Raw genomic sequence first — 55,153 nt, 5'->3', positions numbered from 1 at the left:
CCGACGCCGGCGACGGGCCGGCGGTCTTCGTCATCATGATCGGCGGCGCGGTCGTGGTGTTCGTGGCGCTTCTGACCGAGGTTGTGTTCCAGCCGCCGTTCTGGCTGCACGCGGCGCTGTGGTTGCCGCTGATTCTGACCGTCACATTATTGCCGCTGCGGATGGTCAAGGGACTGCTGATCGCCCTGCAATATCACCACAGGGCGGCCGAGGGGCGGCTCGAGCGGCGAAACGACAGTCAATGACGGACGACACGACGCGAAGCCTGGCTTTCCCGACGCTTTTCGCGCTCTGCGGCGTCGCCGTGCTGATCGGCCTCGGTGTCTGGCAGCTCGAGCGGCTGAGGTGGAAAGAAGGTCTGATCGCGACGCTTGATGCGCGGCTTGCCGCCTCGCCGGTCGCGCTGCCGCCGCCGCCGCGCTGGCCGGCGCTCGCGCAGGCGAATGATGAATTTCGCCGCGTCAACTTCAGCGCCGACTTCATCGCGGGGCAGGAGGCGCTGGTCTATGCGACCGGCAGCGCGTTGCGCAGCGACGTGAAGGGTCTCGGCTACTGGGTGTTCGCGCCGGCGCGGCTTGCCGGCGGCGGCATCGTTCTCGTCAACCGCGGCTTCGTGCCGGCGGATCGCAAGGCGCCGGACAGCCGGCCGCAAAGCGCGGTGGATGGCGTGGTCGACGTCACCGGCCTGATGCGCTGGCCCGAGCGGCGCGGCCTGTTCACGCCGGACGACGATGCGCGCGGCAATGTCTGGTATGCCCGCGATCCCGCGGCGATCGCGGCGGCGAAAGGCTGGGGCGCGGTCGCGCCGTTCTACATCGACATGGAAGCGCCGCAGCTGGCGGGCGGCCTGCCGCGCGTCGCCCCGATCAGGACGATCCGGCTGACGAACAACCATCTGCAATATGCGCTGACCTGGTTCGCGCTCGCGGCGGGTCTTGCCGCTGTTTATCTGGTCTGGCTGTTCGGCCGGCGGCGGAAATCGCCCTGAATAGGCGCTTTCTTGTGAAAGCCGGCCTGCGCGGCTACTGTGCGCGGATTGTTGACAGTATCCGCTGACGCATACTGTCTGCCGAAAATCTAAAGCGAATTCAATGCGTTATGTCTCAACACGGGGCGAGGCGGCCCCGCTCGGGTTTGTCGATGTCATGCTCGCGGGCCTGGCCCGCGACGGCGGTCTCTATGTGCCCGAGAGCTGGCCGCAGATCCCGGCCGCCGACATCGCGAAGCTGGCCGGCCGGCCTTATGCCGACGCCGCCTTCGAGGTGATCCGCCTTTTCACTGGCGGCACCATCGCCGACGCCGATCTCGCCCGCATGTGCCGCGAGGCTTATGGCGATTTCCGTCATCCGGCGACCGCGCCGCTCGTTCAGTTGCGGCCCGACGTCTTCGTGCTCGAGCTGTTCCACGGGCCGACGTTGGCGTTCAAGGATCTCGCCATGCAGCTCGTCGCGCGGCTGATGGACCATGTGCTGCGCGAGCGCGGCGAGCGCACCACGATCGCGGTCGCGACCTCCGGCGACACCGGCGGCGCTGCGGTCGAGGCCTTCCGCGGCCGTTCGCAGATCGATGTGGTGGCGCTTTTCCCGCACGGCCGCGTCTCCGACGTTCAGCGCATGATGATGACGACGGCGAACGACCCCAACGTTCACGCGCTCGCCATCGAAGGCACGTTCGACGATTGCCAGGCGCTGGTGAAGGGCATGTTCAATCATCACGCCTTCCGCGACCGCGTGCGGCTGTCGGGCGTCAATTCGATCAACTGGGCGCGGATCGTCGCGCAGATCGTCTACTACTTCACGTCGGCGGTTGCGCTGGGCAGCCCGCATCGCAAGGTCGCCTTCACGGTGCCGACCGGCAATTTCGGCGACATCTTCGCCGGCTATGCCGCGGCCCGCATGGGTTTGCCCATCGACCGGCTGGTGGTCGCCACCAACGTCAACGACATTCTGGCGCGGACGCTGACGTCCGGCACCTATGACATCCGCGAGGTCGTCGCGACCGCGTCGCCCTCGATGGATATTCAGGTGTCGTCGAATTTCGAGCGGCTGCTGTTCGACGCCTACGGCCGCGACGCCGCGCCGGTGCGCGCGTTGATGGGCTCGCTCGCGCAGTCCAGGAGTTTCACGCTGTCGTCGGCCGCGCTCGGCGAAATCCGCAAGCGCTTCAGCGCCGGCCGCGCCGATGAGGATGAGACGGCGGCGACCATGCGCGCCGTGCGGCGGGAGAGCGGTTATGTCGTCGATCCGCACACCGCGGTCGGCCTCGCCGTGATCGAGAAAGAGAACCGCAATCCGGCCGTGCCGATGGTCGCGCTGTCGACCGCGCACCCGGCCAAATTCCCGGACGCGGTCGAGGCCGCCTGCGGGGTGCGACCGGCCTTGCCGGATTGGCTTGGCGACCTGATGTCGCGCAAGGAGCAGTTTACGACCCTTCCGGCCGACCAGGCGGCGGTCGAGAAGTTTGTAGCGAGTGCGTCGCGCGCTGCGCGACAGGGAGCAATGGCATGAGCGTCGAAGTCACCCGTCTTCCGTCCGGTCTCACCATCGTGACCGACGAGATGCCGCATCTGGAAACCGCCTCGCTCGGCGTCTGGGTTGGCTCGGGAAGCCGCGACGAACTTGCCGACGAGCACGGCATTTCGCATCTGCTCGAACATATGGCTTTCAAGGGCACGACGCGCCGCAGCGCCCGCGCGATCGCCGAGGAGATCGAGGCGGTCGGCGGCGATCTGAACGCCGCGACCAGCGTGGAGACCACCGCCTACTACGCCCGCGTGCTGCGCGCCGACGTACCGTTGGCGATCGACGTGCTGTCGGACATCCTGTCCGATCCGAGCTTCGATCCGGCCGAACTCGCGCGCGAGCAAAACGTGATCGTGCAGGAGATCGGTGCTACCGAGGATGCGCCGGACGATGTGGTGTTCGACCGGCTTCAGGAAACTGCGTTCCCCGACCAGCCGGTTGGCCGCTCGATCCTCGGTACGCCGGAGACGGTGCGCTCATTCAATCCGGAGCGGCTGCGCGCCTATCTCGCGCGGAACTATCGCGCCCCCGACATGGTGGTGGCGGCGACCGGCGCGGTGCAGCACCGGGCGGTCGTCGACGAGGTGCAGCGGCGTTTCGGCAGCTTCGCCGGTCCGGCGGCGCCGGTGCCGGCTCCCGCGACGTTCGGCGGCGGCACCCGTGTCGAGACGCGCGACCTCGAGCAGGCCCACATCGCCATGGCGCTGCAGGGGCTGCCGATCAAGCACCCGGATCTCTACAGCCTTCAGGTTTTCACCATTGTGCTCGGCGGCGGGATGTCCTCGCGGCTGTTCCAGGAGGTGCGCGAGAAGCGCGGGCTTTGCTACACGATCAGCGCCTTCCACATGCCTTATTCGGACACCGGGCTGTTCGGGCTTTATTCGGGCACCGACAGCGCCGACGCGCCGGAACTGATGAAAGTCGTGATCGACCAGATCGCCGACGCCACCGAAACGATTTCGGACGGCGAGGTCGCCCGCGCCAAGGCGCAGATGAAGGCCGGCCTGTTGATGGCGCTGGAAAGCTCCGGCGCCCGCGCCGAGCAGCTCGCGCGCCAGTTGATCGCCTATGGCCGCCCGGTGCCGCTGGAAGAGATCGTCGCCAAGATCGAGGCGGTGACGGCCGCCAGCGCGCGCGCCGCCGGCCGCCTGCTGATCGGGCGCGGCAGGCCCGCGGTCTCCGCCCTCGGCCCCGGCCAAGGTCTTGAAAAGACAGCCGCAATTGCTGAAACTCTGATCCGCAGGGCGGCCTGATCGCGCCCGCGTCCACGGGCAGCGCCGATGGCGTTTTTTCGAGCCGTCAGTTTCAACGAAACGTCGCCGACGCTTGCCGGCGAGGGCGTTCTTTTGCGTGCGCCGCAGATGACGGACTACGCGGAATGGGCGTCGTTGCGCGAACGAAGCCGCGACTTCCTGACGCCGTGGGAGCCGGTGTGGCCGTCCGACGATTTGAGCCGCGCCGCGTTCCGCCGCCGCGTCAAGCGCTACGTCGAAGACCAGCGCAACGACCAGTCCTATGCCTTTCTGATTTTCCGGGCCGACACCAATTCGCTGGTCGGCGGGCTGACGATCGCCAATATCCGCCGCGGTGTGGCGCAGGCCGGCAGCGTCGGCTACTGGATCGGGCAGCCCTTCGTTCGCTGCGGCTACATGACCGCGGCGGTGCGGACGGTGCTGCCCTTTTCATTTTCGACCCTGCGGCTGCATCGGCTGGAGGCGGCGTGCATTCCAACCAACACCCCGTCGATCCGCCTGCTGGAAAAATGCGGCTTCGTGCGCGAGGGCTACGCCCGCGAATATCTCTGCATTAACGGCGCCTGGCAGGATCACCTGCTTTACGCGCGGCTGCGCGACAGCGCGCCGCAGCCGGCCGGGCACTGAGGTTTCGATGAAACGGCGGCGGTTCGATATTCGGGCCGGCAACCGAGCCTTGGGATTGCCAAGGTCGGTTTGCTATAAAGGCCGGAACGAAGACGAGCGGAGTGTTGTTGCGATGGGTGTTATCGGGAATTCTCGCCAACGGACGGCCGGCACGACTGCCGTGGCCCTGCTGTTCGCGCTGGCGGCGGGTGGCTGCTCGTCGATGTCGAGCGTGCTGCCGGAATCGATGACGCCGTCGTCATCCTCGTCGATCTTCTCGACCGCGCCGCAGGCGCCGGCGTCGCCGGCCACGGCCGCCAATCAGGGCATCACGGACGCCAGCGATTTCGAGTGTCCGAACGTCACGGTGCGGACCGGAACCTCGACGCTGATCATCGTCGACAAGACGAAGAAAGCGGAAGCGGACTCACCGCTCTCGCTGAAATATCAGGGCAGCATCGTCAACACGGCGCGCGAATGCAAATACGCCGCCGGCATCGTGACGATGAAAGTGGGTATCGAGGGTCGCATCATCACCGGGCCGGCTGGCGGACCGGGCCAGGTCGACGTTCCGCTGCGCATCGCCGTCGTGCACGAGGGTCCGCAGCCGAAGGTCGTGTTGTCGAAGCTTGCGCGGCTTGCCGTTGCGGTGACGGATGGTTCCGCCGGCGCGACCTTCACGCATATCGATCCGGAAATTTCGTTCCCGATGCCGCGGCCGGCCGGCGACATCGATTCCTATATCGTCTATGTCGGCTACGATCAGCAGGCGCTCGAGCCGGCGAAAAAGCCGAGGGCGACGTCGCGCAAGCGGCGCTAGGACTACCGCCTACCAGCCGCGCAGCGCGGAAATCGTGCCCTTCAGGAGCCGCATGTCGGCGATCACCGTGCGCGCGCCGGCGCTTGTGAGCTGACCGGCGAGCTTGCCTTGCGCATGGCTGCCGCCGGCAAAGCCGACCACCGTCATTCCCGCGGCGTTGGCGGCTGCGACGCCGACGGGAGAGTCCTCGACGACGATGCAGTCGCGGGGTTCGACGCTCATCTTCTGCGCGACATAGATAAAGAGATCCGGCGCCGGCTTGCCGTTGCGCACGTCGCTGGCCGAGAAGAGATAAGGATCGAAGAAACGCAGCAGGTCGGTGGTATCGAGGCTGGTGCGGATGCGGTCGATCGGCGACGACGAGGCGACGCATTTCGGGCCGCGCAGCCACGACAGTGCGGTAGCGACGTGGCTGGTGGCGCGCAGCTCCTGCCGGAACCGCCTGAGCGTCGCGGCGGTAACGCGGCCGATGAAGTCGGCCGGCAGATTGCGCCCCGCCGCCTGCTCGATCGCCTGATACATGTCGGTCGGACGGCGGCCGGTGAAGTAGTGCGCGATGACCTCGGGCGTGAGGCCGAAACCGGCCTGCATGAGTTCTTCCGACGCGACCGCGGTTGCGATCCGCTCGCTGTCGACCAGCACCCCATTGCAGTCGAAAATAATCACAGGTCCTCCGACGCCGCGTTCGGCAATCTGGGTTACGCGACTATCGATTCGGACGAATCAGTTGCGCCAATCTAGACCGGCGTCCGCGCCTGACAATGCGGCGGGAGCGCCGCCAGGCGGCTTTTTTCACAGCACGGCGGGAATTAGCGGGGAAAAGCCCGTTAGGGACAACGGCGATTCATGCCCTGGCCGCAATTGCGGCGGCCGGGACAGCAATCCTGACTCATCTGGATTGTCAGTTGAGCTTCTTGCCGATGTCGGCAATGCCCTTTGCGATCAGGTCGGCGGCCACCTGGCCGGTCGTCTGCTCGCGCAGGATCTGCTCGGCGGCGGCGACGGCGGCTTCGGCCGCGGCGTTGCGCACGTCGGCGACCGCCTGGGCTTCGGCCTGGGCGATCTTGGTTTCCGCCATCTTGGTGCGGCGTGCGACGAATTCCTCCGCCTTGGCCTGCGCTTCGGCTGCCATACGCTCGGCTTCCGCCTTGGCGCCGGCGATGATCGACTGCGCCTCGCCCTCGGCGGCCTCGCGCTTGCGGCGGTATTCGGCGACCAGTGCGAGCGCCTCGCTCTTCAGCTTTGCCGCTTCGTCGAGTTCGGCCTTGATGCGGTTGCCGCGGTCGTCGAGCGCCTTGGCGAGCATCTTGTGGACGCCGATATAGCCCAGCCCGCCGACGAAAACGACGAAGCCGATGGCAACCCAGGTTTCCGGTTCAAGCAGCATTGCGCGGCTTCCTAGCGTTTCAGGGCTTTGTCGACGGCGGCGGCGACCGCCTGATCCGACGGCGCAGTTCCGATCAGCTGCGCGACGATTGCCTTGGCGGTGTCGGTGGCGATGCCGCTGACATTGGCCATCGCGGCGGTCTTGTTCGTCTTGATGACCTCTTCGGCCTGCGCCAGCTTGCCGTTGAGCTGCTCTTCCAGAGCCTTGCGGCTCCGTTCGGCCTCCGCGGCGTGCTTGTCGCGGGTCTCGCTGGCGATGGCCTGAGCGCGGGCGCGGGCATCCGCCAGCGCCTTTTCATAGGCCGCGACCGCTTCGTCGGACTCGGTCTTGGCCTTCTGCGCAGCCACCAGATCGTCGGCGATGCGCTTGGCGCGCGCGTCGATGACGGAGCTGACGCGCGGCAGCGCGAGCTTCGACATCAGCACGTAGAGCAGGACAAACGTGATGACCAGCCAGAAAAGCTGCGACGCGAACGTGTGCGAATTGAAAGGAGGAAACGGCTCCTTGTGACCCGCAGGTTGTTCGGTATGGGCTGTTGTGGTGGCCATCGCGATGCCGCTTACGATCTCAGAGCGCGAACAGGAGGAGGAGCGCGATCAGCAGCGAGAAGATGCCGAGCGCTTCGGTGATCGCGAAGCCGAAAATCAGGTTGCCGAACTGGCCCTGAGCGGCCGACGGGTTGCGAATGGCGGCGGCAAGGTAGTTGCCGAAAATGATGCCGACGCCGACGCCGGCGCCGCCCATGCCGATGCAGGCGATGCCCGCGCCAATGTACTTCGCTGCGACTGGATCCATAACCGACTCCTTCTGGTTCTAGCTGTTTTCCGCCCGGCCTTCAGTGACCGGGGTGAATTGCGTCATTGAGGTAGATGCAGGTGAGGATGGCGAACACATAGGCCTGGAGGAACGCCACCAGGGTTTCGAGCGCCATCAGGATGACGATCATGCCGAACGGCAGCACCGCGCCGGCCCAGCCGACCGCGCCGAGCGCCGAGCCCATCAGCACGATGAAGCCTGCGAAAACCTTGAGCGTGATGTGGCCCGCCAGCATGTTAGCGAACAGACGCACGCTGTGCGAGATCGGCCGCGACAGGAACGAGAGAATCTCGATCGCCACGATCAGCGGCAGGATGTAGATCGGCACGCCCTTCGGCACGAACAGGTTGAAGAAGTGCAACCCGTGCCGGTACAGGCCGTAGAACAGCACCGTGAGGAAGACGGTGATCGCAAGCGCGGCGGTGATGATGATGTGGCTCGTCACCGTGAAGGCGTAAGGGACGAGGCCCATCATGTTCACGGTCAGCACGAAGGCGAAGATCGAGAACACGAACGGGAAGAAGCGCATGCCTTCCGATCCGGCGGTACTGCGGATCGTGGTGGCAACGAATTCGTAGAGCAGTTCGGCGGCGGACTGCATGCGGCCCGGCACCATGCTGCGGCTCGCGGTGGCGCCGACGAGGAAGAGGGTGATGGCGCCGACGGCGACCGCCATGTGCGCGGCCGAATTGGTGAAGGCGATGTCAGCCCCGCCGATCTTGGCGATGGGGAAATACTCGACGATCTGGAACTGATGAATCGGGTCGGCCATGATTTCCGTTCGACTTCGTTCTCGTTGCCTCAGACCAGCTTTCGCTAGTTCTCGTCAATTCTGTTCGGGCGGATGACCCCGGCCGCGCGCATCACATTCAACACCCCGGCTGCGAAGCCGAGCAGCAGAAACACGATCAACCCCCAGGGTGAGATTCCCAGCCAGCGGTCGAGCAGCCAGCCGATAATCCCCCCAACGATGACACCGGCCACCAGTTCGGATGACAGCCGGAAGCCCCTGGCGATCATCGACGGATCGGTCGACGATCGGGGCTGCGCGGCATCATGATCGTCAGGCCGGCTCGCTTCGGTGAGCCGGTCGCCGAGACGCCGGAGCCTCGCGGAGAGGGCGGCTTCGTCGTTCGATGAATTGCCGCGGGGATCGTTTTCGCGCGCGCCGTCAGCCATGCTTTCCAGCCGTGCCTTCGACTCGCACCGTTGCAAGGCCCCGCAAATCCGCCGCCCGCAAAACCGCGCGGACCATACTGAGGGGGTAGGGGTGAGTCAAGAAACCCCCGCCATTGCGTAACTAATTGAAATCCGGTGGAAATGGAGCCGCGTTAGGCGAAGGATTGAGGCCGTCCAAAGCGGTTCTTCCGGCGCTGCGGCGATGCTAGTTTTCGCGTGGAATCGCTGCGGATCGGGGAGGGTTTTATGACGCCAAAATGGCCCGCTCGCATGGCCTTTTGCCTCGCGCTCGGACTGGCGGCCGGTGCGGCCGACGTTGCCGCGCTGGCGCAGGATCAGACGCCGCGACAATCGGACGCCGCCCCGCCCACAGCCGACGTTCCGCCGGCAGCGGTGCCGGGCGCCGCGCCGCGCATCCTGACCGCCCCGCCGGCCGCGCAGGCGACCGCGCCGGAGACGCCGCGGCAGCCTTCGGTCGATCCCGTGGCCAATCAGACTGCGCGGTTCCAATTCATCAGGGTCGGCGACACGGTGCTCAAGCTCGATGGCGACACAGGCGCGGTCGCCGTCTGCCACGCCGGCGGCGCGGACTGGACCTGCCAGGCGCTGCCGGAGGGTCGTCTTGCGCTCGACAAGGAGATCGGCCGCCTCGGACAGCAAATCGACCGGCTGGATGGCGCGATCGATCCGGTCAAACGCGACGTCGCGGCGTTGCGGGACGAGATCACGACGCTCAAGTCGGGCCTGACGGCCTCGCAGGCCGCGCGGAGCGTGCTGAAGGACGAAGTCGGCGCGCTCAAGGCCGAGATCGATTCGCTCCGGTCCGAGATCGGGGCGGTGAAACTCGCGCTGCCTCCGCCACCGCCGCCGTCTCCACCGCCGTCCGAGCGCCCGTCGGTCGAACTGCGGATGCCGACCGCAGAAGACTATGAGCGCGCCTGCGCGCTCGCAGCCGGCGCCGTTTCGGACGCCTGGCGCAGGCTGGTCGAGATGATCGCGCAGGTTCAGTCGGACATGATGCGCAAAGGCTGATGGCCGGCCCGGTGTTCGCATGACGTCCCGCCTGTCGCCCATCTCGAGGTCGGTGCCGCAGGTCATGGTGTCCGCGGCGCTCACCGTCGAAACGGGCGGCCCGGGTTTCACCGACATCACCCGCGACGTGCGCGCCTTCCTGCGCGACGCCGGCGCGGCGGCGGGCATGCTGCTCGCTTATCTGCGGCACACCTCGGCGTCACTGGTCATTCAGGAAAACGCCGACCCGGACGTGCAGACCGATCTGATGACGGCGCTCGAGCGGCTGGCGCCGCGCAACGCCGGCTGGATCCACGGCAGCGAAGGCCCCGACGACATGCCCGCGCACGTCAAGTCGATGCTCAATGGCGTGTCGGTCGCCATCCCGGTCGAGGACGGCGCGCCGGTGCTCGGCACCTGGCAGGGCATATACCTTGTCGAGCATCGCACGGCGCCGCACCGCCGTGAGGTCGCGTTGCAGTTCATCGGCACGGCCAAATAGAGACCTCTTGCCGTCTTGTTCGGCGCGGTGCTGCTTGCTACGGAATCGATCATGTCGAACCTGTCATTCGTCGAGCGTTTGGCTGAAATCCTGCGTCATGTGCCGGCGCTGTTCGGCATCGGGCGCGACAGCGCGCCGATCGAATCCGTCGCCGGCCTTCAGGCGTTTGTTGCGTCGCGCTCGGCTTTCATGGCGCAGAAGACGCTCTACGGCTACGTCAAGACGCGCATGGGCACGCGCCATGTCGCCATGTTCGACGACCCGGCAATGATCGCGTCGCTGAATATCGCCAGGCACAATATCTTTGCGGCGTGTCTGTCGGACCTGACGATTTATGCTGTCGGCGTCAGCCTGCACGACGAGCCGGCGGGCAATGACGTGCGGATTGCGCTGGCGCGACGGATTTACGACGCGTCGATTGCGGGAATGAACGGCGCCCCGGCCGAGTTCAACGCAGCGGAGGCGGCGGCGGCTTTTGCGGAACGTGCTGCGGCGACGGAGTGGCGTGCCGCGGCGCGGCAGCCGGAGATTTTCGCCGCAAGCCCTGCAGCGCTCTATCGCTGGGCGCCGATCGCCGACCAGTTGAAGCGGCTCGACCGCGAGATCGTCGAGAATTCGGTGATCTTCGCCTGGCGCGATATCCGCGAGCAGTTCAACAAGCGTCTCGTGCCCGCGGCCATCGTCGCCGACTGGTCGGCGCAACGGGCGAACTGAACGCCGCGCGTCGCCGCCGCTACTTCAGATAGTGATAGATCAGCGCGGAGATCTCGCCTTCCAGCGGGAAGGACAGCATGCCCAGCACCGAATAACCGAGCAGCCAGGGCATCAGATAGAAGCGGATCATGAAGAAGAACCACGCCACGTAGAGCGGCACCAGCGGCTCGAGCAGGAAGCTCGGCGTGATCGGCTTGAACAGCCTGATCAGCGGGTTGGTCGCCTTGACGAACACCTTCATGAAGAAGAATTCGGAATTCTCCGGGAGGAAGATGTTCATCGCCACGCGGCCGATCAGCGTCCACATGATGACGCCGAGGGCGTAGTCGATGATCACGACCCAGATCGGAAGACTGGCAAGGGGAACGGTTGAGATCGAGGTGTCCATCGTAGCCTTCTATCATCCCGGTAAAACAAGGGGGCGGGAAATGACCCGCCCCCCGTATCGTGTCGGACCGTTGCCGGTCAGTGCGTCATGTCGAGGATCGTCTTGCCCGTCGGAATACGGGTGTCGTCGACCATCTTCTGCGTCGCGGCATCGGGCGCCGGCGTCAGCAGCGTGACGACGACCATCGCCACGAGGCTGATCGGCATGCCGATCATGCCGAAGCGCAGGCCATCGATGCCCCACCACGGCGCGCCACCGGTCTGCACATAGTACAGATAGGCGGAGCCGGCTACGAAGCCGCACAGCATGCCGGCGATCGCACCTTCGCGGTTCGCCCGTTTCCACCACACGCCGAGGACGAGTGGGAAGAACAGGCCGGAGCAGGCGAAGCAGAACGCCCACGCCACCGCGCCGAGGATGCCGGTGATGTGCAAGCTTGCGATGAACGCGGCCAGCACACCGATGACGACCAGCAGAACGCGAGCCACGATGAGGCGCAGCCTCACGTCGGCTTTGGGGTCGATCATCTTGTAGTACAGGTCGTGGCTCAGCGCGTTGGCGATCGCCAGGATCAGCCCGTCCGCCGTCGACATCGCGGCGGCAAGGCCGCCGGCGGCGACGAGGCCGGAGATGACATAAGGCAGGCCAGCGATTTCAGGAGTCGCCAGGACGACGATGTCCGGACGCATGAAGAACTCGTTGAGCTGCAGGATGCCATCCTTGTTGCTGTCGGAGATCGCGACCATGCCCACCGCGGACCAGTTCTTGATCCAGGCGAGGTTCGCCACTTCCGCGAACGGCTTGCCGATGATGGCCGTCGGGAGGTTCGGATCGAGCAACTGGAGCTTGCTGAGCGTGGCAAGGCACGGCGCCGAGAAGTACAGCAGGAAGATGAAGAACAGCGACCATGCCACCGACTTGCGCGCCGACCGGACGGACGGCGTGGTGAAGTAGCGCATCAGGATGTGCGGAAGCGACGCGGTGCCGGCCATCATGCAGAAGGCCAGCGTCGCGAACTTCCAGCTCTCCATCGGCGCTCCCGTGGCCATTTGTGGCACGGTGAGGATGGAGCGGCCCGCAAAGGCTTCCGTGGCCTTGGCGCCGAGCTTCACCACCGGCTCGAGTTCCTGAATACGCTGAACTGCTTCGCCATAGGAGAAGTGCGGGATGATGCCGAAGCCTTGACGGTTCGACATCCAGATGATCGGCACGAGATAGGCGATAATCAGCACGATGTACTGGGCCACCTGCGTCCACGTCACCGCTCGCATGCCGCCGAGCATCGAGCACATCAGGATCGCCGCAAGGCCGACCCACACGCCCGTCTCGTACTTGATTTGCAGCGCGCGCGCCGCGATCGTGCCGGAGGCGTCGATCTGCGCGGTCACGTAAGTGAAGGACGCGACCACGAGAATGACCACGGCGATGAAGCGCGCCGTGTTGCCGCCGTAACGGGTGCCGATGAAATCCGGCACGGTGTAGCAGCCGAACTTGCGCAGGTAGGGCGCCATCAGCGCGTTGACGAGCACATAGCCGCCGGTCCAGCCGACGATGAAACCCATGTAGCCGTAACCGCCGAAGTAGATGCCGCCCGCGAGCGCGACGAACGATGCGCCGGACATCCAGTCCGCCGCCGTCGCCATGCCGTTGTAGACGGCCGGCACTTCTCGACCCGCCACGTAGTAGGCGTCGAGTTGCATCGTGCGCGAGAGATAGCCGATCACCGCATAGATGACGATAGTGAAGGCGACGAACAGAATGCCGATCGTCGCCGGGCTCACGCCCATCTTGTCGAGGACGGCCATCAGCAGGATGAAGATGATGAAGCCACCGGTGTAGAGGCCGTAAACCTTTGGAAGGTTATCGACCAATCTGCCTTGCAGTCGAAACATGATCGATCCCCTTTGTTACTTGTCTTCGTGGTAGCCGAACTCGTCGTCGATTTTGTCCTGAAACCAGTTCTGGGCGAAAATCATGACGACGAAGGCGATGAGCGAGCCCTGCGCGATGAAGTAGAAGCCGAGCGGGAAGCCCATGAACGTGTAGGCGTTCAGCGCCTTGGTGTTCCACGGCAGCACGAAGGCAAAGATGGCCCACAGGATCAGAACGATGATCGTGAGTGTGCGTGTCTTTGACCAATGCTGGTCGATTTTTTGTCTGTCATCTGAAGCCATGTGTTGTCGTTCCTCCTGTTGTTGAGTCAGCCGGCTGACCCAAGTCGCCCCCGAACGCTTGCTTCGGATTTCGGCCGGCCGCGGCGCCGCGGCTCTGCCGGAATTGCCGCTTCTGCGCCGGATGGACTCCGGCGGGAGATGAAAAAAACGAATTCGGGAATGTTCGCTTCCCCCACCCCCAGGCCAGCGCCGGTCTGAGCCGGTCTTTTTTGGCCGATAGCAACTGCGCATGTACAAATAGGAGTTGGCTATCGATTGAAAGCTACCATCGCGAAAGGAAGCAGCCTTATTCGACTTTTGGCGAAGCTGCCGGAGGCTGTGGATTTCGCGGTGCAATAAGAGCGCGTGTTGCTGGGCGTTTTCTCTGCTGCGGCGCACCATCGAGAGCGCGCGCGGATTTGAAATTCCGGCGCCGCTCCTTCGGACTCGTGTTAATGGACATCAGAACAGGGTGGGGCCTGTCCGATGCCGGATGCAGAACGCGCAACTGAAATTTCGACCTACCGTCTGCTGATCGCGGACGACCATCCGCTTTTCCGCGGCGCGATGCGGGAGGCGGTCTCCGGTCTTCTGGAGAAGGTCGGCATCGCGGAGGCCGGCTCGTTCGACGAAGTGGCCGATCTCCTTGAGCGCGGCGGCGACGTCGACCTCGTGCTGCTCGATCTCACGATGCCGGGCGCGCGAGGCTTTTCCGGCCTGATGTATCTGCGGGCGCAATATCCCGGCGTTCCGGTGATGGTGGTGTCCGCCAACGACGAACCGGCCGCCATCCGCCGCTGCATGGAATTCGGCGCGTCGGGATTCATCCCGAAGACGCTCGGCGTCGAGGCGATGCGCGCGGCGATCTCGCGCGTGTTGAATGGCGGGGTGTGGACGCCGCCCGACGTCGATCTGCGTGGCGGCTCGGACGGCGAGACCGGCGAACTGATGTCGCGCATGGCGACGCTGACGCCGCAGCAGGTGCGCGTGCTGATGATGTTGTCGGAGGGCCTGCTCAACAAGCAGATCGCTTTCCAGCTCGGCGTGTCGGAAGCAACCGTGAAGGCCCACGTCTCGGCTATCCTGCAGAAGCTCGGCGTCGAGAGCCGCACCCAGGCGGTGATCGCCGCGGCCCGCATCGAAGCCGGCCATTGGCCGCAATCGGCACCGACCGAAGCCTGACCGAAAACCGGCCGAAGGCTATTCCGCCGCGGCGACGCGCAGTACGCGCCATTGCGCGAGCAGGGCGCGCAGCGCCGCCGGTTTGACCGGCTTGTGCAGAAGCTGAATGTTGGCCGCGCGAGCCTCGTCGCGCACATGCAGGCTGCGGTCGGCGGTAATCAGGATCGCCGGGAGCGCCGTGCCGAACCGCTGGCGCAGACTGCGGATCGCGTCGATGCCATTGCCCTCGTCGAGGTGGTAGTCGACCAGCAGGCCATTCGGCATCGTCGCGAATTGCTGAAGCATCGCGACGGCGGTTTGCAGGTCCGGCGCCTTGAGTACCTTGCAGTTCCAGCCGCGCAGCAGCGTCTCCATGCCGTCGAGGATCGACGGCTCGTTGTCGATGCAAAGCGCAACCGTGCCGGCAAGCTGACCGGGATCGTCGACGATCCGCGGCGCGATCTGCGGCGAGAACGGAATATCGCTGGCGCGCGGCAGTCCGATGGAAAAACGCGAGCCACGGCCTTCTTCCGAATCGACCTCGACCTTGTGGCCGAGCACGCGTGCGCAACGCTCGACGATCGACAGGCCGAGGCCGAGGCCGCGCGCGATCCGCGCGCCATGGTCGAGCCGGCGGAACTCGGCGAAGATCTCGCGCCGGTAGGCGACGGGAATTCCGACGCCGGTATCGTAGACGTCGATCCGAACCTGGTTGCCGCGGCGGCGGCAGCCGACCAGCACACGGCCGCTTGGCGTGTACTTCACGGCGATGGACACGAGGTTCTGCACGATGCGGCGGAGCATGCGCCGGTCGCTGCGTACCGTCAGCGAACTGCGCACGAACTTCAGGTCGATGTCCTTCGCGCGCGCCATCGGCGCGAAATCCACCTCGATCTGGCGGAACAGGTCGTCGAGCCGGAACTCGGACGGCTCCGGCCGCAGCACGCCGCTGTCGAGCCGCGAGATATCGAGCAGCGCGCCGAAGATTTCCTCGACCGCTTCGAGCGAGGCGTCGATGTTGGTGATCAGCTGTGCGTCGGGCGCGCTCTTGGCTGGCACGGTTCTGACCGGCGTGCTGTGCCGTTCGATCAGGCTCGTCACATAAAGCCGGGCGGCGTTCAGCGGTTGCAAAATATCGTGGCTGGCGGCGGCGAGAAATTTCGTCTTCGAGATATTGGCCTCGTCCGCCGTCGCCTTGGCATGCGCGAGCGCGGTGTTGAGGCGGGTCAGTTCCTCGGTGCGTTCCTGCACACGACGTTCGAGCGTTTCGTTGGCGCGTTCGAGCGCCTCGGCCGCCTCGACGCTTGGCGTGATGTCGGTGAAAGTCGTCGCGATGCCGCCGTCCGGCATGCGGTTGGCGCGCACCTCGACGACGAGGCCGCGCTCGGCGAAGCGCTCGAGGAACGGCGCATCGGCAGAAATATAGCGGGCGATCTGCGCGGCGACGGTCTCGCCGATCCGGTCCGGCGCGACATCGCCGCGCCGCGCGTTGAAGCGCAGGATTTCGTCGAGCCCGATGCCGCCACGGATCAGGTTCGGCGGCAAGTCGAGAATGTCGCCGAACTGCCGGTTCCAGCAGATCAGCTGCATATCCTTGTCGAACACCGCGATGCCCTGGCGGACGTGATCGAGCGCGGTTTGCAGGATTTCGCGGTTGTACTGAATGGCGGTGTTGGCGTCGTCCAGCAGCTTGAGCGCAGCCTGCGTCGACACCGTGCGTTTGCGCAGCAGGATCGACAGCACCAGCCGCGACGATGCGGCGCCGATCGCCGACGCCAGCAGATGTTCGGCATAGCGGATCAGGCGGAAGTCGGCGTCGTCGCCGGGTTCGAGGCTGATGCGGTTGGCGGAAGCGAAACTCGCGAACGAACTACGGGTTCGCTCCTCGCCGAGATAGCGCGCCACGGTGGCGGTCAGTTCTTCGACGGTAACCGACGATCGCCACAGCCTGAAGCTCGGCGCCATCGGCGCGAGGTCGGACGGCACGAACAGGTTGGCCTGAAGCCGCTCGATCGGCGAGGGCGCGCGCGCAAGCGAGAAGATGACATAGCAGGCGACGTTGGAGGCGAGGCTCCACATCACGCCGTGCACGAGCGGCGGCAGGTCGAGGCCGAACAGGTGTTGCGGCCGCAGCGCGTGAATGCCCCACGGCCCTTCGGTCAGCAGGAACTGACCGACGAAGCCGGCGTCGGCGAAACTCGGCAACAGCAACGTATAGGCCCAGATCAGGAAACCGGCCGACATGCCGGCGATGGCGCCGAGCGCGGTGGCGCGCCGCCAGACGAGGCCGCCGAAAAAGGCGGGCGCAAGCTGCGCAATCGCCGCAAAGGACAACAGGCCGATCGCGGCAAGCTGTGCGTCGCCCGCCGAGCGGTAATACATGTAGGCAAGCGCCAGGATACCGAAGATCGCGATACGCCGGACCGTCAGCAGCAGCGAACCGATGTTCTCTCGCCCGCTGATCAGCTTGGCCCGGCGCTGCAGCACGAACGGCATCACGATATCGTTCGAGATCATGATCGACAGCGCAACCGACTCCACGATCACCATCGCGGTGGCCGCCGACAAGCCGCCGACGAAGGCGATCAGCGTGAAGGTGCTCGATTCGCTGCGCAACGGCAGCGCCAGCACGAACATGTCGCTGTCGACCTCGCCCGGCGCGAAGGTGAGGAGTCCGGCGATGGCGATCGGAACCACGAACAGATTGATGAGGACGAGATAGGCCGGGAACACCCAGGTGGCGCGCTTGATCTCGCTCGGATTGTTGTTCTCCACCACGCCGACGTGGAATTGCCGCGGCAGCATGATGATGGCGAGGAACGACAGCAGCGTCATCGCGGCGATCGAGTCGAACCGCGGCGTGGTGCCGAGCACGATCGCGGTGTCGGTGCGCTCAAGCGCTGCCGTGAACAGTGCGACCGGGCCGCCGAACATCCAGAACGTGACAAAGATGCCGACCGCGAGAAAGGCGACGAGCTTGACGATGGACTCGGTCGCGACCGCGAGCATCAGGCCGTCCTGGTGTTCGGTGGCGTCGATATGGCGCGTGCCGAACAGCACGGCGAAGGCCGCCATCGACATCGCGACATAGAGCGCGATGTCGCCAAGCAGCGGACGCCCGATTTCGGCGGTCGGCTCGACCTGCGCGAGAATGGTTTCGAGCGACGCGGACACCGCCTTCAATTGCAGCGCGATATAGGGAATGGTGCCGATGATGGCGATCAGCGCCACCGTCGCCGCGACCGCCTGGCCCTTGCCGTAACGGGCGGCGATGAAGTCGGCGATCGAGGTGATGTTCTGTGCCTTGGCGAGCTGCACGATGCGCGCGATCAGTGGCGACAGCAGGCCGATCATGACGATCGGACCGACATAGATCGTCAGGAAGTCATAGCCGGTGCGCGAAGCCAGGCCGACCGAGCCGAAGAACGTCCACGACGTACAGTAGATCGCGAGCGAGAGCGGATAGATCAGAAGATGCGTGCGCCGTTCGCGGCTGAAGCTGCTGATCCGGTCGCCGTAGCTCGCGACCAGAAACAGCAGGCCGATATAGGCCAGCGCGACGGCGACCACGACCCAGCCTTGCAGCATGCTCCGCCTGCGGGGATTAGACCCCCGTTCCTCAAGGGTTTTTGCGGGGACAGGTCACCATAGATCGATGCCGAGGTCCATGATCTCGACCGGACGGCTGCGCTATTTTGATCCAGATCGGGATGCACGGCTTCGGCCGTACAATAATAGGCGACGGTTCAGGGCGCCGGCCGGGCGCGCCGCGGGGGCGGCAGCAATAATGCGGGACAAAGGCACCACACCGCTGATCGCGCTCGACGCGGTCGTGATCGATACCGAGACCACCGGCCTCGATCCCGCCCGCGCGCGGATTGTCGAGTTCGGCGCGGTCCGCATCAACATGGGCCGGCTCGATGACCGCAACGTCTTTCGAAGTCTGGTCGATCCGGGCGAGCCGATCCCGGAGGCCTCGACCCGCATTCACCGGATCGGCGACGCCGATGTCGCAGGCGCTTCGGATTTCGCGGCGCTGTGGCCGACGGTGGCCGCGATGTGCGCCGATACCGTGGTGATCGGACACACGGTCGGCTTCGATCTGGCGGTGCTGAAGCGCGAATGCCGGCGGGCCGGATTGCCGTGGCAGGCGCCGCGCACGCTCGACACTCGGCTGTTGTCGCAGGTGGTGGAGCCGCATCTCGGCGGACATTCGCTCGAACATCTTTGCGGGTGGCTCGGTCTGCCGGTCGAAGGGCGCCACTCCGCGGTCAGCGACGCGCTGATGACGGCGCGGATTTTCCTCGCGCTGCTGCCGAAGCTGCGCGAAGGCAACATCCGCACGCTCGCGGAGGCGGAGAAGTCGTGCCGTGCGCTGACCAGCACGATGGAGGAGCAGCATCGCGCCGGCTGGGAGGAGGCGGTGCGGCCGCCGTCGCGGCGCGAATCATCCGCCTATCTGCGGATCGATGCCTATCCGTATCGTCATCGTGTGCGCGATGTGATGCGTGCGCCACCGAAATTCGTCCTCGCATCGACGCCGCTCGGCGAGGTGCTGACGCGGATGACGCAAGACAAGATTTCGTCGCTGCTGGTCACCGCCGCACCGGCCAGTCCGATGCGTCCGGCGGAAACCGGCATCGTCACCGAGCGGGACGTCCTGCGCGCGCTGGCCGAGAAGGGGCCGCTTGCCCTTGCCCGGCCGGTCTCCGAGTTTGCCAGCAGACCGCTGGCCACGCTGCCGGAAGCGGCCTTTCTCTACCGTGCGCTCGGCCGCATGAGCCGGCTCGGCCTGCGCCATCTCGGCGTCGAGAACGAGAACGGCGAGGTCAGCGGCATCATTACCTCGCGCGATCTTCTGCGGCTGCGCGCGCAGGAAGCCACCATCCTCGGCGACGCCATCGACGAGGCCGGCGATGTTCCGGCGCTCGGCGCCGCCTGGGCGCGGCTGCCGCTCGCGGCCCGCGGGCTCGTCGCGGAAGAGGTTCCCGGCATCGACGTGGCTGCGGTGATCTCGCGCGAGCTTGGCGCGGTGACGCGCCGAGCCGGAATTCTGGCCGAGCAACAGATGGCGGCGGGCGGGCTGGGGCCGCCGCCGTGCGCCTACGCGCTCTGCGTGCTGGGTTCGGGTGGGCGCGGCGAGAGCCTGCTGGCGATGGATCAGGATAACGCGCTCGTCTTTGCCGAAGGCGAGCCGGATGGCGCGGAGGACCGCTGGTTCGCGCAATTCGGGACGATCGTTGCCGATATTCTCGATGAGGTCGGCGTGCCTTATTGTGCCGGCGGCGTGATGGCGAAGAATCCGCCGTGGCGGGGATCGCTGGCCACCTGGAAGCGGCGGGTTGCGGACTGGGTGACGCGCTCGAAGCCGGCCGATCTGCTGTCGGTCGACATCTTCTTCGATCTCGCCGCGGTGCATGGCGACGCGCGCCTCGCCGTCGAAATCTGGCGCGACGGGTTCGAGTTTGCGCGCGACAACGCCGCCTTCGCCAAGCTGCTGGCCGAAGCAAGCGGGGGCGTTACGGAGTCCATCACGATGTTCGGCGGCATTCGCACGGATCACGGCCGGATCGACCTGAAGAAAGCCGGACTGTTCGGGATCGTCACCGCGGCGCGCGTGCTGGCGATTCGCCATCATATTCTCGAGCGCGCGACGCCGGCGCGACTGACGGCCATCGCGGCGCTCGGCCGCGGCGAAACCAACCTCACGGAAATGATGCGAGCGCAGGCGGTTTTTCTCGACCTGATCCTGCGTCAGCAGATCGCTGATATCGATATCGGCCTCCCGCCCAGCAATAAGGTCTCGGTAAGAGACCTTTCGTCCCATGACAGGAGCCGGCTGAAAGAGGCGCTGTCATCCGTCCGCCATCTCGACCAGTTGACGCAGGATCTTCTGTTCTAGCGGCGCGGTGCCTTTCGTCCGGCGCAACGCCCCCATGATTTGACGCAGCTGGCGCGCGTCGGCATTGATCGCCTTCATGTCCGGACCGCCGCGACTCCGCCGATGACGCCGACAATCGACACGGCTTTCGTCCGCATCGCCGAAACGCTGGCCATCGCCGCGGCCGGCGGGCTTGCGCTCGGGCTGTCGGGGTTCCCGGCGGGCTGGATTTCCGGCTCGATCCTGTCGGTCGCGATCGCCGCGCTCGCGGGGCGGCCGATGTATGTGCCGATGTGGATGGCGCGGGTGATCTTCGTGCTGATCGGCGTGTCGCTCGGCGCGCTGGTGACGCCGGAAACGCTGCACGGCATCGCGACCTATCCGGCGAGCGTCCTGGTGCTCGTGGTCGCGACCGCGATCATCAGTTACGCCGGCGGCTATTATCTCCAGGTCGTGCACGGCTGGGACGCGGTGTCGGCGTCGCTCGGCGCGGCGCCCGGCGGCATGTCGCAGGTGGTCGCGGTGGCGACGGAGATGCACGCCGACCTGCGCCGCATCGTCATCGTGCAGACGCTGCGCGTGGTGATCGTCGCCGTCGGGCTGCCGGCATTGCTGCTGATCTTCGGGCTTTCGGGGCCGGTGACGCGCGGACTTGGCGGCGCGTTCGATCCCTCGCAGGCCGGCGAGCTTGCGATCCTGATCGCGGCCTCAACCGTGGCCGCCATCGTCGCTTATCTCATCCGCTTTCCCGGCGGCTTGCTGTTCGGCGCGATGCTCACCTCGGCGGTGCTGCACGGCGGCGGCTGGTTTCACGCCGTGGTGCCGTGGTGGGTCGCCAATGCGGTGATGATCGCGCTTGGCGGCGTGGTCGGCGCGCGTTTCGCCAACACGCCGTTCCGCATGCTGTGGCAGTTCGTTGGCGCGGCGTTCGGCTCGTTCGCGGTGTCGCTGGTTTTCATGGCGATCTTCGCAGGCGCGCTGGTGGCGGTGGTGTCGAACCTGCACGTCGCCGATGTGTTGATCGCTTTTGCGCCGGGTTCGGTGGACGCCATGATGGTGCTGGCGCTCGCGCTGCATATCGACCCGGTCTATGTCGGCGCGCACCATCTCACGCGCATCCTGTTCGTTTCGCTGACCATGCCGCTCATCGCAAAGCATGCGGCGGCCCGGGCGAAGCGCAGGGAAGGCGTCGAAGACCGGAAGGACTAAGCGTGTTTACTCGGCGGCGAGCGCGCGCTCGCGGCGCGGCAGCTGGAGCCGCTCCCACACATCCGAGAGCGCCTCGGCGAGCCGGTCGATCAGCGCGTCGTCGTGATAAGGCGACGGCGTGATGCGCAGGCGTTCCTTGCCGCGCGGCACGGTGGGATAATTGATCGGCTGGATATAGATGCCGTGATCGGCGAGCAGCATGTCGCTCGCGGTCTTGCACTTCTCGGGATCGCCGACGAACAGCGGCACGATGTGCGTGTCGCTCGCCATCACCGGCAGGCCGGCGGCGGTGAGCACCGCCTTGACGCGCCCGGCGCGGTCCTGATGGCGCTCGCGCTCCCAAGACGAGGTCTTGAGATGGCGGATCGCGGCGGTCGCCGCCGCGCAGATGCTCGGCGGCAGCGCGGTGGTGAAGATAAAGCCCGGGGCATAGGAGCGCACCGCGTCCACCATGTCACGGCTGCCGGCGATGTAGCCGCCGAGGCAGCCGAACGCCTTGGCGAGCGTGCCTTCGAGCACGTCGATGCGCGCCATTGCGCCGTCGCGCTCGGCGACGCCGCCGCCGCGCGGGCCGTACATGCCGACCGCGTGGACTTCGTCGCAATAGGTCATCGCGCCGTATTTCTCGGCAAGGTCGCAGATCGCGTGGAGCGGCGCGATGTCGCCGTCCATCGAATAGAGGCTTTCGAACACGATGAGCTTCGGACGCGCCGGATCGGCAGCCTTCAGCAGGCGCTCGAGACCCGCGACATCGTTGTGGCCCCAGATCTGCCTTTCGCAGCCCGACTGGCGCACGCCTTCGATCATCGAATTGTGGTTGAGCGAGTCGGACAGGATCAGACAGTTCGGCAGCAGCCGCGCGATGGTCGCGATGCCGGTCTGGTTCGAAATGTAGCCAGAGGTGAAGACGAGGGCGGCTTCCTTGCCGTGCAGGTCGGCGAGTTCGGTCTCAAGCTCGACCAGCGGATGATTGGTGCCGGCGATGTTGCGGGTGCCGCCGGCGCCGGTCCCCATGCGCGAGGCGGCTTCCACCATCGCACCGACCACCTTCGGATGCTGACCCATGCCGAGATAGTCGTTGGAGCACCAGATCACGACGTCGCGGCGGCCGGCCGGCGAGTGCCAGAAAGCGTGCGGAAAACGGCCGGCGATGCGCTCGAGATCGGCAAAGACTCGGTAGCGCCGTTCGCTTCTCAGCTGATCCAGCGACCGAGCGAAAAAGTCGTTGTAATTCATGATTTTCGTACTTCCGCGACGCCCGTGGGCTCTTTTTAGAAGGGTTCCATCTGGCTTGTCGAGGCAAGATTCGTCGCAATGCGAAAAAAGACGTTGAGCGGGATCAAATAAGTCGCGGTTGACGTTGGAAAATTTCAGCCCGGACTGCATGCCGGCTTGCATCGGCATGGCCGGCTTGCAAAAAAGTGTCGACAGGAAAGCGACTTACATGAACGACCGTCCCACCGGCTTCCAGCACGGCCTGACCAACTACGGCGACCGCGACTTCTCGCTGTATTTGCGGCGCTCGTTCGCCCAGTCGATGGGGTACTCGAAAGAGATGCTGGCGAAGCCGGTGATCGGCATCGCCTATACGCCGTCCGGCTTCAACAACTGTCACCGCCATTTCCCGGAACTGCTCGATGCGGTGAAGCGCGGCGTGCTGGCGGCCGGCGCGCTGCCGGTCGAGTTTCCGACGGTGTCGCTCGGCGAGGTGTTCCTCAACCCGACCAGCCTCAAGTTCCGCAACCTGATGTCGATGGACACCGAGGAGATGATTCGCGCCCAGCCGATGGACGCGGTGGTGCTGATGGGCGGTTGCGACAAGACGGTGCCGGCGCAGCTGATGGGCGCGGTGTCCGCCAACAAGCCGGCGGTGATGCTGATCGCCGGGCCGATGATGACCGGCCGCCATCGCGGCGAACGGCTCGGCGCCTGCACCGACTGCCGCCGGTTCTGGGCGCAGTATCGCGCCGGCAATATCGACTCGCAGGAAATCGCGATGGTCGAAGGCCGGCTCGCGACCACCGCCGGCACCTGCGCGGTGATGGGCACCGCCTCGACGATGGCCTGCATCGCCGAGGCGCTCGGCATGATCCTGCCGGGCACGGCGGCGATCCCGGCCGTTCACGCCGACCGGCTGCGTGCGGCGGAAGCAACCGGCGCGGCCGCGGTGCGGCTGATCGGCTCGAAGCTGACGCCGCAGGCGATCGTGAATGAAAAGTCGGTCGAGAACGCGCTGCGCGTGCTGCTCGCGATCGGAGGTTCGACCAACGCGATCATCCACCTGACCGCCATCGCCGGCCGCGCCGGCGTCAAGATCTCGCTCGAGCGACTCAATGAACTGTCCGACACCACGCCGGTGCTGGTGAATCTCAAGCCGGTCGGCAACGGCTACATGGAAGACTTCTATGCCGGCGGCGGCATGGGTGCGCTGCTGCGCGAGCTGAAAGACCTCATGCATCTCGACTGCATGACGGTGACCGGCGAGACATTGGGCGAGCGGCTTGCGGGCGAGACTGTCGACTGGGTCGACCGCAATATCATCGCCGAGCGCGCCAAGCCGCTCGAGCCGGAAGGCGGTCTCGTCGCGCTGTTCGGCAATCTTGCGCCGCAGGGCGCGATCCTCAAACGGTCGGCGGCGGATTCGAAACTGTTTGAGATGGAAGGCAAGGCGGTGGTGTTCTCCTCGCTGGAGGATCTTGCGGCGCGGATCGACGATCCTGCGCTCGAGGTCGAGGCGAACGACATTCTGGTGCTGCAGAATTCCGGTCCGCATTCGGTGTCTGCGATGCCGGAGTCCGGCTATCTGCCGATCCCGAAGAAGCTCGCGTCGAAGGGCGTCAAGGACATGATCCGCGTGTCCGACGCCCGCATGAGCGGCACCGCGTTCGGTACCATCGTGCTGCATGTGACGCCGGACGCCGCGTCCGGCGGGCCGCTCGGCCTGGTGCGCAACGGCGACCGCATCCGCCTCTCGGTCAAGAGCCGCCGCATCGAATTGCTGGTCGACGAGATGGAGTTGCAGAAGCGCGCCACCGCGATGCCGCCCGCGCCGGCGAAGCCGACGCGCGGCTATGCGAAGCTCTACGCCCAGGAAATCCTCGGCGCCGACGAAGGCTGCGACTTCGCCTTCCTGCGCGGCAAGGGATGATATTGGGATGATATCGGGCTGATCGGCCGGCGGATTCCGGCGGTTTTCGGAGCCGGCTGCCCGCTGCCTACCGCGGCGTACACGCGGCTGTGACTCGACGCTGTCCCGCGCCCCAATAAGATTTCCCTCAACCCGCGCCACGCCGCCGGCGGCCGTCGTGCCGGCGCGACAGAGACGAGCGCGGGACATCGTGGCGACTTGTCTGACAACCAGAACAATCTACCCAAGGGGGAGACACACCATGCATCGCGTATCGCGCGCCGTGACGCTCGCCGTCGGCGTCCTGGCCTTAGTCTTTGCAATCCCGCACGCCGCTCACGCGCAGTCCGGTCCCGGCTGGGTCGTGCTGTTCGACGGCAAATCGATCGACAACTGGAACAAGGTCGGCGAAACGAACTGGCGCGTCGAGGACGGCGCCATCGTCGCCGACAAGCGCACGGGCAAGACGCCGGCCTATCTGTTGACGAAAGAGAAGTACAAGGACTTCCAGGTCTACGTCGAATTCTGGTCGAGCGACGATGCCAACAGCGGCATCTACATGCGCTGCCAGGACGCGGAGAAGGTCACCGACCGCACCTGCTACGAAGCCAATATCTTCGACAAGCGCAAGGATCCGACCTACGGCACCGGTGCCATCGTCCATTATGTCGAGGTCGATCCGATGCCGAAGGCCGGCGGCAAGTGGAACACCTACGAGATCACCGTGAAGGGGCGGCATATCGTCGTGACGCTGAACGGCGCCAAGACCGCCGAGCTGCGCAACGGCCTGTTCGCCGAAGGCTTCCTCGGGCTTCAGCACGGCGAGGGCGTCATCAAATTCCGGAAAGTGGCGATCAAGCCGCTCTAAGGGGAGACGTCTTCAGGAGAGCGGGAAGAGGCGCGGGGCGGTTCGCCGCCTCGCGGGGCAGCCGGATTGGGGTGGCGGAATGGTGCTGCCGGAGTGGATTGAACACTCGACCTCCTCATTACCAATGAGGTGCTCTACCACTGAGCTACGGCAGCATCTGGCGGGCGCAAAAAGCCCCAGTCGGTGCGGCAGCGAATATCCGATCATCGCCGTCCTGTCGAGCCACGATCTCGCGTCCCGGCGGGCTTTGCCGGGCGGGCGCAGGACATTATGAAGAGAGCATGAGCGGCGGCAGCGGCAGCGGAAAAACCGAGGCGGAACGGCGCAAGGAACGGCTCGCGCGGGCGCTGCGGGAAAATCTCAAGCGCCGCAAGGAGCAGGCCCGCGGCCGCAAGCCGGCCAAGTCGCCCGATGCCGCCGAAAAGGCGCGGAACGGCAGCCGTTAAGGCCACGGCAGCCATCCCCGCGCGCGGCCTTATTCCCGACATGGACGTGGCCGCCTTTCGGGGCCATATCAATGCCCGGTGGCCGGCTGCGGCCTGTCACCGAGCGGCACAGCGACCACAAGCGGGGGCGAGATGGACCGGATTCGAATCGTCGGCGGACAGCGGCTGAACGGCGTCATCCCGATCTCGGGCGCCAAGAACGCCACCCTGCCGCTGATGATCGCCAGCCTGCTGACGGCGGACACGCTGGTCCTGGAAAACGTGCCCCGGCTGGCCGACGTTCGCCTGCTCCAGCACATCCTCGGTAACCACGGCGTCGACGTGATGATCGCCGGCAAGCGGCCGGGCGAGCCGGACAATGCCGGGCAGACCTTGCACATCTCGGCCAAAACTATCGTCGACACCACCGCGCCCTATGATCTCGTGTCGCGGATGCGGGCGAGCTTCTGGGTCATCGCGCCGCTGGTCGCGCGCATGGGCGAGGCGCGGGTGTCGATGCCCGGCGGCTGCGCCATCGGCACGCGGCCGGTCGACCTGCTCATCATGGCGCTCGAGGCGCTCGGCGCCGAGATCGAGATCGACGGCGGCTATGTTGTCGCCCGCGCCCGCAAGGGCTTGCGCGGCGGCGAGGTCAAATTCCCCAAGGTCACGGTCAGCGGCACCCATGTCGCGGTGATGGCGGCGGCGCTGGCGAACGGCACCACGGTGATCGACAACGCGGCCTGCGAGCCGGAGATCGGCGACGTCGCCGACTGCCTCAACAAGATGGGCGCGAAGATTTCCGGCGCCGGCACGCCGCGCATCGTCATCGAAGGCGTCGCGAAATTGAACGGTGCGCGCCACGCGGTGCTGCCGGACCGCATCGAGACCGGCACCTATGCGATGGCGGTGGCGATGACCGGTGGCGATGTGCTGCTGCAGAATACCCGACCCGAACTGCTGCAGGCCGGGCTCGACGTGCTGGTGAAGGCCGGCGTCGGCATCGTGCCGACCAACGAGGGCATCCGCGTGTCGCGCAACGGCTCGGCGCTGCAGCCGGTCGAGGTGACGACGGAGCCGTTCCCCGGCTTCCCGACCGACCTGCAGGCACAACTGATGGCGCTGATGACGCGCGCCAAGGGCACCTCGCACATCACCGAAACGATTTTCGAAAACCGCTTCATGCATGTGCAGGAACTGGCGCGGCTCGGCGCGCGCATTCATCTCGACGGCGAGCGGGCAACCATCGAAGGCGTCGAGAAGCTGAAAGGCGCGCCGGTGATGGCGACCGACTTGCGCGCCTCGGTGTCGCTGGTGATCGCGGCGCTCGCGGCGGAGGGCGAAACGATGGTCAATCGCGTCTATCATCTCGACCGCGGCTTCGAGCGGCTCGAGGCCAAGCTCGGCGCCTGCGGCGCGGTGATCGAGCGCATCAGCGGCTGACGTTTTCTTTCAACGAAAAAATTATCGGGGAGTGACGACGTGGCGATCAAGGTTCTCAGCGCCGGCGCGGTGGAGATCATGCTCGAGCAGATCGGGCCGGAATTCGAAACGGCGAGCGGCGAGAAGCTCGCGATGGAATTCGCCACCGTCGGCACGATGCGCAAGCGCATCGAGAGCGGCGAAGAGGCCGATCTGGTGACGATCTCGGAATCCGCCATTCGCGCGCTCGACGCGCCGGGCTTTTTCGTGCCCGGCAGCATCGTCAATCTCGGCCAGTCGGTGACCGGCATCGCCATCAAGGCCGGCGCGCCGAAACCCGATGTGTCGACGGTCGATGCCTTCCACAAGACGCTGCTCGCCGCGCGGCGTGTCGCCTATGTCGATCCCAAAGGTGGCGGTTCGTCCGGCATCTATCTCGACGGCTATTTCCGGAAAGTCGGCATCGCCGACACGATCAACAAGAACGCCGCATTGCAAAGGCAGGGTCACGGCGTCGCCACGGCGATCGCGTCGGGCGAAGCCGACATCGGCATGACCTTCATCAGCGAATTGCTGGCGGTGCCGGGCCTGACGATCCTCGGTCCGCTGCCTCCCGGCATCGGCAACGCCAATATGTATACGGCGGCCATCCCGGCCGCGAGCCGGCAGCAGGCCAAGGCGGCGGCTTTCGTGAAGGCGCTGACCGATCCGGTCTCGCGAAGCCGATGGACCGCGGCGGGGCTGGAACCCGCCTTCTAGGTCTTGGCGCGTCCGCACCTTGCGCATTAAGATGGGCTTCCTAAATGGTGGCCATCGGCAGGTGACCGCGCAATGGACAGGCTCAAATTCGCAGCGCTCGACAAGGACGACCTTGAAGTCGTCTCAGCGCATTTGCAGGACGCGGTGGTCAATCCCGCCGAAGTGCTGTGGCGGCCGCAGGAACACCGGGTTGTCATCGGTCTCGACCGGTTCGACTGGGAGGCCGCGGCCTGCAGCGAGAAGCCGGCGTTCAAGCGCCGCCGTGCCGCGCTGCGGTTCGACCGGGTGCGGTCCTGCCAGGCCAAGGATGTCGATCTCGCCGGCGGCGTTCCTTTGAGTCTGCTGGCGGTCGAGTTCGAGGAAACCGACGCCCCCTCCGGCACCGTGACGCTGGTGTTTTCGGGCAAGGCGACGTTCCGTCTCGATGTCGAGTGTCTCGAGGTCGAGCTGGCCGATATCGGCCCCGAGCGGGATGCCGGCTGCTGCCCCGATCACAAGGTTGCCGATAAAATCGACGGTTAACCCCCGTCTTTCCGTCATTCTTAAGCGGGGTTGACGGACTTCCCGGCTTCACCCATTGAGCATGCCACCGGGCGTGATCTGTCCGGATAGGAACGAGCATGCCGATTCGCCTCGATGCCAGCGCCGCCGGTTTTGCCGACCGTTTCAGCGCGTTTCTCGCCGCCAAGCGGGAGGCGTCGCCGGACGTCGAGCAGGCGGTGCGCGCCATCATCGCCGACGTTGTCGCGCGTGGCGACGAGGCACTGATCGACCTCACCAAGAAATTCGACCGCGTCGATCTCGGCAAGACCGGCCTGCGCGTCGGCGCTGCAGAACTCGACGCCGCGACGGCGGCCTGCGACGAGCCGGCGCTCGACGCGCTGAAGCTCGCGCGCGACCGCATCGAGGCCTATCACCGCCGCCAGTTGCCGAAGGACCACCGCTTCACCGACGCGCTCGGCGTCGAACTCGGCTCACGCTGGACCGCCATCGAGGCGGCCGGGCTTTACGTGCCGGGGGGAACCGCCGCCTATCCGTCGTCGGTTCTGATGAATGCCGTGCCGGCCAAGGTTGCCGGCGTGCCGCGCCTCGTCATGGTGGTGCCGTCGCCGGACGGCAAGCTCAACCCGCTGGTGCTCGCGGCGGCGAAACTCGCCGGCGTCGACGAAATCTATCGCATCGGCGGCGCGCAGGCGGTGGCCGCGCTCGCCTATGGCACCGACACCATCAAGCGGGTGTCGAAGATCGTCGGTCCCGGCAACGCCTATGTGGCCGCTGCCAAGCGGCTGGTGTTTGGCACCGTCGGCATCGACATGATCGCAGGTCCCTCCGAGGTGCTGGTGATCGCCGACAGGACCGGCAATGCCGACTGGATCGCCGCCGATCTGCTGGCGCAGGCCGAGCATGACGAAAGCGCGCAGGCGATCCTCATCACCGACAGCGACGAGCTGGCCGGGCTGGTCGAAAAATCCGTCGAGTCGCAGCTGAAGACGTTGCCGCGGGCGAAGATCGCCGGCGCGTCGTGGCGCGACTTCGGCGCCGTCATCAAGGTGGCAAAGCTCGCCGACGCCGTGCCGCTTGCCGACGCGATTGCCGCCGAGCATCTCGAAATCATCGCCGCCGACGGCGACGCGCTGGCGGAGAAAATCCGCAATGCGGGCGCGATTTTCCTCGGGGGCCATACGCCGGAAGCGATCGGCGATTACGTCGCCGGGTCCAACCATGTGCTGCCGACGGCGCGCTCGGCGCGGTTCTCGTCCGGCCTCGGCGTGCTCGACTTCATGAAGCGCACGTCGATGCTCAAATGCGGGCCGGAACAGCTGCGCGCGCTCGGTCCCGCGGCGATCGCGCTCGGGCAGGCGGAAGGGCTCGACGCCCATGCGCGCTCGGTCGCGATCCGTCTCAACTTGAAGTGAGCGATCCGATGAGCCCGGCGAAAAAGGATCAACCCGCCGGCAAGCTTCGACTCGTCGGCGTCAACCTCGACGAAAATTCCATCGGCCGGTCCAACCCGGATGTCGAGCACGAACGCGCAGTCGCGATCTACGATCTTCTGGAGCAGAACACTTTCGCGCCGGCCGGCCATGACGACGGCCCATTCGTGCTCAATCTCAGCATCGACGGCAGCCGGCTCGTCTTCGACATTCGCCGCGAGGACGGCTCGGCGGTGATCGCGCATCTGTTGTCGCTCACGCCGCTGCGGCGTGTGGTCAAGGACTACTACATGATCTGCGACAGCTACTATCAGGCGATCCGCACCGCCACGCCCGACAAGATCGAGGCGATCGACATGGGCCGGCGCGGCATTCACAACGAAGGCTCGGACATTCTCACGGAGCGTCTCGCCGGCAAGGTCGAGATCGACACCGACACCGCGCGCCGGCTGTTCACGCTGATCTGCGTGCTGCACTGGAAGGGCTGACACGGGCATGGCGGCGGAGCGAACCGCGCGGCCGCAGGCGGTGCTGTTCGCCTGCAACTACAATGCGGCGCGTTCGCCAATGGCCGCCGGCCTTGCTCGCCAGTTGCTCGGCAAGTCGGTCTATGTCGCCTCCGCCGGCGTGCAGAAGGCCGGGCAGGCCGATCCTTTCGCGGTGGCGGCGATGGAGGAACTCGGCATCGACATTTCGCGGCACCGTCCGCTGACCTTCGAGGAGTTCGAGGATCTCGAGGGTCTCAATGTCGACCTGATCGTGACGCTGACGCCGGCGGCGCATCACAAGGCGCTGGACCTGACCCGGACCGCCGCGGTCGATGTCGAATACTGGCCGATGCCGGACCCGACCGCCTCGGAGGGCAGCCGGGAACAGCGGCTTGCCGTGTACCGCGACGTCCGCGACCAGATCATGGCGCGGATCCGCGCGCGGTTCGGGCGGGACGGCCCGGCCAACGAATAAAGCGTTGATGAATAAAGCCCCGGATAACCGGCCGGATAAAAGGTCGTTGTGATGCCACCCGCCATTTTGTACCTTGCCGCGCTCTCATGATCGGTCGCCCCAAATTCGTTCTCGCCTCCGGCTCGCCGCGCCGGCTCGCTCTGGTCAACCAGGCCGGAATCGAGCCCGATGCGCTGAAGCCTGCCGATATCGACGAGACCCCCAAGCGGGGCGAACTGCCGCGCGCCTATGCGAACCGGCTCGCCCATGCGAAAGCCTTCGCGGCGCTGGAAGCCGTCAAGCTCGACGACGAGTTGCGCGGCGCCTACATCCTCGCCGCCGATACGGTGGTCGCGGTCGGCCGCCGCATCCTGCCGAAGGCCGAGTTGCTCGACGAAGCCGCGCAGTGCCTGCGGCTCCTGTCCGGCCGCAACCATCGCGTCTACACCGCGATCTGCCTCGTCACGCCGAAGGAGTCCTATCGCCAGCGGCTGGTCGAAAGCCGCGTGCGCTTCAAGCGGCTGGGGAAGGACGACATCGAAGCTTATCTCGCCTCCGGCGAGTGGCGCGGCAAGGCCGGCGGTTATGCCGCGCAGGGCATCGCCGGCACCTTCATGGTCAAGCTGGTCGGCTCCTACTCGAACGTGGTCGGCCTGCCGCTTTACGAGACGATGGCCCTGCTCGAAGGCGAAGGTTTCCCAATCCGCTTCGGCTGGCTCAACGCCGTCTGAGGCGTTCGCGCGTGAGTGCCGTGTCATGAATGTCGCCGTGTGGCTCGAACGGGCCGGCAAGGGGTTCGGCGATCGTCCCGCGGTCGGCGAGGGCACGCGGGTCGTGCTCGACTACGCGGCGCTGGCGCAGCGGGCCGCGCGGCTCGCCGGCGCGCTGTGCAACGATCTCGGCCTCAAGCCCGGCGACCGCGTCGCCGTCGTCGCCAAGAATTCCCCCGATTACGTCACTCTGCTGCACGCGATCTGGCATGCGGGCCTGGCCGCCGTGCCGGCCAACGCAAAGCTGCATGGCGCCGAGCTTGGCTACATTCTCGAACATTCCGGCGCGCGGGTGTGTTTCGCTTCGGCGGGACTCGATGACGCCATTTCGCCGCATGCGCCGAAATCGCTGGAGCGCCTGATCCGCATCGGCGGCAAGGACCATGGCGCCTTGCTCAAGGCCGATGCCGTGGCGGTGACGCAATGTGACGCCGACGCGCTGGCCTGGCTGTTCTACACTTCCGGCACCACCGGCAAGCCAAAGGGCGCGATGCTGACGCACCGCTCGCTGAAGGAAGCGACCTATGCCTATGCGGCCGACGTCGATCCGGTCGCGCCGGGCGACGCCATCCTGCATGCGGCGCCGATGAGCCACGGCTCGGGTCTCTACATCATGGCGCATGTCGCGCTCGGCGGCGTCAACGTCGTGCCGGAGTCGGGCTCGTTCGAGCCTGAGGAAATCTTCGGCCTGTTCCATCACTGGAACAACGCCTCGATGTTCGCCGCGCCGACCATGATCAAGCGGCTGGTCGACAGCGACGCGGACTGCGATCCCTCGCGCGTCCGCACACTGATCTGGGGCGGCGCGCCGATGTATGTCGAGGACGCCTTGAAGGCGCTCGACCGCTTCGGCCCGCGCCTCGCGCAGATTTACGGCCAGGGCGAAAGCCCGATGACGATCACTACGCTGCCGAAAGCCGACATCGCGCGGCGCGATCATCCGCGCTGGCGCGAGCGGCTCGGCTCTGTCGGCCGCGCCTATTCTTGCGTCGATGTCATCGTGGCAGACAGCGAAGGCCGGCCGCTGCCGCCGGGCGAGGCCGGTGAAATCCTGGTGCGCGGCGACGTGCTGATGGCCGGCTACTGGAACAACCCTGACGCCACCGCCGCCTCGCTGAAAGACGGCTGGCTGTGGACCGGCGACGTCGGCAGTTTCGACGACGACGGCTATCTCACGCTGAAGGACCGTTCCAAGGACGTCATCATTTCCGGCGGCAGCAACATCTATCCGCGCGAGGTGGAGGAGGTGCTGCTCGAGCATGGCGGTGTGCGCGAGGTGTCGGTGATCGGGCGGCCGGACGGCGAATGGGGCGAAGTGGTGGTCGCCTATGTGGTCGGCGAGGCTGCGCCCGGCGAACTCGATGCGCTGTGCCTGTCGAAGATCGCGCGCTTCAAGCGGCCGAAGGACTATGTGTTCATCGACGCGCTGCCGAAGAACAATTACGGCAAGATTCTCAAGACCGAGCTGCGCCAGCGCGACGCGGGCCGCGCGGAGGGCGGCCGATGATCGCGCCCGCCACCGGCGCCTGCCCGATCTGCGGCAAGCCGACCGACCCCGCGACCAAGCCGTTCTGCTCGCGGCGCTGCGCCGACATCGACCTGCACCGCTGGCTCACCGGTGTCTATTCGGTTCCCGCCACTGAGGACGACGACGAGGATGGCGATGCGCCTGATCCTCCGAAGGAGCGGGAGTAGGGGCATGATCCCGAAAAGTGGGAACCGGTTTTCGGATAGGATCATGCTCAACGAATAAAATTGTCGCCGAAGCCCTTGGGCGGGCGGCAAAATCCGCCGGAAAGGCTTTCTGGACAGCGCCTTGGCGAGCCTCTATAAACCGCGGCGCTCTTCCCGTTCCGTGGCCTGCCTGCGGGACCCGGCGCCCAGGTAGCTCAGTTGGTAGAGCATGCGATTGAAAATCGCAGTGTCGGTGGTTCGATTCCGCCCCTGGGCACCATTACCCTTCCTCACCGCTTTCCAAGCCTCCTCATACTTGCTCATTTTGCGAGTCGTTTCAGGCGCTTACGCCGAAGGCGATGCTCCGAGATGAGCAACTACAGCACGGGCAAGCGAGGGTAGGGGGCGGGTATAATTATGGGTAGCGCTCTTTGAAAAAAAGGCGGTACCCGCATGGTTCTCACAGTGTTCCAGGTGTCGAAGGCCGTGCCGAGAGACAAGCCTTTCAAGCTTGCTGACGGCCACGGACTGCACCTTCTCGTAAATCCGAACGGCTCGAAGCTCTGGCGTTTCCGTTATCGCTTTGCCGGTAAGGAACAGATGCTTTCGTTCGGCTCGTTCCCGGAAGTCTCGCTCGCTGACGCCCGCGCCAAGCGGGACGAAGCGAGAAAGCAGCTCGCGGCTGGAATCAATCCTGTCGTGCAGCGAAAAGAAGAACGTGTGGCGGCTGAGGTCGCCGCGCGTAATACGTTCGGCGCCGTTGCCGAAGATTATCTCCGAAAGCTAGGCGAAGAGGGCAAGGCGGCATCGACGCTCGATAAGAACCGGTGGCTGCTTTGCGACCTTGCCGCGCCGCTTCCCGCGCAGCATTCACGATGACACAGCAGATAGTGCTGCGTACCATAGCGAACTGGCGCAGCCTCCTTCCGGAGTGGAGCATCGCCGCAAAGTAGCTGAAGCAAGACAGCGATTGACGAAGAACCAGGCTCGTTGAGAATATGCAGCTTAGGCGTGGGGGTACCAATGAGGCTGCTAATTGTTTTTGCCGTCTTCTGGCTCATTTCTGTTCCGGCTAGTGCCGTCGACTACCGGTGGACCGTCGGCTTTGCTCAAGGCACGACAGAAGCAATCATTCGAAATAAGGATGGGGCTAGTCTGAATATCTATTGTCCGGCGGGTCAGATTGATACGACGCCTGGCATGTTTCTTACTTCCGACAAGGTGCGTCCCAGACCGCAGGAGCAGATTATCGTCCAAATCGTCATCGACGATGAGAACCATTCGTTTTCGCTTCGCGAGGCGCATTTCAAGGCGAGCGGTCGTGCAGGGCTGAATGCGCTTTACTCATTGGTAGAGGCAATTGTCAAAAGCCGGTCCAAATCCTTCGTGGTTGAATATCCGAAGTTTGGAAGCTCGGAACGATTCTCGCTCTTAGGCGCCAAGAAAGCGCTAGAGTCGGCAGGTGAATTTCTTCGTGGGTGTTCGGACTGAAAAGATCAGCACATAGTGCTTTATTTTTTATCGGCACATTCCACAACACACTCTTCTGTATTCAAGTCGTTGCCAGTCACGCAAGTCTCGTGCCGAATCGTTTTGTAGTAGGTCGTCTTGAATGGGACACCTACCGCAAACTTGCAGCTCTTATCGATGCCGCCCGTCACGGCTCCACGCTCTCGCCGACATTCAACAAGCTTGCCTTGGGCTCCTAGAGCTTCAACGTCGATAATCACCACTTGCCTGAGCTTTCCACCATAGGAGCTGTATTGCCAGATAACTCCTGACCACTCGCTGCTCAAAGCGCCAGGAGCGCAGATAATCTTGTAAGTAGCTTCGGCGGGTGCATGAACGAACAAAAAGAAAATCACACCAAGCAATACACGCATTATCCCCTCCAAGCCCAATAGACCTTGCACGCAATGATATACTCATTACGTGACCTCCATCTACGACTTCGTAAAGGAGCAGCGCGATAGCTACCGTAGCGAGACCATCACCATCGCTGACGGCTACCCTTTCCGTCGTGCCTCAACTTCGCTCCCATCCGGAGCTTTCACACGAAGCGTATTCAGCCCTTGCATGAGTAAATCGGTTATGGTGTTCGGATTGAGGTCTGCAGCATCGCCGGTTGGGGCGTAGGCAAATAGATTCCGCGACAGCTCTTTCACAAGCTCGGGCGGCAGTTCTTTGTTATTGTCCTGAGCATCGCGTACGGCCTCCAAGAGCCAAGCTGTTCGGCCAATGTCTAAAATTCGTGCTCGGTTCCGAAACTCTTCATCTGCATGCTGCCGCGCCCAGTCCGATGACCACCGAATGAATGCGACAATGAAGGTGATGAAGGCCGCAAGCGGGAAAATGGACTTGAATGCTAGCAAAAACCACTGCCACCATTCTAACGTCGCTGCCGACGTATTGATGACGTTCATACTCTCGCGACTGAACCAGATTGTGAGGCCGCCCGTAAAAATGGCGGCCATAATGTACGCCGCAATTACCACGCGTCGTTTCGACTGGGTTTTTTTGGTTAGGCTCCAATCTTCCAGCCAGCCTTTGATCTGAGCTATCTGGTTCTGTTGCTCGCTCCGAGCGACATACCGAGCTTCTTTGGTATTGAAACGTTTCTCACGGTCTTCGATTTCCTTTTCACGAGCGGCTACTCGTTCGCTTTCGGCCAGCTGCTTTTGATTTAATTGTTCTTGCAGGGTGTCATAGTGCTTTTTTAGTTCTGCCTCGCGATTCTCGGTGCGCGCCTTTGACGCCGCTTCCATTTCTAAAGATTTGCGAGTGAATTCAGAAAGAATTGTTCGCTGTGTTTCTTGCAGACCATGAATGATAGCTGCCTGCGCTTCGCGATAGCGCCCCCATTCTGTGTCTGCTGTCCCGGAAATGGTGCCATCGAGTTCTACTGCGTCGAGGTGCTTGCGCGCCGAGGCAATTAGACGTACGCCAATCGCAGGTCGTTCTGGTTCTTGGATGTTTGAGAACCAGTTTCCATCGTGAGCGACTTGAACCTCATCCGTGGGCCCAGCTTTACGATTGATCACCAAGCCATTGTGGTTATTTGGGCCGCGTAGATACAAATGCGGCATAATTTGACTCTCCAAAGAGAGCACATCTTCGACGAGCGCGTTGGGCTTATCGTTAAGTCTGACATCGACTCCCGCGGGGCCTTCCGCAGTCCTCACCACAATGTGGGATTCCGGTTGAGGTAATTCGGCTTTGATCGCTTGGATCGCTGCGAGTAAAGACCTGTCGGTCTGTTTTGGTATCTGAAAACTTGGCATCGGATGCTCACGGCAGGTTGCAATAACCGGAACCTACCGCTGGCAGTATTATGTTGACTACCGTTCTTCTTTCGTTCTCCACTATATCCCCATGGGAGTTGAAACCCTCGGAGAAGCCTATTCATTCGGCTGGCGCGTCACCGTCCGGTGCGCCTGGGGAAAGCGTGAGGCTATGAAGACGAGGCGGGAGTGCACCTACGGTGCCGAGCTCGACCTGCAGACCCTAGTCTGGACGCGGGGCGCCGCCTATCCACTCGCCCGCTTGGAGAGCCGCTTGAAGTGTCCGCGGTGCGGGTCGCGGCGGGTGCGACTGGCGTTCATCGTGCCGCGGGAATCAAACCGAGTGCAAAATCACGGGTGAGGGTACGAATGTGGGTACGGCAAAAGTCGCAGGTTGGAATCCTCGCTCAGTAAGCGTACTTCTTGCGTCGGTGCGGAGCCGCCCCTGGCACCATTTCTCCTCTCCGCAAACCGAAATAGCGGCCCCGCTTCGTGGGGCCTGCAACCCGGTTGGACGCGCCCCATGCGTTGAGCGGGAGCAAACCCGCGTCGGTTGAGACGTAGCGCGAAATCACGTCCGCTGTGCCGGCCGGTGCATGGCGAGCGGGATTCGTCAAAGCAGCTTGGGAGGGGCGGTCTTTATGCCGCCTTGATATCCCCGGGCGCTAATCCGCATCGCTTCCTTATCGCTGCAGGCTTAGTTCAGAGGTCGCTCCGGAACTCGGGAGGAGTGACCATGCTCGATTTCGTTTTGCTCGCCGGCGGCCTTGGCTTCTTCGCGCTGTCGATCGGCTACGCCGTCGCCTGCGATCGCCTGTGAAAGGGATCGCGCCATGACCCACGCAATGAGCCTCGATGACTGGTTCGCCGGCGCCGTGATGGCCGGGCTGCTGATCTATCTCACCTATGCGCTGCTGCGGCCCGAGCGTTTCTGAGAGGCTGACATGACTGTGAATGGCTGGCTTCAGATCGGCGTGTACCTGATCGTTCTCACCGCGCTCGTCGTGCCGCTGGGCCGCTATATGGCGCGCGTCTTCGAGGGCAAGCCTACGGTTCTCTCGCCGGTTCTGCGGCCGCTCGAAACGACGCTTTACCGGCTATCGGGCGTCGATGAAGCGCGCGAGCAAGGCTGGCTTGCCTATACGGTCGCCATGCTTCTGTTCAACGCCGCCGGCTTCCTTGCGGTGTACGCGCTGCTGCGGCTCCAGGCTTTCCTGCCGCTCAATCCCACGGACCAATCCGCCGTTCCGGCCGACCTGTCGTTCAACACGGCCGTCACCCACACCTTCGGCCGCATGGTCGGCAAGCCGCGGCAGGGCTGGGCGCTCTATGCAGCGATGCTCGCGATCCTCGTCGGCAGTCTGGCCGCGACCTATTGGGCGGAAGGCGCGGGCAATGTCCACTTCGCCGCGCTCGGCATCGATCCCGCCAATATGGAAGGCAAGGAGGTTCGCTTCGGCATCGCCAATTCGAGCCTGTGGGCGGTGGCGACCACCGCGGCCTCCAACGGTTCGGTCAACGCCATGCACGACAGTTTCACGCCGCTAGGCGGGCTCGTCCCGGTGCTGCTGATGCAGCTCGGCGAGATCGTGTTCGGCGGCGTCGGCTCGGGTCTCTACGGCATGTTCCTGTTCGTTATCGTCACCGTGTTCGTCGCCGGGCTGATGGTCGGCCGCACGCCGGAATATCTCGGCAAGAAGATCGAGGCCAAGGAGGTGAAGATGGCGATGCTCGCCGTGCTTTGCCTGCCGCTGGCGATCCTCGGCTTCACCGCGGCTGCGGTGCTGATCCCGTCGGCCGTCGCCTCGACCGCCAATGCCGGCCCGCATGGTTTCTCGGAAATTCTCTACGCCTATACGTCGCAGACCGCCAACAACGGTTCGGCCTTCGCCGGACTTACGGGCAACACGCTCTGGTACAACACGACCGGCGGTTTCGCGATGCTGATCGGCCGCTACTTCGTCATCGTTCCGGCGATGGCGATTGCCGGCTCGCTGGCCGCCAAGAAATCGGTTGCCGCCTCGGCGGGCACATTCCCCACCGACAGCGGCCTGTTCGTCGGCCTGCTGGTCGGCGTGATCCTCATTGTTGGCGGCCTCACGTTTTTCCCCGCTCTCGCGCTCGGTCCGATTGTCGAGCACATCGCCATGATGAAGCAGGCGATGTTCTGAGCCGGCTGCCCATTCGGAGTGATTGACATGGAATCCTCGAAGCTGCGCAAGCGGATGCCGGTTTCTTCCTTGCTTGACGCCTCCATCATTGCTCCGGCAATCGGTCAGGCGCTGCTCAAGCTCGATCCGCGCAAGCTTGCCGCGAACCCCGTGATGTTCGTGCTGGAGATCGTCACGGTACTGACGACCGTCCTGCTCGCGCGCGGCCTTTTGCAGGGCAGCGAGAGCATCGGCTTTGAAATCCAGATCGTGGTCTGGCTCTGGTTCACGCTGTTGTTTGCGAATTTCGCGGAAGCGGTCGCCGAGGGACGCGGCAAGGCGCAGGCCGACACGCTGCGCAAGACCCGCACCGAGACGCGGGCCAAGCGCGTTCTGATGCCGGACAATTACGAGGTCTATCAGGGCGTCTCGGCCGAAGACCTGAGGGCGGGCGATATCGTTGTTTGCGAGGCCGGCGACATTATTCCCGGCGACGGCGAGGTGATCGAGGGCATCGCCTCGGTCAACGAGGCGGCGGTGACCGGCGAATCCGCTCCGGTCATCCGCGAGTCCGGCGGCGACCGTTCGGCCGTGACCGGCGGAACGACGGTCATTTCCGACCGCATCGTGGTGCGCATCACCGCCTCGGCCGGCTCATCGTTTCTCGACCGGATGATCAGGCTGGTCGAGGGTGCGGAGCGGCAGAAGACGCCGAACGAGATCGCGCTGACCATCCTGCTGGTCGGCCTGACCATTATCTTTGTGTTCGCAACCGTCACGATTCCGAGCTTTGCCGCCTATGCCGGCGGTTCGATTTCGATCGTCGTGCTGGTCGCGCTGTTCGTGACGCTGATTCCGACGACGATCGGCGCGCTGCTGTCGGCAATCGGCATCGCCGGCATGGACCGGCTCGTGCGCTTCAACGTTCTGGCGATGTCGGGCCGGGCCGTGGAGGCCGCCGGCGATGTCGACACGCTCCTGCTCGACAAGACCGGCACGATCACCTTCGGCAACCGGCTTGCCACGGAAATCATCCCGGTGTCGGGCGTGTCCGAACGTGAAGCTGCGGGGATTGCCTTGCTCGCCAGCGAGGCCGACGAAACCGCGGAGGGGCGCTCGATCGTCGCGTTGATGCAGGAAAAATACGGCGCGGCGCGCGCGCCGGCCGCCGGTGGGGCCAGCTTTATCGTGTTCTCCGCGACGACCCGGCTTTCCGGTGTCGATGTTGGCGGCCGAAAGCTTCGCAAGGGAGCGGTCGATTCCATTCTCAAATTTGCCGGCGAGCAATCGGGACGCGCGATGACCGAACCCGCGGGCTTCCGCGCCGCGGTGGATCGGATCGCGCGCGCCGGAGGCACGCCGCTCGGTCTTGCGGACGGCGGCCGGATTCTGGGCGTCATTCATCTGAAGGACGTCGTGAAGCCGGACGTGAAGGACCGCTTTGCCGAGCTGCGGCGCATGGGGATCAAGACGGTCATGATTACCGGCGACAACCCGGTCACCGCCGCCGCGATCGCGTCGGAAGCCGGAGTCGACGATTTCATCGCGGAAGCCACGCCCGAGGACAAGCTGCGCTATATCCGCAGCGAGCAGGCGGAAGGAAGGCTGATCGCCATGTGCGGCGACGGCACCAACGACGCGCCGGCGCTGGCTCAAGCCGATGTCGGCGTCGCGATGCAGAGCGGAACGCAGGCGGCCCGCGAGGCCGGCAACATGGTCGACCTCGATTCGGACCCGACCAAGCTCATTGAAGTCGTGGGGATCGGAAAACAGCTGCTGATGACGCGCGGCGCGCTCACGACCTTCTCGATCGCGAACGATGTTGCCAAGTATTTCGCGATCATCCCGGCGATGTTCGTGGCGTTCTACCCGCAGCTTCAGGTGTTGAATGTGATGGGCCTGTCGACCCCGCAGAGCGCGATTCTGTCGGCCATCATCTTCAACGCTCTCATCATTATCGCGCTCATCCCGCTGGCGTTGAAGGGCGTGACGTACCGGCCGGTGGGCGCGGCGGCTCTGCTGCGCCGGAATCTGCTGATCTACGGGCTCGGCGGTCTCGCGCTGCCGTTCATCGGGATCAAGGCGATCGATCTCGCGGTCACCGCGCTGCATCTGGCTTGAGGAGAACGGCGATGCTCAGGGAATTGCGTCCGGCGATCGTCATGCTGATCGTCTTCACGGCACTGACGGGCCTTCTTTACCCGCTGACGGTCACCGGTATCGCCGACGTGGTCTTCCCGCGGCAGGCGCGCGGCAGCCTGATCGAAAGAGACGGCAAGGTCGTCGGTTCGGCGCTTATTGGCCAGCAGTTCGGCGGCGACAAATATTTCCACGGCCGCCCCTCGGCCACGGTCGCGCCCGATCCGAAAGATCCCGCCAGGACGGTCGAGGCGCCCTACAACGCCTCCGGCTCCGGCGGCTCGAATCTTGGGCCGACGAGCAAGGCGCTCATCGAGCGCGTCAAGGCGGAGGTCACGCGGCTCAAGGCGGAGAACCCGCAAGCCCGTGTTCCAACCGACCTTGTGACGGCGTCCGGCAGCGGACTCGATCCCGACATTTCGCCCGAGGCCGCCCTGTTTCAGGCGCCGCGAATCGCCAGGACGCGCGGACTCACCGAACGGGACGTGCGGGCGCTCATCGAACGCCAGACGAAGAACCGGACCTTCGAATTGCTCGGCGAGCCGCGCGTTAATGTGCTTGAACTCAATCTCGCGCTCGACAGGCTCCGGTTGTAAAATGTGCCGGGAAGAGAAACCGCATGGCCGGCGACAAGACGCAACGAGCCTCGCCTGATGCGCTGCTCGCCCTGGCCGGCAAGGAAGGCCGGGGACACCTGAAGATTTTTTTGGGCGCCGCGCCCGGTGTCGGCAAGACCTACGCCATGCTCGCGGCGGCCCACGCGGAGCGCAATGGCGGCCGCGACGTTGTTGCCGGGCTGATCGAAACGCACGGGCGCCCCGAAACCGAGGCCTTGTGCCGCCATCTGGAAACACTGCCGCGCAAGCCCGTCCCGTACCGCAATCAGATGTTGCATGAGTTCGACATCGACGGGGCGCTCGCGCGGCGGCCCGATCTCTTGCTGGTCGACGAATATGCGCACACCAATGCACCCGGCAGCCGCCATCCGAAACGCTGGCAGGACGTCGATGAACTGCTCGAAGCCGGCATCAATGTCTGGACGACGCTCAACATCCAGCATCTCGAAAGCCTGAACGATGTCGTTCAGAAGATCAGCAAGGTGCGGGTGCGCGAGACCGTTCCCGATACTGTGTTCGACAAGGCGGACGAAGTCGTGCTGGTCGACTTTCCGCCCGACGAGCTGCTGAAACGTCTTGCCGAGGGCAAGGTCTATGTGCAGGACACGGCCGCGCGGGCGGTCGATAATTTTTTCAAGCCGCAGAACCTGACCGCGCTGCGCGAACTCGCGCTGCGGCGGGCCGCCGCGCGCGTCGATGCCGCGCTGATCGAGCGCATGCAGGCGCAGGCGATCGAAGGCCCGTGGGCGGCCGGTGAACGCATTCTGGCCTGCGTCGGACCCGACCCCGGTTCGCCCGCGGTTGTCCGCGCCGCAAAGCGCCTTGCCGACCGGATGGATGCGCCGTGGATGGCGGTGACCGTGGAACGGCCGGGCACCGTGTTCCCGGAGGATGCTCGCCGGAATATCGACGATGCAATCAAGCTTGCGCAGAGCCTGGGCGCCGAGACGCAACTGCTGACCGGAACCGATCTCCCGGACACATTGTTGCGATTTGCACGGTTCGAGAACGTTACCCAGATCGTCATCGGCCGGTCCCGGAACGGAATGTTCAGCGGGCTTCTGCGGCGATCTCTGCCGCATGAGCTGGTCCGCCGCGCTGAAGGGATTGCAATTCACCTGCTGACCGGCGAGGCGGAGGCCGCGCCGCCACGGCGGGCGCGGCGTGCCGTGTCGAAGATTTCCTTTGCACCGGTGCCGTTTCTGTTTGCCTCTCTGGCGGTTGCCGTCGCGCTTGGGCTCGGCAAGTCGCTCACCGCGCTGACACCGCTACCCAATCTGTCGATGGTCTTCCTGATGGCGGTTCTCGTGACCGCCGTGAGCTACGGGATATGGCCGGCGATTTACGCCTCGGTGCTGTCGTTCTTCGTCTACAATTTCTTTTTCATCTCCCCCCTCTACACCCTGACGATCGCGGAGCCCTACGAGTTGCTCGCGTTGGTCATATTCCTCGGCGTCGGCGTCGTGACGTCGGCGCTCGCGGGGCGCGTCCGCCAGCAGGCGGAAATTGCCGCGGCCCGCATGCGGGCGATGCGCCGGCTCTACGAATTCACCCGCCGTCTGTCCGCGCTGGCATCGCTCGATGCCGTGGCGGAGGCGGCCGCGAGCGAAATTCATGTCAGTCTCGGCAAGCCGGTGATCGTTCTCCTGACGCAGAATGACGAGCTTTCGATCGCCGCCGCCTGGCCGCCGGAAGACGCGCTCGATACCGCCTCCATGACGGCCGCCAGATGGGCCTACAGCCACGGTGAGCCCGCCGGCGCCGAGACGGCGACGCTGCCGACCGTTCCCTGGTACTTCATCCCGCTCCGCATCGTCGACAAGACCCTGGGGGTCATCGGCCTCGCTGTGCACGCGGACGCCGCGCCGCTCGACTCCGAAGCCCGCGCCTTGTTCGAGACGCTGTCCGAACAGACCGCGGCCGCGATCGATCGCGCGTCGTTGTCGGCGGAAATGGTCAACGCCAGGACCGCCACCGAAACCGAGCGCGTGCGAAACACACTGCTCGCCTCGATTTCCCACGACTTCCGCACCCCGCTTTCGTCGATCCTCGGCGCGGCGACGAGCCTGCTCGACTACGGCGACAAGATCGACGGCGCCGCGCGCAAGGATCTGCTGATGCAGATCAAGCAGGAGACTGAAGGTCTCGATGAAATGGTTCGCAACCTGCTGGCGATCACGAGAATCGACGCCGGCGCGCTTGAAATCAGGCGCGACTGGATCGACCTCCGTGAGATTGTCGACCGCATCGTGAGCGCGGCGCGCCGGCGGGCCGCCCGCCAGACTATCGAGATGACATTTCCGGCCGATTTGCCGCTCGTCCGTGCCGACGCCACGCTTGTCGAGCAGGCGATCGGCAACGTCGTCGCCAATGCGCTGTCGCACACGCCGCCCGAGACGCATATCCTGATCGACAGCAAAGTCACCGAGGAGACGGTGGTGGTTCGCGTCACCGACGACGGGCCGGGCATCCCGGCGGATCGGCTCGATCGCATCTTCGAACGATTTGCGAAGGGCGTCGATATGCGTTCTCAGGCGGATGGCGGCCAGGGCATCGGCCTCGGCCTCAGTATCGCCAGGGGCATCATGGATGCTCATGGCGGCTCGATCGAAGCTGAAAGCCCTGCGGCCCGGTCGCGCGGCACGCGCTTTTCCCTTGTTTTCCCGCGCGAGAGAGAAACGCGATGACGGCGAAGCCGAACGTTCTCGTCATCGACGACGAGATGGCCATCCTTCGATTTTTGAAACCCGCGCTGGAAGCGAACAATTATGCAATGTCGAGCGCCGGCACCGTGGCGGACGGCATCCGGCGGATTGCTTCCGAAAGTCCCGACATCGTCCTGCTCGATCTGGGGCTGCCGGACGGCGACGGCAAAGACGTCTTGCGGAAGGCGCGAGAGTGGTCCGATGTGCCGATCATCGTGCTCTCGGCGCGCGAACGCGAGAACGAGAAGATCGAGGCGCTCGATCTCGGGGCCGACGACTACGTCAATAAACCGTTCAATATCGGGGAACTGCTCGCGCGAATGCGGACTGCGCTGCGGCATCGTATGCAGCGCAAGGCCGAAGTGCCGGTACTGCATGTCGGCGATCTCGAGATCGACTCTCCCCGTCACCGCATCAGCCGCGCCGGCGTCGATCTCAAGCTCACGCCGAAGGAATTCGAACTCATTTCATTCCTGGCAAGACATCCGGGGCGCGTGCTGACTCACAGGCAGATTCTGACGGCGGTCTGGGGACCGGCGCATACCGAGGACACGCAGTATCTACGCGTGTATGTCGGGCAGTTGCGGCAGAAGATCGAGGCCCAGCCGAGCGATCCGACGATCATTCTGACCGAACCGGGAATTGGCTACAGGATTGCTGAAAATTGAACGGCCGATGCGCACCGCGTGACGCCCGCGCGGGATTGCCGCGCTGCCGGGCTGGCAGTATAGCTCCCAAAAGATTGTAGCTGCTCGCGGTCCGCAGGCTCTCGGCCTGCAAATGGCCGCAGCGCAATTTGAGATGGAGCATCCTGCATGGCGCGATCGGCGGTCATCGGTGTCATGGGCGCCGGCGAGGGCGCGCGCCCGCAGGACGTGAAAACGGCGTTCGAACTCGGCCGGTCCGTCGCACGGGAAGGTTGGGTGCTGCTGAGCGGCGGGCGCAATGCCGGCGTGATGGACGCGGTCAGCAAAGGCGCCAAAGCGGAAGGCGGATTGACGATCGGGATCGTGCCCGAAGCGAACAAGAATACCCTGTCCGACGCGGTGGACGTCGGCATCGTCACCGGCATGGGCAGCGCGCGGAACAACATCAATGTGCTTTCCAGTGACGTGGTTGTCGCCTGCGGGTTCGGCGGCAGCGGGACTGCCTCGGAAATCGCATTGGCGCTGAAGTCGGGGAAATCGGTGATCCTGCTAAACAACCGCGCGGAAAGCCGCGAATTCTTCGCGACCTTGGGCGGCTCGCTGGTTCACGCCGCCGAAACCGTCGAGGATGCCGTCGCGGCAATCCGCCGGCTTTTGAACGCCGCCTGAGGGCGCGCCCTTCCGGCGCCACGGTCGGGTGAGGCATGGATTGTGGTGCGGTGCCGCAATCGCGCCGCCGTCGGTTGACCGGGCACGGCAAAGGGCTTGCCGGCCTTTGATGGCCACACCGGCTGCCGGTAGGATCGCTGCTGAAATCCGGGCGGTTGCGCCTCTCGTGTGGGCGCGGTGCTTCTCCGGCAGTCAGCCGCTGCCGCCAAAAGACGCTTGACCGCTTTTGGATTGTCTATATTTTTAGATACTCGTCGACGGGCCGACGTAACATCAGAAATCGGGCCACTGGGACAGGTGTGGAGGAGTCGAACATGCGAAATAGCTTTGATAGGCGAACACTTTTGAAAACCGCCGGCGCGGCTGCGCTGCTGTCGGGGTCGGGCATGGCATTCGCCGCGGATGCCAAAATCGCGAAAATTGGACACCTTGAGGCGGCGACGCAGCCGCGTCATCAGGGGCTGGAGAAGGTCAGCGCGCTGGTGACGGAGCGCACCAAGAAGTCCGTCGAGTTCAAGCTGTTCCCGGCATCGCAGCTCGGAAACGCGCGTCAGATGATCGAGGGCACGCAGTTCGGTTCGCTGGAATGCACGGTGATGCCGGCGGCCTTCCTGGGCGGCTTCAATCCGGTCATCTCGGTTCTCGACATTCCGTTCCTGCTGCCGAAGGACCGCACTGCGGCGAACGCGCTTCGCGACGGTCCGTTCGGGCAGTATCTGCTGGACAGCTTCAAGACCAGGGGATTCGCCGCCGTCGGACTCTGGGCCAACGGCCGCAAGAGCATGACGTCGCGCAAGCCGCTTGCGTCGCCGAAGGACTTCCAGGGGCAGAAATTCCGCGTCATGGATTCCAAGATCCTGATCGAGCAGTTCACCGGCGTCGGTGCGTCGGCTGTCGCGCTGCCGTTCGGCGAGCTCTATACCGCCCTGCAGACCGGCGTGGTCGACGGCGAGGAGAACCCGCTCGACACGATCGCGACCATGAAGTTCTACGAAGTGCAGAAATACCTGGTGCACTCCGAACACGGCGCCATGGAGGACTTCATCCTCTTCAATCCGGCGTGGTGGAACGGGCTGGCGGCCGATCAGCGGACGACGATCAGCACCACCTTCAAGGAAGTTCGTCCCTATGTGGAAGACCTGAAGGAAAAGGCGCAAACGGTCGCGCTCGACAAGATCCGCAAGGGTGGAGTCGAGGTGCGCGAGCTGAGCGACGCGGAGCGCGCCGAATGGCGGAAGCTGATGTATCCGCCCGCGGTCAAAGCCTATGTCGAGCGCGCCGGCGCCGAGGGCAAGAAGGCGATCGAGATTTACGAGGCGGAAGCCAAGAAACTCGGATTGCCCGCCTGATCGACCCATGATGCAATTGGACGCCGGGGAGGGCTCAAGCCCTCTCCGGCTTTCATGAGCGCGAGCGGCAGCGATGCAATGGATCCTTGACGCCCTCAGAGCCGTGGAGCGCCGCGCGATCGCGCTCTGCATGATCGTGATGAGCGGTCTTTATTTCGTGAACGTTCTCGTGCGCGAGCTTTTCCCGACGTTTGCCGCGCATGTCGTCTGGATCGAAGAAGCCGCGCTCTTCATCCTCGGCTGGATGGTTTTCGTCGGCCTCGGCCTTACCTTGGAGCGTGGGCGTCATATCGCCATGGTTGCGGTGCTGGGCGCGGTGCGGCCGCAGCTGCGCAGGCTGATGCTTTACGCGATCAATGTTCTCGGTCTGCTGTTTTCGCTCTATGTCGCGTTCATCGGCTACGAACTGACGCTGTTTGTGTTGCGGTCGGGACAGGTCAGCCCGACGCTGAACATCTCGGTCGCCTTCCTCTATGGGTCGGTTCCCGTCGGATTTTTGTTGCTGGCGTTTCGGTACTTCCTCGAACTCATCGGCGTGACGGATCGCACTACCGTCACGCCCGAAGTCGCGTCTCACTAGGCCGGCGCCGCGGGGCATTCGCATGATCATCGTCATCTGCATTCTGGCGGTGCTGTTGCTGATCGGCGGCTTCGAAATGTTTCTCGTGATGGGCATCCCGACCCTGATCACGAAGTTCTACTACCAGCCTTATCTGCCGAACCTCGTTGTCGCGCAGAAGATCATGGCGGGGATCAACGTTTCGACGCTGCTGGCGATTCCGTTTTTCATCTTTGCCGCGGATATCATGGCGCGCGGCACCATCGCCGGCCGCCTGATGAACATCATCTATCTGGGCCTCCGCCATCGCCGGGGCGGCATCGCCTATTCGACGGTCGCGTCCTGCATGGCGTTCGGTTCGGTTTGCGGCTCGGCGCCGGCGACGGTTGCCGCGGTCGGCCGTTTTCTGTTTCCGCAACTGTTGAAGAGCGGTTTTACCGAGCGCTTCGGCACCGCGCTGATTGCGTCGAGCGCGGAATGCGCCCTGCTGATCCCGCCGAGCATCACGCTCATCATCTACGCCTGGCTGACCGGAACCTCGGTCGCGGCGCTGTTTGCCGGCGGACTTGTCGTCGGCATCGTGCTTGGTCTCGCCTTCATGGTTCTGGTCTTCTGGCAAACCCACAGGGACGGCATCGCCGCGGAGCCGAAGGCGACGGGCGGCGAGCGGTTGGAAGCCTGGAAGCGCGGCGCTCCCGCTCTCGGCCTCCCGGTCATCGTGCTGGGCGGAATTTACAGCGGCATCTTCACGGCGACCGAGGCGGCGGCGGTCAGCGTCGGCTACGCGATCTTCATCGAAGGCGTCGTTTATCGGAGCCTCGGATTCCGCGACATCATGGATATCGCGGAATCGAGCGCGATCACGACGATTGCGGTGTTCATCCTGCTGTCGATGGGGTCGCTGCTGTCCTACTTCATCACGCTCGCTCAGCTGCCGCAGTTCCTGACGAACTTTCTCACGCATCACCAGATTTCGTGGATCGAATTCCTGCTGATCGTGAACGTCGTCCTGCTGATCGCAGGCATGTTCATCGATCCGAATTCGATTCTGCTGGTGCTGGTGCCGACGCTGTTCCCGATCGCGACCGCTCTGGGCATCGACCCGGTTCATTTCGGGCTGGTCGTGTGCCTGAACATCTGCATCGGGATGATCACGCCGCCGTTCGGTCTCGACCTGTTCGTCGCGTCGTCCACGCTCAATCGGCCGATCACGGTGATCGTGAGAGGCATCTGGCCGTTTATCGTCACCAACATCATCGTGCTGCTGATCATCAGCTACACGCCGGCGATATCGGTCTTCCTGCCGAAGGTGCTCGGCTTCTAGCGCTCGTTTCGTTAAACCGGGGCTTTGGCCAAAAGCTGTTCCAGCAGCTTTGCGCCGCTGTCGCCGTGCTTGGCGTGCTCCCATTGCTCGATGATGATGTTCTTGAACAGCCGCACCGCTTCCGGGGCCGCGGTCACGATTGCGATGCCGGCCGAGACGTTGGGGTGGTCGCCGAGCCGATACGGACTCATCGTGACGAACGTGCTGTCGCTCTTCTCGTAGACCTGGAAGGTCTGTTCCGGCGCGAAGGTCTCGACGATTCCGATCTGGGTGCCGATCGGCGGCTTGCGGAAGATCGTCACCAGGCGCTCCACTTCGCTTCTCGCCCACGCCCGGCGTGTCTTCACGACATTCGGCTTGAGGTCATAGCGGCCGACCAGTCCGGCATGCAGAAAGCGCTCGATCGACGCCCGGTTGAGAATGCTGACGACCGGCGTTTTCTTGGCGAGGGCGGTTTGCCGGCGCTCCTTCAGCACCGCGAGCAGCCGGTCGACATAGTCTGCGAAGGCCTTCTGTCCCGGGCCGCTGATGTCGGTCGACTCGATCAGCATCGTCCGCAGGTGGTCCATGTATTCGTTGGACAGCAGCAGGAACGAGATCGGGCTGAAATTGCCGAGAATCTGGACGACATTCTCCTCGAGCTGCCGCATACGCTCGAAGAACGAAATGGCGTTGCCGTAATATTCGACGCCGACCCCCATCAACGAAGGAAGCGAGACGTCGAGCAGGGCGGCAAGTTTCTCGAGCGTTTCGATTTTGACGAGTTCGCCCTTTTCGAGCCGGTAAAGCGCGGCGCGTGACACGCCGATCTGGTCGGCGACGTCGCTGGCCTTGAAATTCTTTCCCAGCCGATACGCCCTGAGCCTGTTGCCGATTTCTTCCCACTGCCCGGCCATCCGCACCCTCTTGTGAGATAGTCTCAAAAATGATACAGCATCAAAGGACATCCCAGCTAACTGCCGGAAATATTGGACGTTATCAGATTCTCAGTTTCTTTGAAGGCGGAAATGACCCAGTCCCAGGCCCGCGTCGAAACCGACACCTTTGGTCCTCGCCAGATTCCCTCCGCCGCGTTCTACGGATCGCAGACCGACCGCGCGCGGGAGAACTTCGACATTTCCGGGCGGACGCTGCGGGAATGGCCGGTCCTGATCGCATCCTTCGGATATGTGAAGGAGGCGTGCGCCCATGCCAATTTTTCCTGCGGCAAGCTTGCAGAAGGAAAATACATCGCGATCAAGGCGGCCTGCGAAGCAATTCGGCTGGGCCGCTACGACGGCGAGTTTGTCGTCGATGTTTTTCAGGGCGGCGCCGGAACCTCGACCAACATGAATGTGAACGAGGTGATCGCGAACGTCGCGCTCGACATTCTTGGGCTGCCGCGGGGGCGATACGACGTCATCCATCCGATCGATCACGTCAACATGTCGCAATCGACCAACGACTCTTACCCGACCGCTGCGCGTCTGGCCGTCTATGCGCTGGATCGCGAATTGACCGCGGCGCTGCGGAGCCTCGTCGCGTCCTTTCAGGTCAAGGCCGAACAGTTCAGCGCGATCCCGAAACTCGGGCGGACCCAGTTGCAGGACGCCGTCCCCATGACGCTGGGGCAGGAGTTTTCCGCCTTCGCCACCACGCTGAACGAGGATCTCAACAAGCTCTCCGTGATCAGCCGGAACTTTGCTGAGGTCGGACTGGGCGGCACCGCGATCGGCACCGGCCTCAATGCGCCGGAAGGTTATTCGGACGCCGCGATCGCGTATCTCAGCGAGATTACCGCGATCCCGTTTTCCCGCTCGGAGAACCTGATCGAGGCGACCTGGGATATGGGCGCCTTCGTGCTTTATTCAGGGATGCTCAAGCGCACCGCGTCAAAACTCTCGAAAATATCGAACGATCTGCGCCTGCTGGCGAGCGGGCCGACCGGCGGTTTCGGCGAGATAAGGCTGCCGGCGCGCCAGCCCGGCTCGTCGATCATGCCGTCCAAGGTCAATCCCGTCATTCCGGAAGTGGTCAACCAGGTCGCGTTCCATGTCATCGGCAACGATGTCGCGATCACCATCGCGGCCGAGGCGGGGCAACTTCAGCTCAATGCGATGATGCCTGTCATCGTTCTGAAGACATTCGAGTCGGTGCGCTATCTGACGCGCGCTATCGTCGCCCTCGAAACGCTCTGCGTGCGCGGCATCGAAGCCGATGCCGCCGCCTGCGCGCGTCCGCTGACAACCGGCGTCGCGAAGGCGACGGCGCTTGTTCCTCAGATCGGATACGAGGCCGCGGCGCGTGTGGCGAAGCTCATCGATGCGGGGCAGACCCTGGAGGCGGCGTTGCAGGCGGCGATGCCGAAAAGCCAGCCCGAAAACAGCGGCGCGCCAGCCGTCGACTAGACGGCGAGGCGCACCGTCAGGCGAACTGGTCTTGTTGCTTAGCCCAGTTCGGACTTTGCGATGTCGTCGAGCAGGCTGAGCCGGCTCTCGGCCGACAGGGTTTCGTAGCGTGCCGCTTTTTCGGAAAGGGTCGTCAGGCGCTTGTGCGCTTCGTCGGTGACGTCGAGCGTCAGCGGGGAGTCGTCATAGGCATCGATGAAGCGGCCGACCAGGGCGGCCAGGAGCGAATAGAGGGCGAAATCCCGGCCGCTCTTGGCGCCCAGTTCCAGGACCTTCTGCTGAAATGTTTTGTAGGTCCGCAGCCCCTTGTGCTGCGATTTCAGCCAGTCAGCCAATTGTTCCACGGTCCCAGCTCCATCTGCGAACGGCATGTTCGGAAAAAGAAACAACCAGTATATCGGCCGGGACCGCTTAAAAAAAGAGAAAAAACCCGCCGGAAGGCGATTTTGGCCCGATATTGCCAATTCCGTAGGCTTGTCTGCGGGCTTGAAACCGTCTCAAAATTTAGATTTAATCAGGAAAATGATGCTTCAAGGGGGCGGCCTCGCCGTCGTCTGGGGCGCAATGGAGTTGCGATGACACTGTCCGTGAATCTTGCCGGTCCCGTGGCAACGCAGGTCGAAACGGGCGGTGCGCCGAAACAGCCGGCGCGCCGGGAGCGTGACGTCTTCGAGATCAACGCGCCGGTCGTCAGCAACCGCCAGGTCAACGCCGACTATTATCATCTGGTGGTCGAGGCCGGCGAATGCGCCGCCTACGCGAAGGCCGGCCAGTTCTTCAACATTGCGTGCCCGGTGACGGTCGCGGATCAGCCCTATCTGCGGCGGCCGATGAGCATCTACCGCATGGTGCCGTCGCAGGGGCATCTCGAATTTCTCTACAAGGTCACCGGCGCCGGCACGCGTGGTCTTGCGACGCTGCAGCCGCGCGAGAAGGTCGCGATGCTCGGGCCGCTTGGCAACGGTTTCTGGCTTGAGCCGTCCTGGAAGAACGTGGTCGTGCTGGGCCGCGGCGTCGGTCTCGCAACGCTGGCACCGCTCGCCGAGATGGCCGCCGCCCGCGGCGTCAACGTCACGGCCATCCTCAGCGCGCGCTCGCGCGCGCTGGTGATGTCCGTCGAGCGGTTCGTTGACGCGGGCGCGCAGGTCGACATCGTCACCGACGACGACGAGAGCAGCGATCCTCTGAATGTGGAGCGGCTGCTGCTCGGCCTCATCGAGCACCGCAAGGCCGACGCTTTCTTCACCTGCGGGTCCAATCGCCTGATGCTGCTGATGAAGAATTTGGCGGCGAAGTTTCACGTTCCGGGGCAGGTCGCGCTGGAGCAGCAAATGGCCTGCGGGCTCGGCATGTGCTTCTGCTGCGTTCGCGAATTTCAGAACGGCGATGTGCAGGAGCAGCGCAGGGTTTGCCTGGAAGGGCCGGTGTTCCGGCTTGAAGAGGCGCTGTCATGGTAGATCTTCGCGTCAAGATCGGTTCGATGACTTTGAAAAATCCGATCATGCCGGCATCCGGCACGTTTTCGGAAAGCCTGGCCCGTCTGTTCTCGTTCGATCATCTCGGAGCCGTCGTCACCAAGACCATCACCGCGGAGCTGCGCGGCGGCAATCCGGTGCCGCGCGTCGCGGAAGTCGGGCAGGGCATGCTCAATTCGATCGGCATCCCCAGCAAGGGCGTGTCGTATTTTCTCGATCACACCATCGACGAATATGCACGGTTCAGCGCGCCGCTGGTCGTCAGCGTTTCGGCGCCGACCGCGGAGCAGTTCGCCGATATCGTGCGGATGCTGGATCACCCGGCCATCGCCGCGATCGAGGCCAATATCTCCTGCCCGAATCTCGAAGAGGACGGGAAGGCCTTTGCGATGCGGGCGTCCTCGACCGCCACCGTGGTCGGCCTCATGAAGAAGGCCACCGCCCGGCCGCTCTGGGTCAAGCTCACGCCCAACACCGCCGATATCGGCTCGGTCGCGCGGGCCGCGGAGGACAGCGGCGCCGATGCGCTGGTGGTCGCCAATACGATCCTCGCGATGGCGATCGATCCCGAAACCTTCAAGCCGCGTCTGGGAAACATTCTGGGCGGCTATTCGGGCCCGGCGGTCAAACCGATCATCGTGCGTATGGTCTATCAATGCGCGCAGGCGGTGGACATTCCGATCATCGGCTGCGGCGGTATCGCGAACGCCAATGACGTCGTCGAATACATGCTGGCCGGCGCCGCCGCCGTCCAGGTCGGCACGACGACATTCGTGAAGCCGGCGGCGATGCTCGATATCCTCGACGACCTGACGGCGTTCTGCGAGCGCAAGGGCATTACCCGGGTCGCCGGCCTGACCGGCGCCGTCAGGGATCAGGACATGCATGTCGACGACATGGAGGCGCTGCCGTGAATGCGCCGCTTGCCGTTCCCGACGTGGCCGAGATCGCGGATATGCGCGCGCTCGCCGCGCGGCTGTTCGACGAATTGGCATCCGGTTCGGAATCGGGGAAGGGTATCACCCGCGAATGTTTCGCCGATGGTGAGAACAGGGCGCTGGCGCTGATCCGCGACACCGCCGTCGAATTCGGTCTCAGGCACCATACCGACCGGGCCGGCAATCTCGTCGTCGCCCTGTCCGACGACGACCTGACAAAGCCGGCGCTTGTTCTGGGTTCGCATATCGACTCGGTGCCCGAGGGCGGCAATTTCGACGGCGCGGCGGGCATTATCGCCGGATTGCTGTGCCTCATTCGCCTTGCGAAAGGCAAAGTGAAGACACCGCAGCCGGTTCGGCTTCTCGCCATGCGGGGCGAGGAGAGCGCCTATTACGGCCGGGCCAATATCGGCTCGCGTGCGCTGTTCGGTCTGTTGACGCCGTCCGACCTCAACGCAAAGCGCCGCGGCACCGGCCGGACGCTGCGGGAGGCGCTGGCGGGCGTCGATGCCGATGTCGCGGCGATCGAGCGCGGCGAACGCCTGTTGCCGCTGTCCTTCGCGTCTCATTATCTCGAACTCCATATCGAGCAGGGGCCTGTGATGGTGGCCCGCGATCTTTCGACCGCGGTCGTCACCGGCATCCGCGGCAATCTGCGCCACCGCCGCGTCACCTGCCGCGGCGAAGCCGGCCATTCCGGCACCGTGCCGCGCTGGCTCCGCAAGGACGCGCTGTTCGCGGTCGCCGATCTGCTGATGCGCCTCGACGAACACTGGAACCGGCTGCTCGAGCGCGGACTGGATCTCGTGGTCACGACGGGTGTCTGCAATACCGATCCTGAGCTGCAGGCGCTCAGCCGGATTCCGGACGAGGTCTATTTCAGCTTCGAGGTTCGCAGTCAGAGCTTCGAGACGCTGGAAGGCTTCTATGAGCTGTTCCGGTCGGAATGCCGTGCGGTGTCGCAGTTGCGGGGCGTGACCTTCGAATTCGACGAGCGGGTCTATTCCGAGCCGGCCAAGATGGACGATGCCATCGTCGGCCGGTTGTCGGCGGCGTCGCAGCGGCTGGGGTACCCCGCCGAACTGATCCCGAGCGGCGCCGGACACGATGCCGCCGTGTTCTCCAACGCGGGTGTTCCTTCGGGAATGATCTTTGTCAGAAACCGCAACGGGTCGCATAATCCCAACGAAGACATGACCATCGACGATTTCCTTCGCGGCGTCGAGCTGATGTATTCGTTCGTAACAGGCGGGACATAGAATTTTGGACGTCCTTGAGATCCGCAAGCCCGACGACTGGCACGTTCACTTCCGCGACGGCGAGGTTCTGAAGGCGGTCGTCAACTACACGGCCTCGTGCTTCGGCCGCGCCATCGTGATGCCGAACCTGG

General features: G+C 64.5%; 55 protein-coding genes and 2 tRNA genes (1 of these 57 cut by a window edge). 41 read left to right on the top strand and 16 right to left on the bottom strand.

Annotated elements, in window-relative coordinates; all coding sequences use genetic code 11:
• From AB7F10_RS09720 to AB7F10_RS09695, 6 genes are all read left to right on the top strand, one after another.
• On the top strand, positions 1-245 hold the 3' portion of the coding sequence (locus tag AB7F10_RS09720; RefSeq protein WP_428560186.1) for a DUF983 domain-containing protein. The gene continues 151 nt to the left of window position 1, outside the view; 245 of the gene's 396 nt are visible here — the last part of the coding sequence; its start codon lies off the left edge, out of view; the stop codon is at positions 243-245.
• Positions 242-988, top strand: coding sequence for an SURF1 family protein (locus AB7F10_RS09715; protein WP_428560184.1), 747 nt, complete (start codon positions 242-244; stop codon positions 986-988). Before AB7F10_RS09720 ends, AB7F10_RS09715 begins: the two co-directional genes overlap by 4 nt.
• Positions 989-1,091: 103 nt before the next feature.
• Positions 1,092-2,507: a threonine synthase gene (gene thrC, locus AB7F10_RS09710; protein ID WP_428560182.1), complete on the top strand. Its 1,416-nt coding sequence runs from the start codon at positions 1,092-1,094 to the stop codon at positions 2,505-2,507.
• Positions 2,504-3,775, top strand: a complete 1,272-nt coding sequence (locus AB7F10_RS09705; protein ID WP_428560179.1) for a M16 family metallopeptidase — start codon at positions 2,504-2,506, stop codon at positions 3,773-3,775. The genes thrC and AB7F10_RS09705 overlap by 4 nt, the downstream gene beginning before the upstream one ends.
• Before the next feature lie 27 nt (positions 3,776-3,802).
• Positions 3,803-4,402 carry a GNAT family N-acetyltransferase gene (locus AB7F10_RS09700; RefSeq protein WP_428560177.1) on the top strand — a complete coding sequence of 200 codons (600 nt, stop codon included), beginning with the start codon at positions 3,803-3,805 and terminating at the stop codon, positions 4,400-4,402.
• Positions 4,403-4,562: 160 nt separating this feature from the next.
• Positions 4,563-5,201 carry a hypothetical protein gene (locus AB7F10_RS09695; RefSeq protein ID WP_428560175.1) on the top strand — a complete coding sequence of 213 codons (639 nt, stop codon included), beginning with the start codon at positions 4,563-4,565 and terminating at the stop codon, positions 5,199-5,201.
• A 9-nt stretch (positions 5,202-5,210) separates the two neighbouring features.
• Here the strand turns inward: AB7F10_RS09695 and AB7F10_RS09690 are convergent, their stop codons facing one another.
• From AB7F10_RS09690 to AB7F10_RS09665, 6 genes are all read right to left on the bottom strand, one after another.
• The gene (locus AB7F10_RS09690) at positions 5,211-5,867 is read right to left on the bottom strand and encodes an HAD family hydrolase (RefSeq protein WP_428560173.1); all 657 of its coding nucleotides are present in this window, start codon (positions 5,865-5,867) and stop codon (positions 5,211-5,213) included.
• A 235-nt stretch (positions 5,868-6,102) separates the two neighbouring features.
• The gene (locus AB7F10_RS09685; protein ID WP_428560171.1) at positions 6,103-6,588 is read right to left on the bottom strand and encodes an ATP F0F1 synthase subunit B; all 486 of its coding nucleotides are present in this window, start codon (positions 6,586-6,588) and stop codon (positions 6,103-6,105) included.
• Positions 6,589-6,599: 11 nt separating this feature from the next.
• Entirely contained in the window at positions 6,600-7,136 is a 537-nt protein-coding gene (locus AB7F10_RS09680; RefSeq protein WP_428560169.1) for a F0F1 ATP synthase subunit B, read from the bottom strand.
• Positions 7,137-7,155: 19 nt separating this feature from the next.
• Entirely contained in the window at positions 7,156-7,383 is a 228-nt protein-coding gene (locus AB7F10_RS09675; RefSeq protein WP_428560166.1) for a F0F1 ATP synthase subunit C, read from the bottom strand.
• Between the two features lie 40 nt (positions 7,384-7,423).
• A complete protein-coding gene (locus AB7F10_RS09670; protein WP_428560164.1) occupies positions 7,424-8,176 on the bottom strand; it encodes a F0F1 ATP synthase subunit A in 753 nt (250 codons plus the stop codon).
• Between the two features lie 44 nt (positions 8,177-8,220).
• Positions 8,221-8,583, bottom strand: coding sequence for an AtpZ/AtpI family protein (locus AB7F10_RS09665; RefSeq protein ID WP_428560162.1), 363 nt, complete (start codon positions 8,581-8,583; stop codon positions 8,221-8,223).
• A gap of 246 nt (positions 8,584-8,829) precedes the next feature.
• On the opposite strand from AB7F10_RS09665, the gene AB7F10_RS09660 reads away from it, so the two are divergent.
• The 3 genes from AB7F10_RS09660 to AB7F10_RS09650 are packed head-to-tail and all read left to right on the top strand — an operon-like array spanning position 8,830 to position 10,810.
• Positions 8,830-9,615: a hypothetical protein gene (locus AB7F10_RS09660; RefSeq protein ID WP_428560160.1), complete on the top strand. Its 786-nt coding sequence runs from the start codon at positions 8,830-8,832 to the stop codon at positions 9,613-9,615.
• Positions 9,616-9,634: 19 nt separating this feature from the next.
• Positions 9,635-10,096, top strand: coding sequence for a secondary thiamine-phosphate synthase enzyme YjbQ (locus AB7F10_RS09655; protein WP_428560158.1), 462 nt, complete (start codon positions 9,635-9,637; stop codon positions 10,094-10,096).
• Positions 10,097-10,147: 51 nt separating this feature from the next.
• Positions 10,148-10,810, top strand: a complete 663-nt coding sequence (locus AB7F10_RS09650) for a hypothetical protein (protein WP_428560156.1) — start codon at positions 10,148-10,150, stop codon at positions 10,808-10,810.
• Between the two features lie 19 nt (positions 10,811-10,829).
• On the opposite strand, the gene AB7F10_RS09645 is transcribed toward AB7F10_RS09650, so the two are convergent.
• From AB7F10_RS09645 to AB7F10_RS09635, 3 genes are all read right to left on the bottom strand, one after another.
• On the bottom strand, positions 10,830-11,198 hold the full coding sequence (locus AB7F10_RS09645) for a hypothetical protein (protein ID WP_428560154.1): 369 nt from the start codon (positions 11,196-11,198) through the stop codon (positions 10,830-10,832).
• 77 nt (positions 11,199-11,275) lie between these two features.
• Complete coding sequence (locus tag AB7F10_RS09640; RefSeq protein WP_428560151.1) at positions 11,276-13,090, bottom strand: sodium:solute symporter family protein; 1,815 nt, start codon at positions 13,088-13,090, stop codon at positions 11,276-11,278.
• Positions 13,091-13,105: 15 nt separating this feature from the next.
• The gene (locus AB7F10_RS09635; protein ID WP_428560148.1) at positions 13,106-13,372 is read right to left on the bottom strand and encodes a DUF4212 domain-containing protein; all 267 of its coding nucleotides are present in this window, start codon (positions 13,370-13,372) and stop codon (positions 13,106-13,108) included.
• Between the two features lie 465 nt (positions 13,373-13,837).
• Between AB7F10_RS09635 and AB7F10_RS09630 the strand changes: the two genes are divergently transcribed.
• On the top strand, positions 13,838-14,533 hold the full coding sequence (locus tag AB7F10_RS09630; protein WP_428560146.1) for a response regulator transcription factor: 696 nt from the start codon (positions 13,838-13,840) through the stop codon (positions 14,531-14,533).
• Positions 14,534-14,551: 18 nt separating this feature from the next.
• Here the strand turns inward: AB7F10_RS09630 and AB7F10_RS09625 are convergent, their stop codons facing one another.
• Entirely contained in the window at positions 14,552-18,100 is a 3,549-nt protein-coding gene (locus AB7F10_RS09625) for a hybrid sensor histidine kinase/response regulator (protein ID WP_428560143.1), read from the bottom strand.
• Between the two features lie 199 nt (positions 18,101-18,299).
• Here AB7F10_RS09625 and AB7F10_RS09620 point away from each other — a divergent pair, with 199 nt between their 5' ends.
• Positions 18,300-20,414, top strand: a complete 2,115-nt coding sequence (locus AB7F10_RS09620; RefSeq protein ID WP_428560141.1) for a DUF294 nucleotidyltransferase-like domain-containing protein — start codon at positions 18,300-18,302, stop codon at positions 20,412-20,414.
• Between the two features lie 102 nt (positions 20,415-20,516).
• On the top strand, positions 20,517-21,602 hold the full coding sequence (locus tag AB7F10_RS09615; RefSeq protein WP_428560139.1) for an AbrB family transcriptional regulator: 1,086 nt from the start codon (positions 20,517-20,519) through the stop codon (positions 21,600-21,602).
• Between the two features lie 6 nt (positions 21,603-21,608).
• Here AB7F10_RS09615 and hemA read toward each other — a convergent pair whose 3' ends face one another.
• A complete protein-coding gene (hemA, locus tag AB7F10_RS09610; RefSeq protein ID WP_428560137.1) occupies positions 21,609-22,838 on the bottom strand; it encodes a 5-aminolevulinate synthase in 1,230 nt (409 codons plus the stop codon).
• Between the two features lie 208 nt (positions 22,839-23,046).
• On the opposite strand from hemA, the gene AB7F10_RS09605 reads away from it, so the two are divergent.
• Positions 23,047-24,750 (top strand): dihydroxy-acid dehydratase, encoded by a 1,704-nt coding sequence (locus tag AB7F10_RS09605; protein ID WP_428560135.1) that lies wholly within the window; start codon positions 23,047-23,049, stop codon positions 24,748-24,750.
• Positions 24,751-24,991: 241 nt separating this feature from the next.
• Complete coding sequence (locus AB7F10_RS09600) at positions 24,992-25,597, top strand: 3-keto-disaccharide hydrolase (protein ID WP_428560133.1); 606 nt, start codon at positions 24,992-24,994, stop codon at positions 25,595-25,597.
• A gap of 80 nt (positions 25,598-25,677) precedes the next feature.
• On the opposite strand, the gene AB7F10_RS09595 is transcribed toward AB7F10_RS09600, so the two are convergent.
• Positions 25,678-25,752: transfer RNA gene (locus AB7F10_RS09595), tRNA-Thr, on the bottom strand.
• A gap of 126 nt (positions 25,753-25,878) precedes the next feature.
• Between AB7F10_RS09595 and AB7F10_RS09590 the strand changes: the two genes are divergently transcribed.
• The 13 genes from AB7F10_RS09590 to AB7F10_RS09530 all read left to right on the top strand — a co-directional run bounded on the left by AB7F10_RS09590 (position 25,879) and on the right by AB7F10_RS09530 (position 35,014).
• Positions 25,879-26,043, top strand: coding sequence for a hypothetical protein (locus AB7F10_RS09590; RefSeq protein WP_428560131.1), 165 nt, complete (start codon positions 25,879-25,881; stop codon positions 26,041-26,043).
• Positions 26,044-26,175: 132 nt separating this feature from the next.
• A complete protein-coding gene (gene murA / locus AB7F10_RS09585; RefSeq protein ID WP_428560128.1) occupies positions 26,176-27,465 on the top strand; it encodes a UDP-N-acetylglucosamine 1-carboxyvinyltransferase in 1,290 nt (429 codons plus the stop codon).
• Between the two features lie 39 nt (positions 27,466-27,504).
• Positions 27,505-28,203, top strand: coding sequence for a molybdate ABC transporter substrate-binding protein (locus AB7F10_RS09580; protein ID WP_428560125.1), 699 nt, complete (start codon positions 27,505-27,507; stop codon positions 28,201-28,203).
• Between the two features lie 72 nt (positions 28,204-28,275).
• Positions 28,276-28,725, top strand: coding sequence for a DUF2948 family protein (locus tag AB7F10_RS09575; protein WP_428560123.1), 450 nt, complete (start codon positions 28,276-28,278; stop codon positions 28,723-28,725).
• Between the two features lie 98 nt (positions 28,726-28,823).
• Entirely contained in the window at positions 28,824-30,119 is a 1,296-nt protein-coding gene (hisD, locus tag AB7F10_RS09570) for a histidinol dehydrogenase (RefSeq protein WP_428560120.1), read from the top strand.
• Positions 30,120-30,127: 8 nt separating this feature from the next.
• Positions 30,128-30,625 (top strand): UPF0262 family protein, encoded by a 498-nt coding sequence (locus AB7F10_RS09565; RefSeq protein WP_428560118.1) that lies wholly within the window; start codon positions 30,128-30,130, stop codon positions 30,623-30,625.
• A gap of 7 nt (positions 30,626-30,632) precedes the next feature.
• A complete protein-coding gene (locus AB7F10_RS09560) occupies positions 30,633-31,100 on the top strand; it encodes a low molecular weight phosphatase family protein (protein WP_428560117.1) in 468 nt (155 codons plus the stop codon).
• Between the two features lie 86 nt (positions 31,101-31,186).
• The gene (locus AB7F10_RS09555; protein WP_428560114.1) at positions 31,187-31,810 is read left to right on the top strand and encodes a Maf-like protein; all 624 of its coding nucleotides are present in this window, start codon (positions 31,187-31,189) and stop codon (positions 31,808-31,810) included.
• A 25-nt stretch (positions 31,811-31,835) separates the two neighbouring features.
• A complete protein-coding gene (locus AB7F10_RS09550; RefSeq protein ID WP_428560112.1) occupies positions 31,836-33,356 on the top strand; it encodes an AMP-binding protein in 1,521 nt (506 codons plus the stop codon).
• Positions 33,353-33,544: a DNA gyrase inhibitor YacG gene (locus AB7F10_RS09545; RefSeq protein ID WP_428560110.1), complete on the top strand. Its 192-nt coding sequence runs from the start codon at positions 33,353-33,355 to the stop codon at positions 33,542-33,544. Before AB7F10_RS09550 ends, AB7F10_RS09545 begins: the two co-directional genes overlap by 4 nt.
• Before the next feature lie 183 nt (positions 33,545-33,727).
• Positions 33,728-33,803, top strand: a tRNA-Phe gene (locus AB7F10_RS09540).
• 173 nt (positions 33,804-33,976) lie between these two features.
• Positions 33,977-34,402, top strand: a complete 426-nt coding sequence (locus tag AB7F10_RS09535) for an Arm DNA-binding domain-containing protein (protein WP_428560108.1) — start codon at positions 33,977-33,979, stop codon at positions 34,400-34,402.
• A gap of 144 nt (positions 34,403-34,546) precedes the next feature.
• Positions 34,547-35,014: a hypothetical protein gene (locus AB7F10_RS09530; RefSeq protein ID WP_428560106.1), complete on the top strand. Its 468-nt coding sequence runs from the start codon at positions 34,547-34,549 to the stop codon at positions 35,012-35,014.
• Between the two features lie 20 nt (positions 35,015-35,034).
• Here AB7F10_RS09530 and AB7F10_RS09525 read toward each other — a convergent pair whose 3' ends face one another.
• Both AB7F10_RS09525 and AB7F10_RS09520 read right to left on the bottom strand, forming a co-directional pair.
• Positions 35,035-35,406 (bottom strand): hypothetical protein, encoded by a 372-nt coding sequence (locus AB7F10_RS09525; RefSeq protein WP_428560104.1) that lies wholly within the window; start codon positions 35,404-35,406, stop codon positions 35,035-35,037.
• Between the two features lie 123 nt (positions 35,407-35,529).
• Positions 35,530-36,804, bottom strand: coding sequence for a hypothetical protein (locus tag AB7F10_RS09520; protein WP_428560102.1), 1,275 nt, complete (start codon positions 36,802-36,804; stop codon positions 35,530-35,532).
• An 833-nt stretch (positions 36,805-37,637) separates the two neighbouring features.
• Here AB7F10_RS09520 and kdpF point away from each other — a divergent pair.
• The 10 genes from kdpF (at position 37,638) to AB7F10_RS09470 (ending at position 48,963) form a co-directional block, all read left to right on the top strand.
• Positions 37,638-37,739, top strand: a complete 102-nt coding sequence (gene kdpF / locus AB7F10_RS09515) for a K(+)-transporting ATPase subunit F (RefSeq protein ID WP_428560099.1) — start codon at positions 37,638-37,640, stop codon at positions 37,737-37,739.
• Positions 37,740-37,748: 9 nt separating this feature from the next.
• Positions 37,749-38,975, top strand: coding sequence for a potassium-transporting ATPase subunit KdpA (gene kdpA, locus AB7F10_RS09510; RefSeq protein ID WP_428560096.1), 1,227 nt, complete (start codon positions 37,749-37,751; stop codon positions 38,973-38,975).
• 27 nt (positions 38,976-39,002) lie between these two features.
• Positions 39,003-41,075, top strand: a complete 2,073-nt coding sequence (kdpB, locus tag AB7F10_RS09505) for a potassium-transporting ATPase subunit KdpB (RefSeq protein ID WP_428560093.1) — start codon at positions 39,003-39,005, stop codon at positions 41,073-41,075.
• Positions 41,076-41,086: 11 nt separating this feature from the next.
• Complete coding sequence (locus AB7F10_RS09500) at positions 41,087-41,689, top strand: K(+)-transporting ATPase subunit C (RefSeq protein WP_428560091.1); 603 nt, start codon at positions 41,087-41,089, stop codon at positions 41,687-41,689.
• A 23-nt stretch (positions 41,690-41,712) separates the two neighbouring features.
• Positions 41,713-44,397 (top strand): DUF4118 domain-containing protein, encoded by a 2,685-nt coding sequence (locus AB7F10_RS09495; RefSeq protein ID WP_428560089.1) that lies wholly within the window; start codon positions 41,713-41,715, stop codon positions 44,395-44,397.
• A complete protein-coding gene (locus tag AB7F10_RS09490; RefSeq protein WP_428560086.1) occupies positions 44,394-45,083 on the top strand; it encodes a response regulator in 690 nt (229 codons plus the stop codon). The genes AB7F10_RS09495 and AB7F10_RS09490 overlap by 4 nt, the downstream gene beginning before the upstream one ends.
• A 147-nt stretch (positions 45,084-45,230) precedes the next feature.
• Positions 45,231-45,731 (top strand): hypothetical protein, encoded by a 501-nt coding sequence (locus tag AB7F10_RS09485; RefSeq protein WP_428560084.1) that lies wholly within the window; start codon positions 45,231-45,233, stop codon positions 45,729-45,731.
• A 386-nt stretch (positions 45,732-46,117) separates the two neighbouring features.
• Positions 46,118-47,080, top strand: a complete 963-nt coding sequence (locus AB7F10_RS09480; protein ID WP_428560081.1) for a TRAP transporter substrate-binding protein — start codon at positions 46,118-46,120, stop codon at positions 47,078-47,080.
• 73 nt (positions 47,081-47,153) lie between these two features.
• Positions 47,154-47,660, top strand: coding sequence for a TRAP transporter small permease (locus AB7F10_RS09475; RefSeq protein WP_428560079.1), 507 nt, complete (start codon positions 47,154-47,156; stop codon positions 47,658-47,660).
• Between the two features lie 22 nt (positions 47,661-47,682).
• Entirely contained in the window at positions 47,683-48,963 is a 1,281-nt protein-coding gene (locus tag AB7F10_RS09470) for a TRAP transporter large permease (protein WP_428560077.1), read from the top strand.
• Positions 48,964-48,974: 11 nt separating this feature from the next.
• Here AB7F10_RS09470 and AB7F10_RS09465 read toward each other — a convergent pair whose 3' ends face one another.
• A complete protein-coding gene (locus tag AB7F10_RS09465) occupies positions 48,975-49,859 on the bottom strand; it encodes a helix-turn-helix domain-containing protein (RefSeq protein WP_428560075.1) in 885 nt (294 codons plus the stop codon).
• 111 nt (positions 49,860-49,970) lie between these two features.
• Here AB7F10_RS09465 and AB7F10_RS09460 point away from each other — a divergent pair, with 111 nt between their 5' ends.
• Positions 49,971-51,350, top strand: a complete 1,380-nt coding sequence (locus tag AB7F10_RS09460; RefSeq protein WP_428560073.1) for an aspartate ammonia-lyase — start codon at positions 49,971-49,973, stop codon at positions 51,348-51,350.
• Positions 51,351-51,388: 38 nt separating this feature from the next.
• Here AB7F10_RS09460 and AB7F10_RS09455 read toward each other — a convergent pair whose 3' ends face one another.
• Positions 51,389-51,685 carry a hypothetical protein gene (locus tag AB7F10_RS09455; RefSeq protein ID WP_428560070.1) on the bottom strand — a complete coding sequence of 99 codons (297 nt, stop codon included), beginning with the start codon at positions 51,683-51,685 and terminating at the stop codon, positions 51,389-51,391.
• A gap of 240 nt (positions 51,686-51,925) precedes the next feature.
• Here AB7F10_RS09455 and AB7F10_RS09450 point away from each other — a divergent pair, with 240 nt between their 5' ends.
• From AB7F10_RS09450 to AB7F10_RS09440, 3 genes are read left to right on the top strand one after another with little or no spacing between them, the layout of a single operon-like run.
• Positions 51,926-52,807 carry a dihydroorotate dehydrogenase electron transfer subunit gene (locus tag AB7F10_RS09450; protein ID WP_428560067.1) on the top strand — a complete coding sequence of 294 codons (882 nt, stop codon included), beginning with the start codon at positions 51,926-51,928 and terminating at the stop codon, positions 52,805-52,807.
• Entirely contained in the window at positions 52,801-53,739 is a 939-nt protein-coding gene (locus tag AB7F10_RS09445; RefSeq protein WP_428560064.1) for a dihydroorotate dehydrogenase, read from the top strand. The genes AB7F10_RS09450 and AB7F10_RS09445 overlap by 7 nt, the downstream gene beginning before the upstream one ends.
• Positions 53,736-55,022 carry a Zn-dependent hydrolase gene (locus tag AB7F10_RS09440; protein WP_428560062.1) on the top strand — a complete coding sequence of 429 codons (1,287 nt, stop codon included), beginning with the start codon at positions 53,736-53,738 and terminating at the stop codon, positions 55,020-55,022. The genes AB7F10_RS09445 and AB7F10_RS09440 overlap by 4 nt, the downstream gene beginning before the upstream one ends.
• Positions 55,023-55,153 lie beyond the last annotated feature (131 nt).

The organism is Pseudolabrys sp. (genome assembly GCF_050250095.1).
Lineage (GTDB): Bacteria > Pseudomonadota > Alphaproteobacteria > Rhizobiales > Xanthobacteraceae > Pseudolabrys.
This window is presented reverse-complemented; position numbering and strand designations above follow the sequence as displayed.

What these genes read in the sequence shown, in the direction of transcription:
- AB7F10_RS09490 (WP_428560086.1), top strand. Translation starts at nt 44,394, where the DNA reads ATGACGGCGAAGCCGAACGTTCTCGTCATCGACGACGAGATGGCCATC.
- hisD (WP_428560120.1), top strand. Translation starts at nt 28,824, where the DNA reads ATGCCGATTCGCCTCGATGCCAGCGCCGCCGGTTTTGCCGACCGTTTC.
- AB7F10_RS09670 (WP_428560164.1), bottom strand. Translation starts at nt 8,176, where the DNA reads ATGGCCGACCCGATTCATCAGTTCCAGATCGTCGAGTATTTCCCCATC.
- hemA (WP_428560137.1), bottom strand. Translation starts at nt 22,838, where the DNA reads ATGAATTACAACGACTTTTTCGCTCGGTCGCTGGATCAGCTGAGAAGC.
- thrC (WP_428560182.1), top strand. Translation starts at nt 1,092, where the DNA reads ATGCGTTATGTCTCAACACGGGGCGAGGCGGCCCCGCTCGGGTTTGTC.
- AB7F10_RS09535 (WP_428560108.1), top strand. Translation starts at nt 33,977, where the DNA reads ATGGTTCTCACAGTGTTCCAGGTGTCGAAGGCCGTGCCGAGAGACAAG.
- AB7F10_RS09545 (WP_428560110.1), top strand. Translation starts at nt 33,353, where the DNA reads ATGATCGCGCCCGCCACCGGCGCCTGCCCGATCTGCGGCAAGCCGACC.
- AB7F10_RS09470 (WP_428560077.1), top strand. Translation starts at nt 47,683, where the DNA reads ATGATCATCGTCATCTGCATTCTGGCGGTGCTGTTGCTGATCGGCGGC.
- kdpA (WP_428560096.1), top strand. Translation starts at nt 37,749, where the DNA reads ATGACTGTGAATGGCTGGCTTCAGATCGGCGTGTACCTGATCGTTCTC.
- AB7F10_RS09555 (WP_428560114.1), top strand. Translation starts at nt 31,187, where the DNA reads ATGATCGGTCGCCCCAAATTCGTTCTCGCCTCCGGCTCGCCGCGCCGG.
- AB7F10_RS09655 (WP_428560158.1), top strand. Translation starts at nt 9,635, where the DNA reads ATGACGTCCCGCCTGTCGCCCATCTCGAGGTCGGTGCCGCAGGTCATG.
- AB7F10_RS09665 (WP_428560162.1), bottom strand. Translation starts at nt 8,583, where the DNA reads ATGGCTGACGGCGCGCGCGAAAACGATCCCCGCGGCAATTCATCGAAC.
- AB7F10_RS09675 (WP_428560166.1), bottom strand. Translation starts at nt 7,383, where the DNA reads ATGGATCCAGTCGCAGCGAAGTACATTGGCGCGGGCATCGCCTGCATC.
- AB7F10_RS09605 (WP_428560135.1), top strand. Translation starts at nt 23,047, where the DNA reads ATGAACGACCGTCCCACCGGCTTCCAGCACGGCCTGACCAACTACGGC.
- AB7F10_RS09450 (WP_428560067.1), top strand. Translation starts at nt 51,926, where the DNA reads ATGACACTGTCCGTGAATCTTGCCGGTCCCGTGGCAACGCAGGTCGAA.
- AB7F10_RS09700 (WP_428560177.1), top strand. Translation starts at nt 3,803, where the DNA reads ATGGCGTTTTTTCGAGCCGTCAGTTTCAACGAAACGTCGCCGACGCTT.
- kdpF (WP_428560099.1), top strand. Translation starts at nt 37,638, where the DNA reads ATGACCCACGCAATGAGCCTCGATGACTGGTTCGCCGGCGCCGTGATG.
- AB7F10_RS09525 (WP_428560104.1), bottom strand. Translation starts at nt 35,406, where the DNA reads ATGCGTGTATTGCTTGGTGTGATTTTCTTTTTGTTCGTTCATGCACCC.
- AB7F10_RS09590 (WP_428560131.1), top strand. Translation starts at nt 25,879, where the DNA reads ATGAGCGGCGGCAGCGGCAGCGGAAAAACCGAGGCGGAACGGCGCAAG.
- AB7F10_RS09600 (WP_428560133.1), top strand. Translation starts at nt 24,992, where the DNA reads ATGCATCGCGTATCGCGCGCCGTGACGCTCGCCGTCGGCGTCCTGGCC.
- AB7F10_RS09635 (WP_428560148.1), bottom strand. Translation starts at nt 13,372, where the DNA reads ATGGCTTCAGATGACAGACAAAAAATCGACCAGCATTGGTCAAAGACA.
- AB7F10_RS09625 (WP_428560143.1), bottom strand. Translation starts at nt 18,100, where the DNA reads ATGCTGCAAGGCTGGGTCGTGGTCGCCGTCGCGCTGGCCTATATCGGC.
- AB7F10_RS09495 (WP_428560089.1), top strand. Translation starts at nt 41,713, where the DNA reads ATGGCCGGCGACAAGACGCAACGAGCCTCGCCTGATGCGCTGCTCGCC.
- AB7F10_RS09550 (WP_428560112.1), top strand. Translation starts at nt 31,836, where the DNA reads ATGAATGTCGCCGTGTGGCTCGAACGGGCCGGCAAGGGGTTCGGCGAT.
- AB7F10_RS09520 (WP_428560102.1), bottom strand. Translation starts at nt 36,804, where the DNA reads ATGCCAAGTTTTCAGATACCAAAACAGACCGACAGGTCTTTACTCGCA.
- AB7F10_RS09475 (WP_428560079.1), top strand. Translation starts at nt 47,154, where the DNA reads ATGCAATGGATCCTTGACGCCCTCAGAGCCGTGGAGCGCCGCGCGATC.
- AB7F10_RS09715 (WP_428560184.1), top strand. Translation starts at nt 242, where the DNA reads ATGACGGACGACACGACGCGAAGCCTGGCTTTCCCGACGCTTTTCGCG.
- AB7F10_RS09560 (WP_428560117.1), top strand. Translation starts at nt 30,633, where the DNA reads ATGGCGGCGGAGCGAACCGCGCGGCCGCAGGCGGTGCTGTTCGCCTGC.
- AB7F10_RS09465 (WP_428560075.1), bottom strand. Translation starts at nt 49,859, where the DNA reads ATGGCCGGGCAGTGGGAAGAAATCGGCAACAGGCTCAGGGCGTATCGG.
- AB7F10_RS09615 (WP_428560139.1), top strand. Translation starts at nt 20,517, where the DNA reads ATGACGCCGACAATCGACACGGCTTTCGTCCGCATCGCCGAAACGCTG.
- AB7F10_RS09460 (WP_428560073.1), top strand. Translation starts at nt 49,971, where the DNA reads ATGACCCAGTCCCAGGCCCGCGTCGAAACCGACACCTTTGGTCCTCGC.
- AB7F10_RS09685 (WP_428560171.1), bottom strand. Translation starts at nt 6,588, where the DNA reads ATGCTGCTTGAACCGGAAACCTGGGTTGCCATCGGCTTCGTCGTTTTC.
- AB7F10_RS09645 (WP_428560154.1), bottom strand. Translation starts at nt 11,198, where the DNA reads ATGGACACCTCGATCTCAACCGTTCCCCTTGCCAGTCTTCCGATCTGG.
- AB7F10_RS09640 (WP_428560151.1), bottom strand. Translation starts at nt 13,090, where the DNA reads ATGTTTCGACTGCAAGGCAGATTGGTCGATAACCTTCCAAAGGTTTAC.
- AB7F10_RS09485 (WP_428560084.1), top strand. Translation starts at nt 45,231, where the DNA reads ATGGCGCGATCGGCGGTCATCGGTGTCATGGGCGCCGGCGAGGGCGCG.
- AB7F10_RS09530 (WP_428560106.1), top strand. Translation starts at nt 34,547, where the DNA reads ATGAGGCTGCTAATTGTTTTTGCCGTCTTCTGGCTCATTTCTGTTCCG.
- AB7F10_RS09660 (WP_428560160.1), top strand. Translation starts at nt 8,830, where the DNA reads ATGACGCCAAAATGGCCCGCTCGCATGGCCTTTTGCCTCGCGCTCGGA.
- AB7F10_RS09705 (WP_428560179.1), top strand. Translation starts at nt 2,504, where the DNA reads ATGAGCGTCGAAGTCACCCGTCTTCCGTCCGGTCTCACCATCGTGACC.
- AB7F10_RS09620 (WP_428560141.1), top strand. Translation starts at nt 18,300, where the DNA reads ATGCGGGACAAAGGCACCACACCGCTGATCGCGCTCGACGCGGTCGTG.
- AB7F10_RS09575 (WP_428560123.1), top strand. Translation starts at nt 28,276, where the DNA reads ATGGACAGGCTCAAATTCGCAGCGCTCGACAAGGACGACCTTGAAGTC.
- murA (WP_428560128.1), top strand. Translation starts at nt 26,176, where the DNA reads ATGGACCGGATTCGAATCGTCGGCGGACAGCGGCTGAACGGCGTCATC.
- AB7F10_RS09630 (WP_428560146.1), top strand. Translation starts at nt 13,838, where the DNA reads ATGCCGGATGCAGAACGCGCAACTGAAATTTCGACCTACCGTCTGCTG.
- AB7F10_RS09565 (WP_428560118.1), top strand. Translation starts at nt 30,128, where the DNA reads ATGAGCCCGGCGAAAAAGGATCAACCCGCCGGCAAGCTTCGACTCGTC.
- kdpB (WP_428560093.1), top strand. Translation starts at nt 39,003, where the DNA reads ATGGAATCCTCGAAGCTGCGCAAGCGGATGCCGGTTTCTTCCTTGCTT.
- AB7F10_RS09650 (WP_428560156.1), top strand. Translation starts at nt 10,148, where the DNA reads ATGTCGAACCTGTCATTCGTCGAGCGTTTGGCTGAAATCCTGCGTCAT.
- AB7F10_RS09680 (WP_428560169.1), bottom strand. Translation starts at nt 7,136, where the DNA reads ATGGCCACCACAACAGCCCATACCGAACAACCTGCGGGTCACAAGGAG.
- AB7F10_RS09480 (WP_428560081.1), top strand. Translation starts at nt 46,118, where the DNA reads ATGGCATTCGCCGCGGATGCCAAAATCGCGAAAATTGGACACCTTGAG.
- AB7F10_RS09445 (WP_428560064.1), top strand. Translation starts at nt 52,801, where the DNA reads ATGGTAGATCTTCGCGTCAAGATCGGTTCGATGACTTTGAAAAATCCG.
- AB7F10_RS09500 (WP_428560091.1), top strand. Translation starts at nt 41,087, where the DNA reads ATGCTCAGGGAATTGCGTCCGGCGATCGTCATGCTGATCGTCTTCACG.